The organism is Pseudomonas fluorescens group sp. PF-1 (assembly GCF_054481335.1).
Window position 1 is genome coordinate 2298387 of the sequence record NZ_JBTMNG010000001.1, and the last position, 56713, is coordinate 2355099.

Sequence of the window (56713 nt, forward strand, 5' to 3'; positions counted from 1 at the left end):
CAAGCAACCGGCGGAAGGTTTCACGACGACCGAAAAATACCGTTTGTACGGGGCCAGTGCGTTGCGCGAGACGGTGTATATCGAGATCGCCGAGCCCCTGGGCCATCGTCGTGAAGCGGCACGGGAAGCCTTGTTTGCCCTGTTGCTGCCGTTATTGGCACTGATCCCCATCAGCCTCTTGGGCATCTGGTTGTTTGTGCGCATCAGCCTGCGCAGTGTGATGGCTTATCGGCGGGCCGTGGAGGCTCGGGGTGTCGGCGATTTGTCGCCGATCAAGGTGGCGCGCCTGCCGGCGGAAATCGATCCGCTGGCCGAAGCGGTCAATCATTTGCTGGAGCGTTTTCGCAAGGCCCTGGAGGCCGAGCGCAGCTTTACCGCCAACAGTGCCCATGAACTGCGCACGCCACTGGCGGCGACGCTCGCGCAGATCCAGCGCTTGCGCCACGAAGCGCCAGAAGGCCCCCTGCGGGCGCGGGCGGCGAAGATCGAAAACTCGTTGCGCGAGTTGGCGCGGCTGTCGGAAAAACTCATGCAGCTGGCCAAGGCCGAGGGCGGCGGGCTGTTGTCTGAGACGCCGCAGGATCTGATTCCGCTGCTGGCCCATGTGGTCGACGAGTGGAACCACAGCAGCGGAGGCCGGGTCGAGTTGCGGCTTCCAGCACAGGCCAGCGTGTATGCCGCCATCGACCCGGATGCCTTCGGCGTCCTGTTGCGCAATTTGATCGAGAATGCACTGAAGTACGGCGCTGCCGATCAGCCGGTCGAAGTGAGTTTGTCCGAGTCGGCGCTGCTGCGGGTGATCAATGGTGGCCCGGCCGTGCCGGAACCGGTGTTGCAGCGCTTGACCGAGCGATTCGTGCGGGGCAACAGCGAGGCCAGCGGTTCAGGGTTGGGGCTGGCGATTGCCAGGACCATTGTCGAAGGGGTCAACGCAAGAATGGTGCTGGTCTCGCCTGCGACGGGCCGGTCGGATGGTTTTGAAGTGTGCGTCTGGTTACCCGTGGTGGCGCCGCTCGAAGGTTGAGCGGAATGCGGGTGGTTGAGTGCCGGACTCTACCTCTGTGCGGCGGCGCATTATGCGCAATCTGACAACAGTGTATGTCCGCAAGGCAGCTATTTAGGGGAGCGGTAAACACTTAGCATCGTCTCTACCCGGTGAACCAAGGGCGTAGATGGCCCTTGGTTCGCGAGGTCCATACAAACATACCTTGAACGAGACGGTGAACATCATGAACTTGGCAAAAGTTGCGATTTTTATGGCCCTTGGCAGCCTCGGCGCGCCGGCCTTTGCGGATCAAGCCCCGGCAACGGCCACACCTGTTGAACCCTACACCTACTCAACGCCACTCGACATTCACAAGGTCATTGCCGTGACCGATATCCCGAATGACTGTGGCCCGGTACCGGCGCAAATGACCTACGAAGACTCCAGCGGTCAACGCCACGTGCTGCAGTATCAAGTGATGGGCGCTGGGTGCTCGAACGGTTGAGTGCGGTGCAGACGATGGAGGGTCGACACTCCATTGCGGCGGCACTAGCCAAACCGATGTTCTGATTGGCTGGCGATTTTTTCATCGGCTGCCAACAAGTCGGGGATGTGGTTTTTAAGAAACTCCACCCAGGTCTTTATTTTCGCGTCCACGTATTTTCGTGACGGGTATATGGCAAACAGACTCAACGCTTCAAAGTGATAGTCCGACAGTACGCGCACCAGCGTGCCTGCCCTGAGTCCGGCGACGGCGGAGGCTATAGGCTGAACACCGATACCCATTCCGGTGGTGAGGGCGACAGTCATGGCATCGGCGGTGTTGACGTGAAAGGACGACTCGGGCGTATTAATCGTCTCCATGCCTTCGGGCCCCTCGAATACCCAGTTTTCAACCGGCATGACCGTGTTGACGATTCTCAGACAATCATGAGCATGAAGCGCACCCGGCGAGTCGGGCGTTCCGCGTTTGTTCAGGTAGGCCGGCGACGCGCAGAGAATGCTGTAGGTCGTGCCAAGCCGCTGAGCGACAAACCCCGAATCGGGCAGCTCCCGCGCCAGCACAATCGACATGTCATAGCCTTCTTCAATCATGTCCGGCAGCCGATTGGTCAGTGTCAGATCGAACAATACCGAGGGATGAATTTCCCGGTACCGGGCGATCGCGTCGATCACGTAATGATTGCCAATGGCTGACATCGCGTGAATTTTCAGCCTGCCCTTGGGATCGACTTGCGCGATGCCGGCTTCCTCTTCGGCTTCACGGATCTCTTCGAGGATTTTCTCGCAGCGCTGCAAATAGCGTGTCCCGGCTTCGGTCAACGCCAGGCGGCGGGTCGTGCGGTTGATCAGGCGCGTGTTCAGCCTGGCCTCCAGGCTGGAAACCGCTTTGGAAACGTTAGTCGTGGTGGTGTCCAACAGCAGCGCCGCCGCCGTAAAGCTGCCGCTCTGGGCGACCGCCGTGAAGAAGCGCATGGTCTGGAGAACATCCATCGTTTTCACCTCACCGAAACGTAAAAAAGGGCGGCCCGGCACCGGGCCGCCCCTCGTCGCGTGTTACTTCTTGCGCGGGATGAATCCCGGTACGCCGGTTTCCACCACCGAATTGAAGCGTATCCGCGTCGTAATATCCTGACGGATTTCATGCATGGCCCGATGGGGCAGGGTCGCAATATCAAAGTTCTCGCGAATATGGCTCAGTGTTGCAGAGGTGGTCAGAAAAGCGACGCCGCGCTGTACCGACCAGGCCAGTGCGACTTGCGCCGGGCTCTTTTGCAGACGCCGGGCAATGCCGGTAATGACCTCGTCTTCCAGCACGTTCGGCTCCATGCCATGGCCCAGTGGCGCAAACGCCAGAACGATGATTCCGTGGGCCTGACAGAATTCGAGCAGTTCCCATTCGGGCAGATAAGGGTGGGACTCGACCTGCACCACGGCGGGTTTGATCCGCGCCTGGGCGACGATCTCTTTTAAGGCTTGCAGGGTGATATCGGACAAACCAATGGACTTGCACCGGCCTTCATCCACCAGGCGCTCCATTGCCCGCCAGGTCTCTATCAGGGTCACGCCGCCGTCGTAGATGACATGCCCGAATGCGTCTCGTGGGTCCTGGTCGTCGCCGGGCTGGAAGGCAAAGGGCGTATGGATGAGGTAGCAGTCGATGTAGTCGACTTGCAGGCGCCGGCAGCTCGCCTCGAACGCGGGCAACACCCGCTCCGGGCGATGGTTGGTGTTCCATAGCTTGGTGGTGATGAACAGGTCTTCGCGCCGGGCCTTGCCTGTCTCCAGAAACGCTTTGAATGCCTCGCCGACCCTGTCTTCATTTCGATAACGTTCAGCGCAATCGAAATGGCGAAAGCCTGTTTCCAGTGCGTGTGTGATCGCCTGGGTGGTCACGCTCAGATCCTTGAACAACGTACCGAAGCCAACGGCCGGTATGTCGCCGGAGCCGTTGATCAGGGGAAACCGGGTTTCGCGAAGTGCATCGAAAATGGGTTCGTAAGACATGTCTCTACTCCAGTGCCTGGGGCCACGCCCGCATGGGCAAGTGACCACTCGTGTCAGTGTTCGTGAATGCGCGGCGGCGCTACTGGTATGAAGGTTTTCGTTCGTCGCGAGAGGCCAGTCGTTGCTCGAAGACGCCGACGGAGTTACCGCCGAGCGCAACAAACAAACGCACGGTGTCGAGGTATTGCGCGGTCTTCACCCGGATCTGTCCCAGCAGCGCCTGTTCATAGGCACGCTCCGCTTCCAGTACCTGGAGGATGCTGTTCTCGCCTTGTGCGTAGGCTTGCTGGTTCAGGCGGAAACTGGTCTCGGCTGCCCGCAGTGCATCTTCCTGGGCGAGGTTTTCCTCGGCGTCGTGGTTGATGGCCTGCAAGGTGTCCGCGACCTGGCCGAACGACGTGATGACGGTCTGTTGGTAGCCGGCCAGCGTTGCCTTGTAGCCGTCGATGGCCGCCTGGCGTTCAGCCTTGAGCGTGCCGCCATCGAAGATCGGCCCGGCGATGCCCGCGGCGAAGCCCCAGAGCGCTGCGCCGCCGTTGCCCGAAGCGGCCTGGGCAAGCGTGGCGGACAGCGTGACATGGGGATAGAGGTTGGCGGTCGCGACGCCAACGGCGGCATTGGCTATGTGCAGCTCCGCCTCGGCTTGCAGGATGTCCGGCCGGTCGTGGGCCATTTCCGAGGGCAAACTGACGGGCACGTTGGACGGCAAGGCGAACTCGGCAAGATCGAAGTCCGGCGCTATCCAGTCAGCGGGGCCTTTGCCGGTCAGGACCGACAGCGCATGGCGTGCCGAATCGCGTTGCTGGGCGAGGGGGGGCAACAGCGTGCGGTCTTGAGCGAGCCGGGTTTCGGCCAGCGACACATCGATCTGTGTGGTGCTGCCATTGGCGTGGGCCATGCGCACCAGTTCGAGGTTCTTGGTGTCGTTGGCCAGCAGCTTCTCGACGGCACGCATCTGCGCGTTGGCCGAGGCCACCAGCAATGCCTGGCTGGCGACATCGCCGGTCAGGGTCAGGTACGCCGCTTCGTAGCGATGCTTCTGTAGATCGGTGAAGGCTTGCTGTTCTTCGACCTGGCGCTTGTTACCGCCGAACACGTCAAGGTCGAAACCCACCCGCGGACCAATCGCATAGAAGTTGGAGATCGAAGGGTCCTTGGCATTGTGCGTCCGTGCGCGGCCCGCCTGGGCACCGAAATCGACTTGCGGATACAGGGCGCCCTCCGCCGCGGCGACAGAGGAGGCGGCCTGGCGGATCGTTGCGTCGGCGGCTACCAGTTCAAGATTGCCGTCGATGGCTCGGCGCACCACCTGATCGAGTTTTGGCGAGCGAAAGGCTGACCACCACTCACCGCCGACCTTTTTGCCCAGTTCGATGCGCTGTTCACCGGGCTTGTTGCGGCCCTGGCCAAGACGCTGTTCGGCCTGTTGGTCATAGTGCTGCGAGGTGCTGGGGTCGGGGGATTTGAAGTCAGGGCCAACGGTGCAGGCGGACAGGAAGATCAGGGTCGACAGCGCACTGATTTTCGTCGGGAACAGATGACGGGATTTCATTTGGCACACTCCACGAAAACTAGTTGGTCGAAACGGGTTTACGAAGAAAGACAACCAGCGGACTCACCACCAGCATCACCACCATCAAAATCTTGAACTGGTCGAGCACGGCGATGAACGCGGCCTGGCCGGTGATCATTTCGTTGAGCCCCGCCAGCGCCGGCAAGGGGGCCGACACCAGCGAATGCGCAGCGGCGCGATAAGGCGTCAGGTTGCTGGCCAGCGCCATGTGCATCGCCTGGGTATTGTTGAAGAAGTACAACTGCACGACCGCAACGCCCAGGGTGCTGCCATAAGCGCGCATCAGATTGAAGAAACCGGTGCCTTCCGGACGTAACTTGGGGTCGAGGGTGTTGAACGCCACTTTGCTGATCGACGGCATCAGGATGCCCAGGCCGATCCCCTGGAGGGCCCCGGCAATTGCCACCGGCGACCAGTCCATCAACGGCGAATAACCGAGCATCATCCAGTTGGCATACGCCACCAGTGCAATGCCCGCCGCCACGAACAGGCGTTGGTCGTATCGGTCGGAATAACGGCTCATCAGGATGAACGACCCGACAAGCCCCGCACCGCGCGGCAGCGTCATCAGGCCTGTGGTGACGGGCGGATAGCCGAGTATTTCGTCCAGCATTGGCGAGGTCAGCGCCATGGTCGACAACAGCACGAAGCCAAGGGCGAAAAAGATCACCGTCGACAGCACGAAGTTGCGATCCCTGAGCAGGCTCTTGTTGATGAAATGCACTTTGGTCGTCAGGACGTGCACGACAAACAGGTACATCCCCAGCACAAAAGCGATCGCTTCGATCCAGATCTCGGTCGAGGCAAACCAGTCCAGTCGCTCACCCCGGTCGAGGAGCATTTGCAGGCCGATCATGCTCAGGGTGAAGGTGCCGAAGCCGAAGAAGTCATAGGGCGGTTTTGTCTCGGCCTTTTTTTCCGCCAGCAGCAGTGCCACCACCAGAAAGATGAACACCGACAGCGGAATGCTGGCGTAGAACATCGAACGCCAGCCGTAACCGTCGCTGAGCCAACCGCCGACAGTCGGGCCGGTGGCAATGCCCAGGAGCACAACGGCGGTGAACACCGCGCCAAATTTCGGCCGCCGCGCCGCTGGCAACGTCTCCAGGGAAATCCCCATGGAGAGCGGCCCCAACACGCCGCTGGCAATGCCCTGAACAATCCGCGCGCCGACGAATTCCAGTGGCGTCGTTGCAGCCGTGGCGAGCCACAAGCCGACGATGAACAAGACAAGCGCGGCCTGATACACGAGCTTCACGCCAAAACGCCCGGCAAGCCACTGCGCAAGCGGCAGGGTGATGGCGCTGGCACCGAGGTACGCGGTGAATATCCACCCGGCCTGGTCGTCGGTCATCGACAGGCTGCCCTGGATAAACCGCAGTGCCGAGTTCGGCAAGGGCAGGTTGGCGGACTGCATGTAGGTCGCCAGCAGCGCGGCGAACCTGAGCGAGCGCGCACCACCGTCCTGCGGGGTTGCAATCGCGTTGGCGTTCATCAGGAGTTACCTGCGGTCAACAGTGCTTTAAGCGGCTGCCACCATGGCGTGCTGTGGCCCGTGTCGACCTTGACCGTGGCGCTGGTGCCGGAATACAGCGGCAGGTCGGGGTTCACTTCGTCCAGTTCGAGACGAACCGGCACCCGCTGGACAACCTTGACCCAGTTGCCGGTGGCATTTTCCGGTGGCAGCAGGGCGAAGTCCGATCCGGCGCCAGGGCTCATGCTGGTGACATGGGCCTTGAACAGGTGATCAGGGTAGGTGTCGATGCGTATGGTCGCTTCCTGGCCGGGGCGCATATGGGTGACTTCCGTTTCGCGGAAGTTGGCTTCCACCCAGATCTCGTGATCGGATATCAGTGCAAACGCTGGCGCACCGTTGTTCACGTAGTTGCCGACCTGCAGGTCGTCGACCTTGGCCACGATGCCGTCATCCGGCGCATACACCGTGGCGTAGGAGAGATACAACTGCGCTTCGTCGAGCTGCGCCTTGGCTTCGCGAACGCTGGGATGACTGTCGACTTCGATATTCGGGTTGCCGTTCAAGGCGACCACGGTGCTGGCGATCTGTTGTTCGATCGAGGCAATGCGTTGCCGTGAGACTTTGACGTCGGTATCGGCGCGCTCATAAATGGCCCGTGAAACGAACTCGGACGCGACCAGCGCTTTTTTCCGGGCAAATTCGCGCTGATCGAATTCGGCCGACTCTTTGGCCGATTGCAATTCAGCTTGCTGCTGCCGGTAGCTGGCCTTGAGCCCGTCGATGCGCAGCCGCGCCACACTTAACTGGGCTTCGGCACGGTTGACCGCGATCTGGAATGGCTTGGGATCTATCTGAAACAGAACCTGGCCTTTATGAACCTGCTGATTGTCCTCGACCGCGATAGTGATCACTTGCCCGGAAACCCGTGCGTTGATCGAAGCTTTTGCCACTCGGGCGTAGGCGTTGTCGGTCGAAACGAAAGGCTGGCCGGCCATGTAATGGGTGTAACCCACCACCGCGAAGAGGGCGGGCACGCCGAACATAAGCCATGGGCGCAGTTTTTCCTTGAGCGGCTTTTTGGCCGGTCCTGGGTGTTCAATGGCTTGGGAAGCCGGGATGTCGAACTGTTTAGTCATGATCGAATGCACCTTTAACCGGGAAGTCGGGCTAACAGCTGCAAAAATCGCCTGCGGCCCTGACGTTAATAATTGCCGTGAGAAAGCCAACCGGTGGGCAGTGGGGAGGGTGGCTCCGCTGCCGCTGTTTCGTCGCCGCAATACCCGGTTCGAGCTTCGCTTCAACAAACCTGACGCCTAGGAACTTTTGGTTCCTTAATTTTGTGCGATGGTGTAAGAATATCCCTGCATTCACCTTCATTCAAGGATTTTGTACGACATGGCACAAAATAAAGTTCCAGAGGGCAAAGGCCGGGGCCGGCCTCGCGCCTATGACCCGCAGACAGCGCTGCAGCAAGCGCTTGGTGTGTTCTGGAGCACCGGTTATTCCGGCGCTTCGCTCGACAGCATCGCCACTGCGGCAGGCATGAATCGCCCAAGCCTCTATGCGGCGTTCGGCGACAAACACTCGCTGTACATCAAGGCGCTTGAGCAGTATTGGGAGTTCGCCGTGGCGTCCATGCACGAAGCGTTGACGGACCCCGCACTGACCTTGCGCGAGGCGCTGACGCGGTTTTATGAGGGGCAGTTGTCGATTTACTTTTCGGGCGAGGGCCAGCCCCGTGGCTGCTTCGCAATCGGCACGGCGACAACCGAGGCGGTGGAGGACCCGGAAATACGCGACGTTCTCTCCGATCGTCTCAGCAGGCTCGATGCGGATCTGGAAGCGCGTCTGCGGGTGGCCATTGATCGCGGCGAATTGAAAAGCGATGTCGACACCGGAGCCCTTGCCGTTCTCGCGGCGTCCCTTCTGCACAGCATTTCGATTCGTGCCCGGGCGGGCAAATCCCGCGAGGAGTTGACGGAACTGGCACGCAATGCGGTCAGCGTGATCTGCGGTGGGTGAAGGACTTGAAGATATTCTGGCCGAACACCTTGCCGTGATTTTCTGCGGGATCAATCCAGGCGTGACGGCTGCGGCCCAAGGGCATCATTTTGCGGGTCGCGGCAATCGCTTCTGGCGCACACTCCATCTTGCCGGTTTCACGCCGCAGGAGGTGCGTGCGGAAAACGACCGGACGATCCTGCAGTACCAATGTGGTTTGACGGCGGTGGTGGAACGGCCAACGGCGCGTGCCGATCAGCTGTCCTTCCATGAGTTCACTGCGGCCGCTGCGGCCTTCGAGCAGAAAATCACGCGCTATGCGCCCCGATTCGTGGCGTTTCTCGGTAAGGCGGCGTATTGCGCATTATCGGGCCAGCGAGACGTTGCCTGGGGGCGCCAACCCAAGACCTTCGGCAATGCCGCGGTCTGGGTTCTGCCCAATCCCAGTGGCCGAAATCTCGCGTTCACCCTCGATCAACTGGTGGAGGCGTACCGTCAGCTGAAGTTGGCATCAGGTATATGAACGAGGCCAGGAGCTCCGCGTCGGTTTTCCGCCGCCCACTCAGCCGACGAACGTAACAGGCTTTGACAGGCGGGAGACGGCATCGAACAGTGGGGTTTCTACAGGCCGTAGTGAGGGGTAAAGGCAACTTTTTGTGGCGACTTGAGCGTTATCGCTTCTCATGTAACCTACGGAAATCTTGATGTTTGTTTTCGAAACCATCGCTAACTTTCGAGAAGATAACAATAAAGTTATTTGAGAGCGCTTCTTGTTGCTGATGAATGCTCCAGGCGCGGCGATCGCCGGGCAAACAGTTCATTTGCCTGGCGTCGGAGCCGTTTGTTCTGTCGATTATTTGACGCCATTCTCCGTCGGTTTTTATTTATATTTATTATCGTGACGAGCTATTGACGTACTGGCTATGTGCTTATACGCTCAATTTAAGCCGAAGAAAAACACCTCCATCCAAAAAAAGAATCACTTCTGTGCAGGGAGGCTCTCCTATGCGTCCGACACTTGTCATTAAATCCGTTTTGGCTCTGATGCTCGTTAATGGTGCGGCGGTTTTTAATGCGCAGGCGACCACTTTTGTCAATGAATATAATCGCATGAGTAACGCTTGCGATTCATTAAGGTCGCAAGTCGGTGCGGGTCCCGAAGAGGCTTCCGCTAGCGAATTACTTACTTTCGGAAACGGCCTTGGTGTGCCTTCATTGGTGACCGATGTCTATTTCGATGGCACTCAATCGGCTAAATTCAGCAGTGTCACTCATCATTCCGGCTCGACGGAAAGTGTCAACGTTTCATCTTGCGACGGTTTAATGACGGCGAGTGCCAGCGACCGGGTCGCGGTAAACTTGACTAGCCAGGACACGGGTTTGACCGGTGTTTCTGATCAGCCGAAGGCGGTACCGCTATCGGCGGTCGCCTGGTTATTTTCTTCCGCGCTATTTGGTTTCATCATGGTTGCGAATCGACGGAAAGTGTAAGTTCGGTCGGCCAGGATGCAGAGGTTTGATGGGGATTTAGTTAAAGTTGATTTACTGAATTTAAATGGCGTTTGATTAGTTGAACGTGATGCGGGTTAGTTGTGCAGAATAAAGTGCAGGGGGGGCGATGGTGTGGGTGGGTTGCCATTTTTGCTAAGTAAAAATGGCTGTCGACTATAACGCAATAAAATTGACGAAGTTGGTGCGGGCTGATTTGTTTTGTTCTAAGTTGTTGTTTAATAAAAAAAATTTCGCTGTCTGAGGTAGTGTCAGATGAAATTATCCGCCGATAAGCTCGATCCGATTGCTCTCTTGTGTTTTTTTGGACAAGAGAGGGAAGAGCGTGATTTGACTCCGCTTTTGTGTGAAACTCCTGGCAAGGCTACTTAGGCGGAGGGATCCCGATGTTGCGTTTACTGTTACCTGCGCTCTGTGCGCTGTCTGTCTGGTCAGGCATTACCACTGCCAGCGAAAATAACGCGGCTTACCTTCTCAATCCAGGGGACGTCGTTTTTGTTTCCGTTTGGCGAGAAGACACGCTCAAGGAGGAGGTGCACGTACTTCCCGATGGCAGCATCAACTTCCCGCTGGTGGGGCGAGTCGCAGTAGCCGGGCTTGATACATCGGCTGTCGAAAAACTGATTGCGAAAAAGCTTGAAGAGTTCATACCCGACCCGAACGTAAGCGTGGTCGTGCGTGATCCCAAAGGCAATCTCGTCTACGCCCAGGGTAAGGTGATGAAACCCGGGTCGGTGCAGTTGGCGGGGCCGACGGCGGTACTGCAAGTTCTGAGTATGGCGGGCGGGCTCGACAAATTTGCCGACAAAGATGGCATCAAGGTCGTGCGGAACAAGCAGGTGCTCCCTGTTCATTACAGCGATCTGATATCCGGGCGTGACATGTCCACCAACTATGAACTCCAGGCCGGCGATACGTTGGTCGTGCCTTGACCTTGCGCGACGTATTGGGGTTAAGCTTTCTTATGCTACGAACCACCGGGGCTGCCACAGCCATTCTCATGTTGCCGTATTCGGGGGTGGCCTATGCCGCCACCTGGCAATCGTCAATCGCATTGCCTTCGACCGTCGAGTACGACAGCAATCCGGTACTTCTCGGGGACGACGCCAAAAAGGCCGTGACCCGCACGATCATCGCCCCCGATTTCAGCCTCGTCGGAACGTCTGATCTTGATGAGTTGCGCATCGGTCTTGGATTGAACGTCGTTCGCTCCTCTGACACATCCATCGTTCGTAATCGTGAAGACCCGAAACTGTTGCTGGGCTGGCAGCGAGATACCGAAAAGGGTGCTTACGGGCTGACGGCGAGTTATGTCGAGAGCTCGACCCTCTCCAGCGCGGTTCAGGAAACCGGCGTGATTGCGACCGATGGCACGCAGAAACAATCGACGCTGGGCGGCAACTGGCGTACCGCGGTCACGGAGAGAAGCTCGCTGATCGACGAGGTTGAATACACGAACGTCGATTACGATATTGGTTCGCTGACCCCTTACGATGAACTTTCGAACCAATTGAGCTGGAATTACACCTGGAGTGAACGCGTCGAGCTCTTCACGCGTTTTTCCGCGCGGCGCTATGAGCCCAAATCGGGTTCCGGGGTGGCCTCCTCAAACAGCTATACGCCAACGACCGGTTTTAACTACAAGATCTCCGAGCAGCTCGAGGTCTCGGCGTATGTGGGGGCCAACCAGGTTTCGGGCAGTAACAGCGGCCCCACCGGTCAGGGCGGGTTCAACCTGCACTATGCCGGTGAGCGTTTTGACACGACCCTCGACGCCAGTCGCAGCACGATCGCCAACGGCAATGGTGGTTTCGTCGAGTCGAATAATCTGCGGGGTACGTGGAGCTACTCCATCGACGAACTCAGCCGGGCCGGCATTGATACCTCGTGGCAAAAAACCAAAGGGCAATCGCCGAGCACCCTGCGCAACTTTAATGTCTGGGCCAGTCGAGAGCTCTCGCCTTTTTGGGTTGCGCGCCTATCCTACACCTACAAACAACGCCTGCAAGATGGCTTGCCGGATGCCACCGCCAACGTCGTCGGGTTGACTTTGACCTATAGTTATCCCGAACTCTGAAACCCAGCTGTGTGAGTATTTATGGCCTCTGAATACGAAATGTCGGTCAACGACTACATAGCAATACTCAAGCACCGAGCGGTGCTGGTGGTCGTGAGTATCGCGGTGATTTTTGCCGTGAGCGTGTTGGTCGCGATGTACATCCCCCCTGTCTATCAGTCATCCGGCACGATTCTGGTCGAGTCTCAGCAGATTTCCCCCGATCTGGTGGCGGCGAATAACAATACCTTTGCCGACGAGCGCATCGAAGTCATTCGCCAGCGCGTGATGACCCGCGAGCACCTGGAAGGGATCATCGATAAATACAATCTTTTTTCCTCGGAAAGCCGGCGCTTGAGCGTTACCGAAAAGATCGAAGAGATGCGCAATGCAATTAGCGTTTCCTTGGTCAGTGCGGCCGTGAAGGGGCGCGGGGAGGTGACCATCGCTTTCCGCCTGGGCTTTGAGCACAAGCAGCCAGAAATCGCGAACAAGGTTGCCAAGGAGCTGGTCACGCTGTTTCTGGATGAAAACATCAAGCAGCGCACCGAGCGAGCCAGTGAAACGACGGAGTTCCTGACACAGGAAGCGGACAAGCTCAGGGTTGAACTGGAAACCCTGGAGAACCGTCTGGCGGATTTCAAGCAGGCGCACAGTAACGCGCTGCCCGAGCATCAGGAATTGCGCATGAATATGCTGTCGCGCGCCGAAACCGAGCTCAAGGAAATCGACCGTGACTACAAGGCTGCCCGCGAGGAGTTGCGCTTCAACGAATTGGAAGTTTCCGCGGCCAGCGCCGGTGTCGTGAGCAAGCCGGGCGCAACGGGTGCGGAAGCTGACAAGCCGCAGGATCTGGGCAGTCTCAAGGCTGAGTACACAAGATTGCTGTCGCTCTATACCGAAGCGCACCCCGATGTGCGCGCCGTCAAGCGCAAGATAGCCGCACTCGAGGCCGCTCAGGGGCCGGGGGCGAATGCAGTGAGCTCCGTCAGCCTGGAGGTGGCCAAGGCTCAGGCCCGGGTCGCCGCTTCGGAAGCGCGCATCAAGTCGCTGGCCGACCAGAAGCGTGAACTCCTTAGCAAGATAGACGCCTACGAGGCGCAGATTCTGGAGACGCCGCAAGTCGAGCGCGGCCTGGTCACGTTGATGCGCGACCATGACAACGCTCGCAAGAAGTACGAGGAAATTCGCACCAAGGAAATGGGGGCGAAGATTTCCGAAAGCCTGGAGCAGGAAAACAAGGCCGAGCGTTTTGTGCTTCTTGAGGCGCCGTTGATGCCCGAGAAACCCGTGCGGCCCAACCGCAAGAAAGTCGTTGCCATGGGCTTTGTGCTCGCCCCGGTGGGCGCTGGTGCGCTGGTGATGCTGCTGGAGATGTTGAATCAGCGTGTACGCGGTGTTGAAGCCCTGACCAGTGTGCTGGGTCGACGCGTTCTGGGCACTATTCCCTACATTCACACCAAGGCAGAACTTGAGCGCAGCAAGCGATTGCGAACACTGCTCATCCTCTGTGGATTTGTGTTGATCGCATGCCTTCTGGTCCTTTTGCATTTTTTCTACATGCCTCTGGACCTGCTGGTGTTTAAGGCTCTGGCGCGATTTGAATAAGGAATATAGCCATGGAAATAATCAAGCCCACGGGCGATAAAACCGAGCAACCGGCGTCATCGAGTCTCGTGACCACATCGACTGGGCATTCCGCAACGCTCAATGCCCTCAGCTACGTGCAAACCAAGGTTGTCCCCTTGAGGGCAGACCACCTTGAGCGCAATCGCATCGTGGCCTACAACAAGAATTCGAGCATGGGCGGGGCTTTCGATTTGCTGCGCACGCAGGTGTTGAAAGCCATGGAAGAAAACGGCTGGCGCACGCTTGCCATCACTTCCCCGACCCCGGATTCAGGCAAAACGGTGTTGGCGATCAACCTGGCGATGAGCATCGCCCACCACACCACCAAGACAGCGTTGCTGGTCGACTTCGATTTGCGGCGTCCGAAGGTGGGTGCCTGCCTCGGCCTTCCGATGGAAAAATCGCTCAATGAGTTGCTCGCCGATGAAGCCGAACTGCAGGACGTGCTGGTCAACCCGACCTTGCCGCGTTTTGTGGTCCTGCCGACACGAGAGCCGATTCCGCTGTCCACTGAGGTGCTGTCATCGCCCGCCGTGAGCCATTTGATCAGCGATCTTCGCGATCGCTACAACTCACGTATCGTGATTTTCGACTTGCCGCCGGTGTTGAGTTCGGACGACGTGATTACGGTCTTGCCGAAATTCGATTGCGTTTTGCTCGTGGTCGCCAACGGGATGAACAGCAAGAAAGAGATCGAGGAAAGCCTGCATCATCTGGCAAACGCCAATCTGATTGGCACGGTGCTGAACAAAGCCGAACCCCAAAACCGCTCTTACTACTAGCGCTCACCTTCAGGCGCTCGGCGTTTTACGTCAGCGCCTGCTTTCAATGCCAGGGATGCTTGCGCTCCCAGTTCCAGGCGTGCGTCACAATCTGCTCAAGCGCGGCAAATCTCGGTGTCCAGCCCAGCAGGGTATTGGCCAGTCCCGGATCGGCCACAAGACGTGGTGGATCGCCGGCACGGCGTGGTGCATCGTTGACGCAGATATCCTGGCCGGTCACCCGGCGCGCGGTGTCAATCACTTGTTGCACCGAGAAACCCAGACCGTTGCCGAGGTTGAACGCGGTGCTGGCGCCCCCCTCCAGAAGGTAATTCACGGCCAGTGCGTGAGCGGCGACGAGATCGGTAACGTGGACATAGTCGCGAATGCACGTGCCGTCAGGGGTGTCGTAATCACGGCCATAGACGGTGATCGATGTGCGCCGGCCCGAGGCGGCTTGCAGGATCAGGGGCAGCAGATGGGTTTCCGGTTCATGGCGTTCACCCAACTGTCCTTCAGGATCTGCCCCGGCGGCGTTGAAGTAGCGCAGGCAGACCGACTTGAGACCGTATGCACGGTCGAAATCTTCAAGCGTCTGCTCCACCATCCACTTGCTGCGCCCGTACGGGTTGATCGCGGCCTTGGGGTGTTCTTCGTCAATGGGTACGTACACCGGGTTGCCATATACGGCGGCGGTCGAGGAGAAAATGAAATGTTTGACCCCGGCACGGACCATGGCTTGCAGCAGTGTCAGCGTGGCGGCGAAGTTATTCTGATAATACTTGGCAGGTTCAGTGACGGATTCGCCCACCTGTATAAAGGAAGCGAAGTGGAACACGGCATCGAAACGGTGCGTCGCAAACAGAGCCTCCAGCGCCTGCACATCAGCGATGTCCAGTTCAACCAGTTCCCCGCCCGTCAATGCGCTGCGGTGGCCCGTTGAGAAGTTGTCGGCCACCACCAGATCGTGGCCCGCGGCCAGAAGTTGCTTGACCATGTGTGAGCCGATATAGCCCGCGCCACCCACCACCAAAAATTTCATCCTGATCTCCGAACTCCTGGAAACTATTTCAATGCAAGCACAGATTGGAACGTCAGCGCGTTTCAATTGAGCATCATGTTAAGTAATTTAGCCGTTGAGTTGCATTGACAGGGTTTGGCCTTGCTTTGCCCTGTGACGCCTTGCTCAAAAACAACTGGCCCAATGCCTGGTTTTATGAGCGACGGCGAATGGAAATGGCTAAAGGCGACTATAGTACGTTTTGTGTCATTGAGTACGCACCTGTTGTTGAGTTGTTGATTGATTTCTTGCAATCGTTCAGCCTGGGCAGGCGAGCGACTGCTGCGGGGCATGGGATCCGAGGGCGTTTATTACATCCCCTTGGGGCGGCAAGTGAGCATTCCACGAGAATAATTATAAAATGAAAAAACCCCAAAAAATTGCCGAATGCTCATTAAAGGTGTTAAAGGCCGAATGGCCGAATCTGGTGCTGTGGGCCTTTTTGCTGTCACCGCTGATCATTAAATTAATCACGAGTTATCGATATTCGAAAATTGATTTGCTGGTTGTCTACACGATTGCCATGTCGGTGTTATGGCTTTTGGCTATTCGGTTTGTTTCGTCCAATCAATTCAGGGTCCACGTCATTCTGCTGCCGTTTTATTTGGTCGCGACTGTTGATCTTTTTCTGGTTTTGAATTTCAACTCGAGATTGACAGCGGCTTACGTGTTTGTTGGGTTGACCAATTACAAGGAGGCGAGCGATTTTCTGCCGACCTATTGGCGGTCCATCAGTATTGCTCTGCTGATTTTCATAGTGTTTTACGGGGTGGGATTGGCGGGGCTGTACAAGCGCAAGTTGTACAGGAATAACGGCATTTTTCTTTTGGTTTTTAGCGCCTTGCTGCTGGGGTATGGTGCGTATTTTTATAAAACCGTCAAAATGAATTCTTTCGGAAAATCTGCGGTCATGGATCTCCTGGCAAAAGATCAAAGCATACCCATAGGTTATTTGTCGCAAATGGGGCTGACTGCAGACTTGTATTCGAACTCGGAGAGATTTATCCAGCGACGTCGAGAACATGAAGTGAACATCACCAGCCAATCGGATCAGTCGAATATTGACACCGTGGTGTTCGTGATTGGTGAGTCATCACGGCCGCACAGCTGGTCGCTCTATGGCTATGACAAGCAAACGACCCCCTATCTCGACAAACAGACAGGGATTTTCAAATTCAAAAAAATGTGTACGACAGCCCCCTATACGTCCTACGCGGTTCCTTCAATCCTGAGTCTTGACCCCATATCGGATTGGGACACTATTGCGTCGACCAAATCATTGGTGGGTATCTATCGTGCAGCCGGGTACATGACGTATTGGTTGTCTGCACAGGAAGTGGATAGTTTTGGCGGAATCATTCCGAACATCGCTGCAGAGGCTCAATACCGTCAATATTTTGAGAGGAGTTACGACGGCGCATTGATTTCGGAGTATGAAAAAATACTGCAGAAAAAAGACACGGAAAAGAAAGCCATATTTATTCATATCAAGGGGAGCCATTTCGAGTATTCACGTCGATACCCGGCAAGCTTCGACCAGTTCAAGCCTGCAACAAACAGCATGAAGGATAAAATTACCGCCGAGTATGACAATACTATCCTGTACACGGACTGGCTGTTGAATGCATTTATTGGTGCGTTGGAGTCAAGCGGGAAAGCGGCTGTTCTGTTTTATGCGTCGGATCATGGTGAGAACATGATGGATGACAGTCAAGGGTTGTTGGGACATGGGATTGGTAATAAACATGATCTCTCGGTGTCGGCATTTATCTGGGCATCGCCCAACATTACAAGTGAGCAATCCCTGAAGCTTTCAAAACTGAAGGACAGGGAGAGTCAGAAGGTCAGCGTATCTTCCTTTCCACATACTCTTTTAAATATCACGGGTGTTTTTACGGATAAGTATAAAGGCTCGGAAGATTTGTTAAGTGATGAGTTCATACCGTCTCAATGTCCACATCTGCTCGGCGCAGGCTATGTTCCATCGTTTGACTTTGACAGCCTTTGAGCAGTCCCGATTGAACAACGCCGCAAGGCGTTGTTCAACCCAGGTCGACTGGCCGGTTATTGGCGGGTAGAGGAGGGGGATGCGGCTGTGTTCACAGGGTTTGACTTCGCGTCGCCCTTTCTCAAAAACAACCAGTTTGACGCCTGCAAGCCGTCGAAGTTGATCTTGTAGTGACCATCGGCATAGGTCGCGGGCAGCTTCTTCATTTGCCCCATGATGCCTTGGGTGAACAGTGTCAAACCCTGCGGCGCCTGGAGGGTCAGCGTGCCCTCGAGGGGCTCAACGTAAAAAGGTGTTTTGTCGTTGTCTTGGGGGATGGCCCGAGCGCCCAGGGAAATCATCAAATTCTGCGACCGACCCAAAGGTGCTTCATCCAGACTTTGCACCACCACGCTGGCGTTGAGGGTCTTCACTTGAACCTGAATGTTGCCCAGGCTGATCGACTCGCCGCCGATCCAGCCGGTAGCGGCCTGGGTGCGCGGCGTGTTGATGGTGTAGACACCTTGTTTCCAGTTGCGCTTGAGTTCACCCGTGTCGGTCGTGGATTCGTTGGCATTGGCGTCCAGCAGCGACTGCCCGGGGTCATGAAACACCTGCGCATTGCTCGGGATAACGCTCTGTTGCAACCAGGGCAATTCCGGTGTCGGCGGCATCGCGATTTCCAGCTTGCCTTTCTCCATGGCAGTGCGCAGTAGAGCAGAGTTGGCCGGTGTGATCATCTGGTTGAACAGGGTGCCTGGCGTCGGCGCAAAGACATAGGTCGTTGTTGCTTCGCGAACGTCTGCGCGGCGATACAGCAAGGCGGCGGCGGGCAGGGTGGCCAGCATTGCGGGGTCGTTATAGGCGTGCCAGTTGCTGGCGCTCATCCCTTCGCCCCCCAGTGGCTCCTGGCTGTAGGCATATTGCATCAGTGCATCCCAGCCTTGGTGGCTGGCGGTGCCCGCGATATAGAGTGGCAGCGAGTGACGGTCTGGCGTCGGGAAGGGCTCGTTGTTCCACTCGGTGACGGTCAAGGGTTTGCCCGCGACCTGGCCGGAGGCGATCCAGTTCACGATGCCGTCGCTGTACAGTGGGTTTTTTTCTATCTGTCCAGCGCCTCCGTAGCTGTGGACGTCGATGACGTCGCCGACGGTAAGGGCGGGCAGGGAATTGAGGCTGTTACCGCCCCAGGTGCTGGTCGTGGCGATGGGGACTTTCACGCCCAGGCCACGCAGGTGCTCGATCATATCGACGTTGAAACGTCGTTCCAGGTCGTTCAGGAACAGCTTGGAGGGACCAGGCTCCCAGGAGCGCCAGGTCTGGTCTGCGGAGAGATTGTGCTGGTTGGCAAAGGCTTTGGCCTCTGCCATGTAGACGCTGTTGTGCTTCGGCACGTTCTTGTCTGGCAACAGTGCGTTGCCAAAGTGGTGGGTGAGGTCGTTTTCGTTGGTGATCAGTACGGCGGCGACCGCCGGGTCGTCTTTGTAGGCCAGGCCGGTGTAGGGGTTCACATGGGTCAGGTAGTCTTCGGTAAAGCGCTTCATGGCTTTCTGAATGGTGAGATTCACATAGGCATAGCCCTTGAGATAGGCAAAGTTCTGCTCTTCTTTCGGCAATTCATCGAAGCCGTAAATGTTGTCCTTTTCCAAAAGAGCTCGCTGGACGTGCATATCGAGCCACACATAAATGCCTTCGTCTTTCAGGCACTTGATCCACCAGTCGATTTTTTTCAGCGACTGCGGGCTCAGTTCCTGGGTGCTGCGCGTGACCCGGCTGTCGCCAAAGATGTTCGGGAGCACCCACGGCGAGTCATGGTGATGCAATCGCACGAGATTGAAACCCAGTGCCGACAGCCGTTTGGCCTGCTGCTTGATGGCATCGTCTGGCGTGCCGAACAGCGTATAGGCCGACAGGTTGGTACCCCAGAAGCGCGCCGGGGTGTTGTCCGCGAATAGCAATTGCTCGCCGGAGGCTTTGACGAATCCGCGCTTGCCGGCAGGTTTTTCCTCGGCATTGAGAAAGGACAGATCGACCGGCGAGGTTTTCCAGTCGAGCTTGTCAGTGGGCCAGCTCTTGGGGTCCGTCAGTCCGAAGCGCTCGCTACTGGTGGGGCCGATCGCCACATCGCCGGAAACGCTCAAGGTGGCGGTGAACTCCTGGCGGCCAGGTTTGATCGTGTTCTTGTAGAAAAAGGCACGCACCTCCGATTTATCGCCCGGTTCAAAGTACACGCCTGCCAGCGCGGGCTCGAAGCGCATGTCGATGCGTCGCCCTTGCGCATTGCCCCAGGACCAGCCGCGGTTGTCGGGCAGCAAAGTGGGCGGGCCCATTTCTCCCGCGAACAGTGACGGGTCGAAGTTGAAGACGATGCCTCCACCGGACAAGTCCGACTTCATGCTGCGAGCATCCAGGGCAAACTTCCAGGTCAACGATTGCGGGTCTTGCTTCTGAATCTGCGCATTCAAGTCGAAATCCAGCGCGGTGTTTTTACCCGCGAGGGTGTACCGATAAGGTCCGTTGGTCTTGAATTCGGTTTGCAGATACGTCCAGTCCCAGCTCCTCCCGAAGAACGAAAATGTCGTGGTAACCGCCGGGCTGCCACCGCGCATCAGCGTGGGCAGGCCGTTGCGCTCATCCACACTGGCGACCCAGCCCGACGCCCAGGTACGAAGCGGCCAGATAGCGAAAAACAGCAGGAGCGCGAGCAGTATCCGGGAACGTCGGAGCAATGGGATCATGGGTCTACCTGAGTTGGAGATGGGCGCTCGCCGAGACCGCCGTCGAGGTCTGCCTGAGCCTGCGGGCCATCTGCGCGTAGGCCACGCCCAGTCCGGCTATCGACCAATACACCACGGGGATGACGGTGATACTGCTGACGGTCACGATGGTGATCAGGATCCCGGCCAGTGTCGCCAGGAGTGCACGCCCAAGTCGGCGTGCCTCATCATCTTTGTTGGAGAACGAGCGCATCCCTTTGCGGATGCCAAGCAGAACTGCGGCGAAAAAACACACGAACAGCATCAATCCAATCAATCCCACCGACAGGGCTATGCCGATATAGGTGTTCACGATATCGATGATCCCCTGACCCTGGGTCAAGGACTGCATCTCCGGTGTGCTGCGGTAATCGAATGAGCCCAGCCACGGGTTGCGCTGGATAACGATCATGGCGTTATCGATCAACTGTTGCCGATACGTGATGTTCTCGGCCTCTACCGTGCCGATGAAAGGAAGCAGATCGAGCACTTTTTGTCCGCCCGGTACGACGGCCAGCAACGGAAGGGCGAGAACTCCGGCGAGCGCCAGCAGCATCAGTCGTTTGACGGCCTTGCGACCGGTGCCGATGAACACGACGATCATGACGGCGGTACCGACCCAGGGACCCCGCGACAGCGGCGCGTACAGACCGCCGGCGAGCAACAGCGCGCCCAGGCCTCTTTGCAGCCGACTGCGTACATCTTCCTGCAAGTACAGGTACAGCCCGCTGGCCACACTGATGACGAAGCCCAGTGCAATGGCCTGTCCGGTGGTGACGCTGGCGCGTAATGAGCCGCCGCGAGTCAGGTAAGTGGACATATCCCATTGCATGCCCAAGGCATTGTTCAGCGCGCTGTAGAGCAGCCAGTTACGAGAATATTCGAAGAGGCCAATAAGCGACATCACCATGGCGGCGACTACAAATGCAAACAGAGCGTCCTTGAAGTCGCTGAGGTTCCTCAGCGCCCGGCTGGCAACGTAGTAGGGCAGAAACACTTCGATGAACAGATAGAGCGTCTGGCGCAACGCGTCGGTGACGGTCGTTTCGCGCAAATAGAGCAGGCTTGTCAGCACGATGTTGGCGGCCAACAGTTTGTCAGGCCAGGTGCGTCCGAAAGGGATTGTGTCCGGTCGCCTGCGCAACGCCAGGAAAGCCGGCAGCAGCACAAAAAACGCCAGCAGGCGAACATGGTTAAGGACAAAGAAATAGTTGACCACGCCGAAGCCGGGGATCTCCGCTCCCGATGGCGGCATGAGAAACAGCAGCATGAAAAACAGCGCGACAGGGTTGCGTTCGCGTTTCTGCGCGACGGTCAAAATGATCGCGGCGATGCCGGCGTACAGCCAGAAACTGTGCGCAAAAAAGGCCAGTAGCGTCAATGCGAACCACAGATTGCGCCGACGCGTGAAGTGTCGGGCGGGGATCAGGTCTTCTGCCGGCCGACGCGCCATGAAAAACACAACGCCGGCAAGGACCAGAATGACGATTAACGCTCGTAAGTGCTCAGGCATGGGCGATTGGACTTATTGATTGATGAGCGAAGGCTAGTGGAATGGCCAAATGCGACTATAGTACCTTTCGTGCCATTGAGTCCGGAGTTGATGTTATGTCGCTAGCTGATTTCTCGCCATCATCCCGCCTTCGTGGGCGAGCAATCTCTGCTGGGGTCTGGAATCTGGGGGCTCTGGTTACGTCACAAGCCTTCCGCTTGGGCGGCAACCTGATCATGGCCCGTCTGCTGATGCCGGAGATGTTCGGCATCATGTTGATCGCCATCACCGTTTCGCTGGTGCTGCATTTGTTGTCCGATGTCGGCTTGCGCCAGAACATCATTCAGAGCCCGCGTGGCGACGATCCGGTGTTTCTCAATACCATCTGGACCGTGCAAATCCTGCGTGGCTTTATCCTCTTCGCTTCGACGCTTGCGCTCGCAGCCCTCGCCTGGTTTGCACAGAGCCTCAATCTTTGGGCGGTCGATTCCACCTACGCCGCACCCGAGTTGCCGCTGGTGTTGGCGGTGACCGGTTTCTCGGCAATCATCGTTGGTTTTCAGTCGACGAAAGTCGACCTGGCAGTGCGCGCCTTCCAGCAAAAGAAAGTGGTACTCACCGAGTTTGCCTCCCAGGTCGTCGGGTTGTTGGTCATGCTGGTGGTCGGTTACCTCACCCGGTCCATCTGGTCGCTGGTGGTGGCCGGTCTGGTGCAATCGCTGGTCAACACATTGCTGGGGCATATCTGGTTCGAGGGCCCGTCCAACCGTCTACGGTGGGAACGTGCTGCGCTCGATGAATTGGTCGGCTTTGGTCGCTGGATCTTGTTGTCATCGGCAGTGGGCGTGCTGGCCATGTACGGCGACCGTGTCTGGTTCGGTGGCAGCATGACGGCCAGCGAACTGGGCGTTTACTCTATCGCCGTACTGATTTTGGGAGCCGTTCAGCTTGGGTTGCAAAGGATAGTCGGAGCGGTGGCCCTGCCAGCCTTCAGTGAGGCTTCAAGAACCCATGACACCGCACGGCTCCACGCGTTGTACTTCCGCTTGAAAATGATGTTCGATCTCGCCTGCCTGTTTTTCTGCGGACTGTTCCTGACTGGCAGCCCGCTGCTTATCAGGGTTTTATACGATGAGCGTTACGCCCAGGCCGGCGACATGCTGGCGATCCTCTCACTCTCCTTTTTCACCATGCGCTACATGGTGGCGAATCAGATCTGGATTGCCTTGGGGCACACCAAATACCAGGCCATGGACAACATTATTCGCGTGGTCTCGTTGTGGGTGCTGGTGCCTTTGCTGCTGGCCATTGGCGGGGTCAAGTACGCGATCTGGGGGGTCGCCCTGCACACGTTCCCTACGCTTATCCTGGTGTTTTACGTGAACTATCGTCTGGGGTTGTTCAGCCTCAAGCGCGAGCTTGTGGTGTTGCCTATGCTTGCTGTGGGGGCTTTGTGCGGGGAGCTATTGACGGGCCTTGCCAAGTGGCTTTGATTTGATCTATCTCTCTTGTTGAATCCATTGCTGTGGCACGACGTCGCCATTGAGGTATTGATGGTTGGCGCCAATAAATTGTGGCCTTGGTGTGTAGTTGAAATTCCAACGCAATCTCGATGTCGTGGAGCTTTGAATCATGAGAGAAACTGATTTGAATACCTCTGTGATGGGGCGCAGGGGCTTCCTTCAGGCGTTTGCCCTATTGAGTCTCGGGGGGCTCGCTATTGGATTTTCCGAAACGGTTGCCCGGCCTGCAGCCGCCAAATCCGAGTTTGTTGTGATCAACGGATGGGTGTTGCCTGCCCAGCATTTTTGGCCAGCAAAATCATGATCAAAGATTACCAATCGCAGAAAGAACTCCGCGATCACTATGACATCTGCATTATCGGCGCAGGGCCGGCCGGCATTACGCTGGCCTTGCGTCTAGCCGGTAATGGGCGGCATGTCGTGCTTATCGAAGGCGGTGGGCACGAGTATTCACCGGCTTCGCAGAACCTCTACCAGTGCCCGTCTACAGGCCTTGAAGTCTACGCACAGGAAACACGCCTGCGCTTTCTGGGCGGTACCTCCAATCACTGGGCGGGACGATGCCGTCCATTCGAGCGCTCGGACTTTGCCGTGGGTCCTCCCGTGCACCTGCCCGGCTGGCCCATCGCGTTTTCCGAGATCGAACGCAATCTGGCGGCGGCCATGGATATTGTCGATCTCCCGCCGAACTCCGGATTCAAGGCAATCAATGCCAACCTGGATGGCCAAGACTTCGAAGCCGATCGTTTCCTGCTCAGCCCACCGACGCGATTTGCACAGAAATACGCCAAGGAGCTCAATGAGACAGAAGGGCTTGATGTCTTCATCAACTGCAACTGCGTCGATCTGGAGTTCGATAGCAAGACCGGCCGCATCGAGACGATCCTCGTCTCGGACTACCAGTTGCATCAGGAGCGAGTCAGGGCCAGTCACTTCATTCTGGCAACAGGCGCGATCGAGAATGCCAGGCAGTTGCTCAACAGTGAGTCCCTGACCGCTGGCGGTATCGTAAAGAAGGACGGATTGGTCGGCAGATGCTTCATGGAGCATCTGAACGTAGAAATGGGCACTTTCATTCTGAAGGACGGGCAGGGTACCGAAGCCCGGCAGTACTTCACGACGGACGCCTTCGTGAAGGAGCACGAATCGGGAAAGGGCAATGTGACGGCCTCGCTTGTATCCGAGGTGAAAGCCTATGGGCGAACGGCGGCGATCAAGGACTTTTTCGAGAATCTCATCTGTGACATCGGGGCGGCGCACAAGATCGAGTTCATTACCAAATTCGATTGCCCGGGGGACGGGGTACTCGGCACGCTGATCGAGCAATTCCCCAACCCCAATAGCCGCATCGCGTTACTCGAAGAGCGCGATGCGTTGGGCATGAAAAAAGTGAACATTCACTGGGAACTGACCCCGGTAGACAGAAATACCGTCAAGTCCATAGGGCTCGAAGTGGCCAAGTGTTTTGCCGACACGGGGCTGGGCTTCGTCAAGCTGGATGCGTGCGTTTATGACGTCGATTTGCCGCTGAAGGTCAATCCCCATGCCCACCATATGGGAACCACACGGATGGCGGCCTCGCCTGAATTTGGCGTTGTCGACGAAAACTGCAAGGTGTTCGGGGTCGAGAATCTTCATGTTGCGGGCAGCAGCGTCTTCGCTACCGGCGGTGCCTGCAACCCGACGATGCCCCTGCTGCAACTGGCGCTGAGGCTGGCCGATCATCTCAACCAGGAAATGGGCCCCGCGGTGGGAAGGTATTCCGGAACAGGAGAGTTTATCGATTTTCCGAGTTGATTTTTTAGGAGGGGGCTACGCTTAGAGTAGTGGTAATAAAGAATCAGGGTGTATGAACCCTGGCACAGATGTATATCGCTGAATTTGAGGCTGACAGGATGATTGGTCTACTAAAACGCGCTATTGCTCATTACGCCAGAACAACAGGGCGTGGCACCTCACTCTATAAAAAGTTTTGTAAACCTGACGGGTATGAATGGGCCCAGCACATGGGGCGTTGGGGAGGACTGCACTCCGTCGGCAAAGGCGCCTGGATCAACCTGGGGTGCAACATCACCGACCCGGCGATGCTTCGACTCGGTGACAACGTAGGTTTATCCGACTGCACAATATTCGGCCACGATGGCATCGTCCATGTCATCAACGCGCGTGACGGAACGAAGCTCGACTCTGTCGGTGGCGTCGATATCCGGGCCAATTCCTTTGTCGGCCACGGTGCCATCGTCATGCCGCGCGTAACGATTGGTCCTGATTCGGTGGTGGCCGCCGGCGCTGTTGTATTGAGAGACGTTCCGCCCGGGATGGTGGTCGGGGGTAATCCAGCCAGGGTTATCTGTACGATGGAAACGCTGGTGAAAAATATCAAAGAGCGTTGCGCCGAGTACCCATGGATTGACCTGATCGAGAATCGCGACGGTTTGTTTGACCCGGAACTGGAACCGAAGCTGCAGGCGATGCGCGCAGAGTATTTTTTTGGCGAACAACCCAATGGTTAGTGCCGACCTCGATGTATTGGTCGTTAACTACAACACAGCCTCTTTGTTGCAGCCGATGTTTAATGCGTTGCGTCAGTCAAACGACACGCAACGCACGCGTTATCTGGTGGTGGACAATGCCTCTGCGGATAATTCGCTGGAGCGTCTGGCCAGTGTTTGTCCAGAGGCATTGCAACTGGCCAATCATACGAATGTCGGTTTTGGTCGTGCCAACAATCAACTCGTCGAGCACCTGCAAGGCAAGTACGCGTTATTGCTCAACACCGACGCCTTCGTTGCCGCCGATACCCTGAGCAAGACCCTCGAGTACATGGAGGCTCATCCGGATTGTGGGGTCCTGGGCGTTCGATTGGTCGGGCGTGAGGGCGATTTGCAACCCTCCTGCCGCTATTTCCCGACGCCGTTGAATGTCTTCCTGGCACGCACCGGGCTGGAGCGTTTTTTTCCTGGTGTGAAGAAGGTCGACGACATGACCTGGGACCATGACTCGGTACGTGAATGCGACTGGGTGCCGGGGTGTTACTACCTGATCCGACGCGAAGTCATCGACAAGGTTGGCCTGTTCGATCCGCGCTACTTTCTCTATTACGAAGAGGTCGACCACTGCAAACGGGTCAAGCAGGCGGGCTGGAAAGTGGTGTATTACCCGCATACCACCGTGGTGCATATCGGTGGTGAAAGCGCCAAGTCCGTTGACGAACTCAACAGCGCCAGTCGACAAATTCCCAAGCTGCAAATCGAAAGCGAGCTGTTGTATTTCCGCAAACATCACGGTCTGTCCGGGCTGGCCGGGCACATGCTGCTGGTCAGCCTGGGCGATCTGATTCTGGCGCTCAAGGCACTGTTGAAGGGCCGCGGCCGTGCCGCCATCGGGGCATGCTGGCAGCATGCGCGTGTGACCTGGGCGCTGCTGGGTGAAACAAAACTCGCAACCCAACCAACACGGTAGATAAACCATGTTCGAAAACATACGTGCGGACTTGCGTGCATATGCGGGTGATTGGGCCGCCCAGGGTTTCTGGGTGATGTTGGTTTATCGCTTCGGACGCTGGCGCTACGGCGTACGTCCCGCGCCATTGCGCAAAGTGTTTTCCTTTATCTACAAAGTGCTCTTTAAATTCGTGCAGATCATCACGGGCATCGAATTGCCGTGCGAGGTGGTGGTCGGGCGCAACTTCGTCATCGACCATTTCGGCGGCATCGTAATCAGTGGTTATGCGCAGTTCGGCGATGACTGCCGTATTCGCAATGGCGTGGTCGTGGGGCTCAAGAACGTCAACGATCCGATTGCCCCGGTGTTCGGCAACAATGTCGACATCGGCACCGGTGCCAAGGTGCTGGGCAATATACGCATTGGCAACAATGTGGTGATCGGGGCCAATGCCGTGGTGCTGATCGATGTACCGGATAACTCGATTGCAGTGGGGGTGCCTGCGACGATCAAGACCCGGCAGGGCGCACCCGCCAGGGAATGCTCTTGAACGTCATGGCCACCGGCATCGGCGTCGTTGTGATCGGTCGCAATGAGGGGCCGCGATTGCAGCGGTGCCTGGCTTCGCTGCTCGGTATGGCGCAGCAGATTGTGTATGTCGATTCCGGCTCGACCGATGGCTCCGTACAGATGGCGCGCGGGCTCGGCGTCGAGGTGGTCGAGCTGGACATGGCGATTCCCTTCACCGCTGCGCGTGCGCGCAACGAAGGATTCGCCTGCGTGCAACGTTTATTGCCGCAAGTGCGTTATGTGCAGTTCGTCGATGGTGATTGCGAGGTCGTCGCTGGCTGGCTGCCCCGGGCGCAGGCCTTTCTGGATGCGCAACCGCAGGTGGCGGTGGTCTGTGGACGGCGCCGTGAACGTTATCCGCAACATTCGATATACAACTTCATGTGTGATCTGGAATGGGACACGCCGATAGGCGAGGCCAGGGCGTGTGGTGGCGATGCGCTGATGCGGGCCGACGCCTTCACCTCGGTGTCTGGATTTCGTCCGGACCTGATTGCCGGTGAAGAGCCGGAATTATGTGTGCGACTGCGCGCCAAGGGCTGGAAAGTCTGGCGTCTGGCCGAAGAAATGACCTTGCACGATGCGGCCATGACTCGCTTCGGCCAATGGTGGCGGCGCACCCTGCGCGGTGGTTATGCCTTTGCAGAGGGCGCTTTTTTACATGGCGCCACACCGGAGCAGCATTGGCGGCGTGAGTCGCGCCGTGCCTGGTTCTGGGGGTTGGGAATCCCGCTGGCGACGGTGCTTGTCAGCCTGATGGCGGGATGGTTCGGGCTGTTGCTGTTGTTGGTTTATCCGCTGCAAGTCGTGCGCCTGGCCCGTCGAGGTCAAGCATCGACGGGCAAAAAATGGCGGCTGGCTTTCTTTCTCGTACTCGGGAAATTTCCCGAGATGTTCGGGCAAATAAAGTTTCTATTGAACAGATTCGGCGCCGGCAAGTCGGCGTTGATCGAATACAAGTGAGACTTCTATGAGTGATTGGCTGGCACTGAAAAGCATGTATTCGTTACATGCCGGGTATTCCCCCAGGGCATTGAAAAACAAACTCAAGATGCTGGTGCTGGTGGCGAAGAACCGGGCCGAACTGAAGTTGTTTTTGTCGCGCATGTCGAGTGCTCTGGGCGAGGCGGGTTTCAGGCGACTCGGCGCAGATTGCCTGGGGGTGGTTCATTGGCCCTACATCAGTAAAAGCTGGAGTGCCGGGGACCGACTCGGGGTATTGGCCTCCCATTACGAAGTGGTCACAAAAAGCTGTCCGCAGTTATTGCTCTATGGGCGTGACGACAGGTTGGTACTGAGCGATTTGTCGGCGTTTTCTGCCCATTGTTCCCTGGTTCTGGATCGCCCGATCTGGTTCATGCGCGAAGGGGAATTGGTGCTGAACCTGTTTCAGGAGGATTTGCGCATCGCCTCGATCGCTTTCACCTTGTGTCGTGTGGAAGGTGAGCTTTGCCTGTTCATCGGCGCGGTGCAGGGGATACACAAAGGTGTCGAGAGTGAAAAATCCCTGGGCATCTACAGGGACCTGACCAAGGCGTTCGAAGGCCTGCGACCGAGAAGTTTCTTGATTGAAGTCATCAAGTACATCGCGGCCCATATCGGCGTCCAGAAAATGTATGCCGTCGGCGATGGATACCGTCACCATCGTCATCCGTATTTTGGCGCCAGTAAGGCTCAGGAGTTGTTGGCTGATTATGATTCGATATGGTTGGAGCATGGCGCCACCCCGTCGGAGCGCGAAGACTTTTTCGAGATACCCATGGCCCCGTCCCGAAAGCCGCTTGACGCGATAGCCTCAAAAAAACGGGCCATGTACCGCAGGCGATATGAACTTCTGGACAGCACCTTTGCGCAATTGGATCAGGTACTGAAAGGTTGCCCTGCAGCGAATCGCGCTCAAGGTTCCTGCACCACGGCGCAAGTACCTGCCGTCACCACCCTCCGTACTGACCACTAAGCCGGGGTCCCATGCGCATCGCTTATTTCATCAATCAATACCCCAAGGTCAGCCATAGCTTCATCCGTCGCGAGATCCTGGCCCTGGAGCGCCAGGGTTTCGAGGTACAGCGCGTGGCCCTGCGGGGCTGGGATGCCGAATTGGTGGATGCCGAAGACGTGTCTGAACGCGATAAAACCCGCTACGTGCTGCAGGACGGCGTCAAAGGCCTGTTGGCGCCTGCGCTGCAGGTACTGCGCGCCCAGCCGCGACGCTTCTTTTCGGCGCTGGGGTTAGCGCTGCGCATGGGGCGGCGGGCCGATCGCTCCTGGCCTTACCATCTGGTCTACCTGCTTGAGGCGTGCCGCCTGCTCAGCTGGTTGCAGGCGTTTGGCGCCAGGCATGTGCACGCGCATTTCGGCACCAACTCCACCGAGGTGGTGATGCTGGCCAGCGCGCTTGGCGGGCCGGCATACAGTTTTACCGTGCACGGCCCGGAAGAATTCGACAAACCGCAGTTCATCCATTTGGGCGAGAAAGTACGGCGTGCAGCGTTTGTCGCGGCCATCAGCGCTTATGGACGCAGCCAGCTGTTTCGCTGGGTGGATCATGCACATTGGTCAAAGGTCAAAGTGGTGCACTGTGGACTGGAACAGGCGTTTCACAATGTGCCGGCGGTGGCCGTGCCGTCCGCGCCCCGGCTGGTCTGCGTAGGGCGTTTGTGTGAGCAGAAGGGCCAATTATTGTTGCTTGAGGCCGCTCGCATCCTGGTGGCACGGGGCGTGGCGTTCGAGATCGTGCTGGCCGGCGATGGTGAGATGCGCGAGCAAATCGAAGCGCTGATCGCACAGTACCAATTGCAGGCCCAGGTGCGAATCACCGGCTGGATCAGCAGCGATCAGGTGCGCGCGGAAATCCTCGCGGCGCGGGCCATGGTCTTGCCGAGCTTCGCCGAGGGTTTGCCGGTGGTCATCATGGAAGCCATGGCCTTGCGTCGGCCCGTTCTGACGACCTACGTCGCGGGCATTCCCGAGCTGGTGCGCCAGGGCGAGAACGGCTGGTTGTTTCCCGCGGGTGACGTCGACGAGCTGGCGGCGGCGCTGGCCGATTGCCTGGCGCAACCTGCCGACGTCCTGCAACGGATGGGCGAGGCGGCGTATCAACGGGTGCTGGAACGACACGATATCGATACCGAAGCCACCAAGTTGGCTCACCTGTTCAGGGCACAAGCATGATCACCTTGTTTAATTGGCTGTTCAGCGGATTGTTGATCCTCATCGTCTTCCCGGTGTGCGTGCTGTTCGTCCAGGTGTTGCTGGCCTGGCTGCCGGCACGGTCGCTGCCGTCGGCGAAATCCTCGCGGCCACGGGTCGCGGTGTTGGTGCCGGCGCACAATGAATCCTCGGTCATCGTCGCGACCTTGAAGACGATTGGGCCGCAGCTATTGGAAGGGGATCGCCTGCTGGTGGTGGCGGACAACTGCGCCGACGACACCGCCGCGCTGGCACGGGCGGCGGGCGCCGAAGTGGTGGAGCGCAGCAACGACCGGCAACGGGGCAAGGGTTATGCGCTGGACTTCGGAGTCCGTCACCTGGCGAGCGCAGCGCCGGACGTCATCATCATTGTCGATGCCGACTGCCAGATCAGCGATGGCTTTGTCGAGCGTTTGGCCACCTGCTGCATCGACTCGGGCCGACCCACACAATCGCTGAATCTCATGCGTGCTCCCGCAGGTTCCGGGCTGAAAGTGCAAATTGCCGAGTTTGCCTGGTGCGTGAAGAATCGGGTGCGCCCGCGAGGTTGGGCCCGGCTCGGTTTGCCCTGCCAATTGATGGGCACGGGAATGGCTTTCGCCTGGCGGGATCTGCCGCTGATCGATCTGGCCAGCGGCCACATCGTCGAAGATCTGAAGATGGGCCTGGATTTCTGCCGGAGCGGCAAACCGCCGCTGTTTTGCCCCGATGCGCTGGTGACCAGTTATTTTCCGCGCAGCGAAGAGGGTCTGACGACTCAGCGTACGCGTTGGGAACACGGTCACTTGGGGGTCATCCTGGGTGATACGCCCAAGTTGTTGGTGGAGTCGATGGCCAAGGGAAACGGGAATCTGCTGGCCATGACCCTGGACTTGCTGGTCCCGCCGCTGGCCCTGTTGACGTTGGCCCTGGTGGCGGCATTGGGTCTTTCATGGCTGGTCTTTCTCCTGGCCGGAATCCTGGCGCCGGCCTTGATCGCCACGACCGGGGCGCTGCTGTTGGCAGCGACCATCCTGCTGGCCTGGAGCCAATTCGGTCGCGAGATCATTTCGTTCTCCGCCTTGATGTATGCGCCGTTCTACGCGGTGAAAAAAATCCCCTTGTACATAGGCTTCTTGCTCAAGCGCCAGGTTGAGTGGGTGCGTTCCAAACGGGATGACAACTGATGCGCGCCCTGGCCTGGTTGCACAAATGGCAGACGATTATCCGCACGCTGCGCGTGGTCGATGATCATCAGGATGAACAAGGACTGATCGATGCCCTGTCCCGTCCCGAGCGGTCGACAGTGCTGGGGTTCGTCAACGCCCACGCGATGAACCTGGTGGCGACCAACCCCGACTATTACGCTTCGCTGTCCGCTGCCGACGTGTTGTTGCGCGATGGCTCCGGCATGGCCATTCTCTTGCGCAGACTCGGCCTGGCACCGGGACTGAACATGAACGGTACGGATTTCATTCCGAAAATACTGGCGGCCTATAAAGGCCGGCGCGTGGCGTTCTGGGGCACCGAACAAACGTATCTGAGCAGCGCTGTTCAGCGTAGCGAGGCGCTGTACGCCGTAAAGGTTGTTTCGGCCCACCACGGATTTTCCGAAGTGGAGGCCTATGTCCAGCTTGCCCGGGAGTATCAGCCAGAACTGATTGTTCTGGGCATGGGCATGCCCAAGCAAGAAGCCGTTGCGGCGAGACTGGCGGCCAGCGGAGTGCCTTGCCTGATCGTGTGCGGCGGGGCGATTCTGGATTTTCTCGGCGGTAAGGTCAGCAGGGCCCCCCAGTGGATGCGCCGCCTCGGTTGTGAGTGGGTGTTCAGGTTGATCAGCGAACCCAGGCGGCTGTTCACGCGTTACGTGGTGGGTAACCCGATGTTCCTGCTGCGAACCCTGGTATTCCGAGAAAGGGCGGCCAACTGATTGGCCTGGTGCGGGGTCAATCCGGGGTGGAGGCCGGTGTAAAAACACGCGGCGCAAAAACACGGCGACGAGGCCATCACTGCCTTGCAAAACCCGGGTGTAGCATCTTTACTCCTGTGGGTATTCCCGACTTGTCGGACTATTTGGGTTGAGTGTCTTCATTAACGCTGTGCCAGAAAAAACTCCTCGAATATTTTGATTTCCTGAAAGGGGGCTGGCGGTCGAACGCTCGTTTCGAGTCTTCATCTAGCTACTTGCAAACTAATTTGACCTTCCTCGACCTGTGCCAGTGAGCAAATGAAAGAATATATAGCGTCAAAAATACGCAAGCTCATATCTCCTTCTTTACGCTTCGAGCTAAGGAGAACCGTTTCGTGGCTGCGGGACATACTAAGTCGGGCATGTTTTTGGCGCTGGGAAATTGTCAAATTCAAACTACGGCAAGAGAGTTCCTTCAACGTCCTCTATATCGGCAGGAAAACCCAGCGTGAATTCGCCAAAGTGCTCTTGGGGACGGACGCGCCAGGCGCGGATAGCCAATTAAAACCCGACCCGTCAAACCCGACGGTTTTGGTCAGTGAAATACCCACTCCCGGCGCATTGCGCGTGCCCCAGTACCTGAGTGCCATTGTGCCGCTGAGCAGGTCACTCGACGAAATCACCGCGAGGTACAACACCGAACTGCGTCGCAACCTGCGCAAGAATCGCCTGCGCTATCGCATGAAACAGGCGCTGAACGACGATGAGATTGAATGTGCGGATCAGCAAATGCTTCAGCCCTATGCCAAGGCCAGGCATGGTTCGGCCGCGGCGCAGATAGACACGCACGAGGTTCGCAGGGTGGCAAAAAATGCCGGCCGGCTTGATCTGGTGCTGCTGGAGGACGACGTTGTCGCTTGCCATCTGGGGTGTGTCATCACCAAGGGAGGCAAACGATACTGGAGCACGATCCGGTTTGGTTACCCCGAAACGGTGTATTCCGACGCCAAAAAACTACGTGAAGTCAATTCAATTACCACCTTCATGGCGCTCGAATGGGCGATTGAAAACGGTTTTGACTACTACGATATCGGCATTTGCCTGGCGCGTCCGGACGATGGACTGCTTGAATGGAAAAGAAGGCGCGGCGGGGATGTCAATACGCTGGGTAACAACGGTTATATGTTTGTTCGACTGCCTAAAGTGGGCACGCCGATATTTCTTTGGGAAACCCCGCTATTTGCAGTCGAAGGCAAAGAGTTGACGCTTCATCTGGGACTGCCTGACGGGCCGAGTGATGAAGAAATTGCAAGCCGCTATCGTGAAATGGGTTTTGGTGGGCTGTCCAAAATATACCTCCATTGCGCCAGGCCGCCACAAGCGTCGCTTCTTGACACCTTGCGCGGTCGTTACAGTCATTTGAAGTCGCCGCCCCGAATGGAATGCGTTATATCCGCCTGAATGGATTCGAAGTAAGTGCAGTTTTATGTGTTGGATATAAGCGCTATTTCGGTATAAGTACATGAGAGTTGAATTCATATGTCGGATATAGATGCAGTCGCAAAGGGTGGTCCGGCGAAGTGGAGTCTTGCTGCGTATAAACACATGTTGAAGACGCGCCTGACACGAAAACCGTCGCTCATGCTGCAAAGTGTCGCCGTCAAGACATGGGAAATTGCCCCCCGTGAGATGGCGATCGCTCCGCCTGCGTTTTTCCTTCCCAACCAGCTCGAGCGTGTGACGGGATGGGCAGGGGATCTTTTTTATCCCTTCGAACATCCCCGCCGCACCATGGAAGGGATCGGCGAGGTTGAACATGGCCCGACGCGTGGCTACCTGCTCAAAGATGCCTGGTTGATCGACGGTGCGCTCTATAAGGGCAATGCCAAATCCTGGCTGTCGCCTCGCTCCGGATGGTTGCCCAGGATTCGCGTGGAAAACGAAATCGATCGCGGCGCGCTGTATTGCACGGCGGGCGGCAATAAATGGTTTGGCTCATGGTTGATGGACGACTGCATCACCTATCCGATGGCCTGCGAAGAAGGCGTGCCGGTGACCACGGCGACGTCTGACAAGCTCGTTTCCACTTCCAGGCACGGCATACTTCACGCCCCCGGCTATGAAGACTGGCTGGGGATGACGCCGGTTCGTTTACGCAATGCGTTTTTCCGTGAACTGGTGATCTTTGACGACCTCAGCCAGAACCGCCACAAGCACCGGCGCTTTCGCGCGATGGGCGACCAGTTGCTGTCCCACGTAAACGCCAGCGCTCACCCCGGGGTGTTCATTCTGCGCGGTGACAAGGGAGAGTTGCGCTTGCTGCGCAATGAACTGGAACTGGCCGAACGCCTGCGCGACCGCAGGGGTTTTCGCATCATCGATCCGGCGAAATCCGATGTGCCGACCATTGTGGCGGCCTGCGCCGGGGCAAGAGTCGTCGTGGGCATCGAGGGCAGTCATCTGATCCATGGCGTCAACGTACTGCAGCCGGGTGGTTCACTGCTGGTGCTGCAGCCACCTAATCGTTTCCTCTGCTTTTTCAAATACCTGACGGACCGCGACCAGCAAAACTTTGGATTTGTGGTGGGTACCGAAGAGGGCAATGGTTTCAGTATCGACGCCGATGAGGTCGAGCGAACGCTGGACCTGTTTCCGGTAAACGCATAGTGAGGCTGGCCAGCGAAGCTGGCCACGCCAATCGATCACACCCCTCGCAACTCCAGATCACCCCAGTCTTCAAGCCTGGCTAATAGGCATGCTTGCCGGAGAAGGCCAGCACAGTGCGCGCGAGAATGGTGAAGTCGAGCCAAAGCGACCAGTTGTTGATGTATTCGATGTCCGAATCCACACGGCGGATCATCTGCTCGATATCTTTCGTCTCACCCCGAAAGCCACGCACCTGAGCCAGACCGGTAATGCCCGGCTTGATGTTGTGGCGCGCAAAGTAGTCCGAGATGTCGGGCGAGTATTGCGCATCGTGTGCAATAGCGTGCGGTCGCGGTCCCACCAGCGACATCTCGCCCATCAACACGTTAAACAACTGTGGTAGTTCATCCAGGCTGGTTTTTCGAATAAAGGCGCCCACCCTGGTTTTGCGTGGATCGTTCTTTTCGGCTTGCTTGACGACGCCTTCATCCGGCTGATGGACAACCATGCTCCTGAACTTCCAGATACGAAAGGAATCGCCGCTCCAGCCCATGCGCTCCTGGCGAAAGAACACCGGTCCCGGACTGTCGAGCTTGATGGCAATGGCGACTAACAACAGCACCGGCGCTGCAAATAACAGAATAAGGAACGCCAGGACTTTATCTTCGAGATTCTTCAGAAACAGCCGCAGCCCCATCAGCGGTGTTTCAGACAACGTCAGCACGGGAATCCCGGCAATTTCACGCACACTGTGATTGATCAAGCGCAGCGAAAAGATATCCGGCACCCAGTTCACGGAAATGTGTTTATCGAACAGTTTTAAGTAAACGTCCTTGATGACGTGCGAACCATCCAGGGGCGTCACGAAATACACGGTGCGAATGGCGTGTTGCACGACCAACTCATCAAGGTCGGAAATATGACCCAGTATCGTCAAGCGTTGGGCACTCTTTGATCCATCCTTTCCCTGATCATCGCTTCCCCCGATCAGGACCGAGCCGACCACCCGTTCACCCAGCCAGGGGTTGTTACTGATTTTCTGGTGAAGGAAGTTGGCCAGCTCGCCCGTGCCGATGATGAGCGCGTTGTCCCGTTGCGCGGGGTGGGCCAGAAACTTCTTCTGTAACTCGCGGGTGGCAAGGTGCAAAAGCAGCTGAGCGAAGTAGCCAATCACAAACAACTCGGCCACCAACAGGCGCGAATATTGTTCGCCGGTTTTAGTTAGAAAGGCCATGGCAACCAGAAAACAAAAAACGGCAGTCCATGCCTTGAGCAACTTGAAGGCTTTGACGGCGAATCCGACATTACTTCGGTAAATCGCATAATGGTCGTAGACGACGGCTAACGCCCCAAGCAGTAACAGGACCATGATGACATAGGCCTGCGAGACGAAGCCGATGTGATAGTTGATCAAATACCACGCGACGCCGGTCACTGCGAGACCATCGAGACCGGCCTGAATAACGATACTGGTGCTGCTTCTTCGCTGAAGTACGGAACGGCTAGTGTTAGGCTCAAATATCATATTTAGACCTCATTGCTGCCCCCCATCGCGCTCACTGATAACGCGACTCAGATCAAAACTGCCCTCGTTCGAGAGCGTTTGCGTGCGCGTCACCAAAAGCTTCCCCCGCTCGTGGTATACCACCTTCTGTCCCGATTGCTGACCTGGGGCCGAATGTGACAACGCGTGGTATCACTTTAGCAGTACGCTGGAATCCTTCACGGAATCGTCGCAGTTTTATAGCACTCATTTGTGAAGGAATCCGCTGGCCGACGGACCGCGCTTGCTCAATGGCCATGCACGGCATGTGCCGCCGGTTCGGGTGGCTTCGTAAAGGGAGGGGAGGCGCAGACAGGCGGCGCTTCGGTACCCGGGGGCGCGGGTCGAATGCCGGGCGGAGGCTAAAGGGGGCGAGGCCCCCGATTTGGCAGCTGAGGTGACTTCACATCCGCCGTCAATCGTTCATGCCGTCTTCAATGGCGATGCCTTGCGCACGCATTTGCTTGATCAATTCAGCACGGGTGCCGGGGAGGTTGAGCATGGTTTTGGCGCGCAGTGCCGCCACTTCTTCGGCGCTGTAGGGCTGGTAATCCTCCGGTGTGCTTTTGCCGGCCAGGCCGTCCTTGCGCATCAACCAGTTGAGCAAGTCCGCCAGTTGCGCATTGTTCAGCGCAGATTGCGACATGCCCGGCACGCGCACCAGAAACTCGCGGCCACCGGGGACTTTCAGAAAGTTGCCGACAAACCCCGTCATCCGGGGCGTGTCGTTGGCCGCCGATCCCATGCCGTTGCCCAAGTGGCAACCGGCGCATTGCAACTGGTAATTGACGCCAACGCTGTAACCGGCCTCGGCGATGGGCTTTTGCTGTTCTTCATTGCCCGGTGCGTGACGTTGCGCCGGGTTGGGAATGGCGCGGGCATGAGCGAGCGGGACGCTCAGGGTGCAGGCGAGACCGAGGAGTAGCAACTTGCGCATTGAGGGGCCTCTCTTGTTTTTGTGGCCTGGAACACGATCGTGAAAAAAACCGCCGATTGCCCGGGCAACCGGCGGTAACGCGCGTGTCAGACCGCCACGCCGCGGATGATCGAAACGGTGCAGTGGTAGATGTGCGATTTGGCGGCCAGGCACCAGTTCACATCGTTGTTGTTGAACGGGCGGTAGGCCGGTTCTTCACTGTCGTTACGGGTACAGGCGCACTGGGCGCAACTTTGCTTACCGCAGCAATCGTTGTACGAAATGATGTAGTCCTTGCCGTCGGCCGGGTTGCGGCAGGTGCCGATCCAGGTCACTTGCGAGGCTTCGGTGCCCGGTGGGCAGGAGGTCACCGAACCCCCGCAGCAGCTGCACAGAAAGCCGTCGATGGAGCAGTAGCGCCAGTAGTCGCAGCTGTTCGGATCACCGGGGTCACCAGCCTTCGGGTCGGTGGCGGCCAGCGCCTTGCTGGTGCGATCCAGTGGCAGCAGCAGGGGCAGGGCGGCACCGGCCACCATCAGCGAGCCCATGCGTGACAGCAATTTGCGGCGCGAGGTGGTGTCGGCGACACGGCGCGTCGAGCGCTCGAACAACAGATCCAGCAGTTTCATAAACGTCTCCCTGCCTTATCAGTGGCTATGGCCGTGGCTGTGGTCGTGATCGTGGGAATGCGGTTGGGCATTGAGGTACTGCTGCAGCGTGGCGTGCTTCAAGTGTTCGACTTCGAACAGGCTGTCCAGGTGCTCGCGGGAATTGACCAGGCCCTTGGCGCGCAGGGTGCCGGCCTTGTCGATCAGCGCGGCGTACGGCAGCTTGCCGATCTGATAAGTCATGCCGACTTCCGGGCCGACCACGTAGGTGGCGTCTTCGAGTTTGTGTTCGCGGATCAGTGCTTGCTGGGCGTCCATGTCGCCGTCGCTGATGAACACCACGTCGAGGCGATCAGCCTGTTCCCTGGCAATGGATTTGATCGCCGGCAGCAGTGACTTGCAGATCGGGCAGGTCGGCGAGAGGAAGAACAGCAGTTGCGATTTTTCACCGGCGTATCCGAAGTTCACCGGGCGACCCTTACGGTCGGTGGCGGTCACTTGCGGCGCGGCTTCGTTGACGGCCACGCCTTTGTCGACCATCAGTGCGCCAGCCGGGGCCAGGCGGCCGTGCAGCACGCCAATCTGACGGACCAGGCCCATGACGACGAACGCCACGGCCACCAGCAGAACCCAGAGCAGAACGTTGGAAACAATCAAGCCTTCCATTGGATCACCTACCAATCAATTTGAGCAGAAGAGGGGAGTTCGCCAGCAAGCCATCGGCTGCGGCGTAGATGAGCAACGCGACCGCTGCCGCGGCAACCGTTACAAAGCCATCGAACAGCGTCATGTCGCGGGCAATCGGCGTGACGCTGGCCAGCAGCGCCAACACCACCAGCACGCTGTTGCGCAGCAGCAGGACCGGACGCAGCGGCTGCGCCTGGTCCGGGCCGGCACAGCCACAGTCGATGTCGCGACGTCCGCGCCACAGGTTGATGCCAATGGCAGCGGCATACAGCGCCAACAGACTGGCCGCGCTCAACGCGGCCCAGCCACGGCTGACCGGTACCAGCAGCGCGAAGGCGATGGCCAGTTCCAGCAGCGGGACCAACCGGGCGACCGGGCGCACCAGCGAGGCGGGCAGCAGTTGGTAGTCGGCCAACTGCCTGGCGAAGCGCGCGGGTGCTCGTACCTTGTGGGTCGCGGCACTGGCCAGCAACACCGCGATGGCGATGGCGCTGGCAATGATGAAGATCGGATCTGAGTGCATGGCCGAACCTCTTAGTAGCTCATGACCTGAGTCGCGGTTTTTGCGACTTTTGCCATGCTGCCGGTGTGCTGGTTGGTCTTGAGATCGAAAATCTGCAAGCCGCCTTCAACGTCGGTGCCCAGCAGCAGCGGCTTGTCATCGCCGGTGGCCTGCATGCTCCACACCGGTGCCGGTGCTTCCAGGGTCGCGATCTTCTTCTGGGTCTTGAGGTCGTAGGCCCAGATGAAGGTGCTCGGGTCTTCCCACTTCATCGGTTCGTGCGCGTCATGCATCAGCACGTACAAACGGTTCAGCTTCGGCGCGACCGCCATCAACTGCCAGCCGCCCGGCGCCCAACCGGCCTTCTTCTCGGCCTCGGTGACCAGCGACCAGCTCGGCAGGATCTTGGGTGTATCGCCGGAGAAATCCACTGCGCGCACGGTGCCGGTCGTGGTGGTGAAGTAGTAGGTGTCGCCGACGTTGACCGCACGCTCCACCAGTTTTTCCGCGTTGGGGTCGAAGAACGGCGTGCGGTTGCGCGCGGTTTCCTGGCCCTGGTCGTTGAGGGTCACCACCTGCAGGCTGCCGTCGCCACATAGCGAGGCGAAACGGCGTTTGCCAACCGGGTAGTTGAGCACGCAACCCGGAATCGCGATTTCCGTGGCGACGGCCTTGGTCTGGGTGTCGACCACGGTCACCGAGGTCGATGGGGTGAAGTTGTAGACGTAGACAAAACGGTCATCGCCGCTGGTCTTCAGGCCGTAGCGCTGGGTCAGCGACTCGGCCCGCTTGTTCGGAATCAGCACCTCCCAGGCGGGCGACAGGGTCGAGCTGTCCCACGCGGTCAGCACATCGGTGCGGGTGCCCCGGGTGCCACGGGAGTACCAAATGTCGGCGCTGTAGATCAGCTTGCCGTCATGGCTCAGGGTCGAAGGCGCGGCGAAACCGGTCGGTACCATGCCCAGCACGCGCTTCTGGTCCGGGTCGACCACGGTGACACGGCCGGCGACGAAGCTGTCGAACTCGACATCGACGACGAACGCCCGGTGTGCTTCAGCGGGGAACGGCAACACGGTCTGGCCGATCGTGTCGGCGGGCAGGTCCGCACGGGCACTGTTCAAACCGAGTACAAGCAGGCTCAGGCCTAGCGCTGACTGTACGGAGATCCTGTTTGTTCGCATAAGGGGAACTTCCTGAATTGTTGGTAACGCGGATCGCGGGTGAGTGGGCAGATTCTGACGATTGAATAGTGCCTCGCCCGGCAACCCCGGGAATTGCCCTGCCTGCCAAGTGTTTGTGTATCTGTGCCAGTGTCACTGACACGCCACAAAGCCGGGGTATGCGATCCCCTGTGGCGAAAGGTTTGTGCGTCAGGCGAGGGGAAGGGAGAAGGTAAACACCGCGCCACAAGGCGCCTGGTTCTGCGCCCAGATATCGCCCCGATGCCGGCCGATGATGTTCTTGCACAGCGCCAGGCCGATGCCGTTGCCGCTGACCTTGGACGAAAAGAAACCGTCGAACAGCTTCTCCTGCGCCTGGGCCTGGATACCGCGTCCGCAGTCTTCGATGCGCACCCGCGCTACGCCCTTCTTGGCGCTGGCATGGATGCGTAGCAAACGCCGCTCTACCGGCAGATCGGCCATCTCTTCAATCGCATTGAAAGCCAGGTTGAGGATCACCTGGCCGATCAGCACCTTCTCGCAACTCACCTGCAGCGGCTCGGGCGAGGTCACGACTTCCACGCGTACCAGGCTCGGGTCGGCGCGCAGGCTGATGAAGTAATGGGTTTCGCGCAGCAGTTCGTTGAGGTCGATCAGCTCTTCGCTCTGCTCCAGCTTGACCACGTAATCGCGCACGCTCTTGATGATCACCGACGCGTGCTCGATTTGCCGCACTGCATTGTGCAAGCCCCAGGCGACGCCTTCATCGGCGTCGGCGTCTTTGCCCAGGCGAATCACCGCGCCTTCGATGAAATTACGGGTGGCGGCCAGGGGTTGGCTCAGCTCATGGGCGATGGCCACGGCCATTTCACCCATGGCGTTGTAGCGCGCCAGGTACTCGAGTTTTTGCTCGCTGACCCGCCGTGCTTCTTCGGCCTGCACCTGTTCGGTGACATCGCGGAACAGCAGCAGGTGACCGACCAGATCGTCTTCGATTTCGATAAAACGGCAGGTCGCATCGTGCCAGCGCCATTCGCCGTCACGCCGTTGCACTTGGTAGTGCACGCTGAAGGGCGCGTGGTCCGGCGTGACGTTGGCCAGTTGTTGCAGCAGTCGCTGACGCGAAGGTTCGTCGCACCAGGCCAGGAAATTCTCGCCGAGCAGGCGGTGCACGTCGCTGTTGAGCAAGTGTGCGGCGGAGTCGCTGAGAAAGCGGATGTCCCCCTCGGGCCCGAGCACCGCCACGCCTTCGGCCAGGTCTTGCATGAAGGCCTTGAGTCGGCTTTCGAAGCGCTTGAGATCGCGCTTGACCTTGTCCTCCCTGGAGATGTCGCGGAACTGCACCATCAGCACATCGCGACCTTCAAGGTGCACCAGGGTCGCCACCGCCTCGGACAGAATTTCCAGCCCTTGCTTGGAGCGATAGCACCACTCGATGGCGCGCTGCCCGGTGCGCGCGGCGCCTTCGAGCCAGCGCAAACCCACCGAGCGCCGGTACTTCGGTGCATCGCGGGTCATGTCCGGCGCCTTCAGCGGGGTCAGTTCCTCCAGGGTAAAACCCAGCGCCGCCAGGGCGGCGGCATTGGCCCAGAGAATCTCCTTGGTGTGCGCATCGTGAAGAATGATGCACAGCGGCATGGCTTCGATCAGCGCATAAAAGTCGTTCGGTTTTGGCAAATACATCACACAGCCCTTGGCGGCGGAGGGTTCTGATCGGCGAAGTCAGAAGTATGGCTTTTTATACCGGCTCGCGCCCATGGATGCGCTCAGAGGTAACCGGTGTCGGCCTAGGGGTTTTCTTTAGTCGGTGGGCTGCACGCACCAATAGTTGCGCCGGGGTGGGGTTTTTACACTGGACCGCAATGCAAGGGTATCCACGTCGATCCCCTGTAGGAGCGAGCCTGCTCCGGGCAGCGTTCCGACGATGGTCGTCAACGATAACGCTTGCAACCTGACACCCCGTGGTGCTCTCAGGTTCATCGCGAGCAGGCTCGCTCCTACAGAGAAGCTGTCGCCCTGCCAACAATAAGCACAAACGGAGAAAGCCCATGCTGCGTTCAGCGGTCGCGCAACAAGACGCTCTGCCAGGCGTTGACCAGAATGTCGTCGAGAGCCCTGCCTTTGCGCAGGTGCTGGAAGAAGTACGCCAACGCCGCAACGAGTTCGACAGCCTCTCCCACGTGCCACGGGACATGATCGAACGCTTCAAGCAGGTGGGCATCTACCGCGCCGCCACGCCGAAATGCTACGGCGGCGACGCCCTGGCGCCGGCAAAGTTTCTGCAAATGATCGAACGCATCTCCGAAGCCGACGGCTCCGCCGGCTGGGTCGCCAGCTTCGGCAGCGCCGGGGTCTATCTGGCTGCATTACCACCAGAAACCCTGGCTGAAATCTATGCCGACAGCCCGGACCTGGTGTTCGCCGGCGGCCTGTTCCCGCTGCAGCCCGCCGAGGCGGTAGAGGGCGGTTGGCAGGTCAACGGCACCTGGAAATTCGCCAGCGGCTGCAAGGGCGCCGACTTGCTCGGTGTGGGTATCGGCGCCGCAGGCGGCAAGCCGCGCACCGCCGTATTCCGTCCGGATCAGGTCGAAATCGTCGAAAACTGGGACGTGGTCGGCCTCAAAGGCACCGGCAGCCATGACCTGCGCGTGGCCGACAAACGCATTGATGAGCGCTGGACCTTCATCCGTGGCGGCGCCGCGACCATCGACGAACCATTGTTCCGCTACCCATCGATTGCCTATGCCGCGCAAGTGTTGGCGGTGGTCAACCTGGGCCTGGCCCGTGCCGCCCTCGACGAAGTCAGCCGCATGGCCGGTGGCGGTGGCATCACCGGCGCGCCAAAACTGGCCGACCGCGCTTATGTACGCATCGAGATCGCCAAGGCCGAAGCCAAACTCAGCGCCGCGCGTGGTTTCTTCTACGGTGCCACCGAACAGGTTTGGCACTCGATCCTGGGCGGCAACCCGGTCACGCCCGAGCAGACCAGCCTGCTGCGCCTGTCGGCGATCCATGTTTCCCAGGCCGGGGCCGACGTGGTGCAAAGCGCCTACAGCCTGGCCGGCACCACCGCCATCTACCTGCGCCATCCGCTGCAACGCTACCTGCGCGACTCGATGGTGGTGACCCAGCACGCCTTCCTCAGCGAAGGGCTGTATGACGGCGCCGGTTCGGTTTTCCTCGGCGTGCCGCCGTTTCCGGGCTACATCTGACCCTTTTTTCAGAGCCTCCATTTCAAGGATCAAAACCCATGACCCAGACCACTCAAGAACCCTTGCGCGTCGTCTTCTGCATCGGCATCACCCAAAACTTTTTCGACCTGCCCACCGGCGAAGGCCTGAGCGTGTGGAAAGGCTTCAGCCAGATGATGGGCTCCCTCGGCGCCATGCCCGGCATCACCGTGCTCGGCGCCATGGATGACGATCGCTTGATGGTCGGCCCGTCCACCACCTCGCCCTGGACCGTGTACATCATGGCCGATGTCGACTGCCACCAGTCGGTGATCGACGCCTGCAACCTGTTCCGCACCACACCGGTCGGCGAGTACAGCCTGTGGCGTTACGCCAGGGTCGAAGCGCGCATTGGTCGTCCGCTGACCATTCCCGACGCGGCCAGGGTGTAAGCCATGGACGAGGCCTTGCTGCAACGTCTGGCGACGCTCGAAGGGGAAAGCGCGGTGCGTCGCTTGATGGCGTGCTACATGGACCTGTGCGATGTGCCGAGGGCGGTGACTCAGGTCAGCGAGCTGGCCCGGTTGTTCACGGTCGATGCGATCTGGGAAGGGGTTGGCAGTGTCACCGCACAGACCTTTGGCCAGCACCAGGGTCGTGAAGCCGTGGCCGCGTTTGTCGGCGGTTACCTGCCACCGTCGGAGCACTTCCGGCTCAACCTGCATTACCTCACCAGCGAGTCGATCGTGGTCGACGGCATCACGGCGCACGGGCAGTGGATCATGCAGCAGATCTCCACCTACGCCGATGGCCGCTGCGAGTTGTTCGGCACGCGGCTGAACATCGATTTCCGCTGCGTTGACGGTTGTTGGCTGATCGCGCATTTCCGTACGCAACGGCTGTTTAACAAGGAGCTGAGTGCATGAGTACGTTCATCAGCGAATTCCTCCTCGGCGGCAGCGGCAAACGCGTGGCCATCAAGGACTCTATCGACATCGCCGGCCACCCGACCCGCTCGGGCAGCCGTGCCTTTGCCGACGCACCCGCCGCAACCAAAAACGCCGAGGTAGTGGACGCGATCATCGACGCGGGCTGGCAGATTGTCGGCAAAACCAACCTGCACGAACTGGCCTTTGGCGTCACCGGTATCAACGACTGGACCGGCACGCCGATCAACCCGCAAGCCCCTGACCGGGTGCCGGGCGGTTCCTCCAGCGGCTCGGCTTCGGCGGTCGCGGCGGGCCTGGCGGACATCGCCATTGGCACCGACACCGGTGGGTCGGTGCGGGTGCCGGCGGCGTGCTGCGGGGTGGCCGGACTCAAGCCGACTTATGGGCGTGTCAGCCGCATCGGAGCGCATCCACTGGAATCCAGTCTCGATTGTGTCGGTCCGTTTGCCAGAAGCATGGACGACCTGATCGCGGCGATGCAGGTGATCTGCCCAGGCTTCAACGTACAAGGCTTGCCCGGTGACGGCATTAAAGTCGGCTTCCTCGACGTGGCTTGCGACGCCCATCTTCAAGCCAGCCTCGGTGCCGCCGCCGACCGCGCCGGCTGGCGTCGCAGCCACCTGCAATTGAGCGAATTCGAAGCAGCGTTCACGGCCGGCCTGACCGTGATCAATTTTGAAAACTGGGCCGCGTTCGGTCATCTCACCGGCAAGGGCCTGATCGGTGCCGATGTGGAAAGCCGTTTGCTGGCCGCCAGCCGCACCACTCGCGAAGAACTGGCCCGGGCCGAAGCGGTGCGCAGCCGGTTTACCCGGCAGGTGGATGCGGCGCTGGAAGACTACGCCGTGTTGCTGTTGCCGACGCTGCCGACCTTGCCGCCGACCCTCGGCGAAGCGCGCGCCGGCAGCAAGGCCGTGGCCGGCATGACCCCGCTGGTACGGCCCTTCAACCTCAGCGGCCACCCGGCGCTGACGGTGCCCGTGGAACTCGATGGCGGCGGGCTGAAAGTCGGCCTGCAAATCGTTGGCCGCAAAGGTCAGGACGAGCTGGTCTGCGCCTTTGGTGCGCAACTGCAAGCCTCAACAAATCAATCATAAAAAGAAGCCATGAGGAGAACCGCATGAGCACTCATGAATACCGGCTGATCGCATCGACGAAAAGCCCCGAAGATCTGGTCCGGCACGACCGCGTCGATGTCTCGCTGTACAACGACCCGGCGCTGTTCGAAGCCGAGCTGGAAAAAATTTTCTATCGCACCTGGGTGTGGGTCGCCCACGAAAGCGAGGTGCGCAACGCCGGTGACTTCAAGACCGCCACCATCGGCCGTCGCCCGGTGATTGTCGTGCGCGACAAGAAAAACACCATTAACGTGCTGGAAAACCGTTGCCGGCATCGTGGCGCTACCGTGTGCGAAAAGCACAAGGGCAACGCCACCGGGTTCACCTGCCCGTACCACAGTTGGTCCTACGGTCTGGACGGCAAGCTGCGTGCGCTGCCGTATCCGGATGGTTACGAAGGCATCCTGGAGAAATCTGATCTGCCGCTGACCAGCCTGCGCGTCGAAAGCTATGCCGGCATGATCTTCGCCAGCTACAACGAGCAGATCGAACCGCTGGAAGACTTCCTCGGCGGCGCCAAACACTGGATGGACCTGTTCATGAAGCAGGGTGCCGGCTACCCGATCAAGACCCAGGGCGAACACAAGTTCAGCTTCAAGGGCAACTGGAAGATTCAGCTGGAAAACACCACCGACGGCTATCACTTCCCGATCGTGCACAAGTCGTTCATGTCCTCGGTGGATGAAGAAACCTCGGAAATGCTCTCGTTCATGACCGACGAGCAAGCTGTCACTCACGCCCTGGGCAACGGTCACAGTGTGATGGTGATGGTGCCTGAGCACGTCGACCTCGATCACGACGACGGCACCGAACAACTGCAAGAACGTTTCGCCCACGTCACCGAAGAGCTGTCGAAGACCCTGCCGCCCGAGCAGGTTCGCCGCATCGTGCGTTCGCTGCATGGCGCCGGGTTCAACCTGAACCTGTTCCCCAACGTGGCGATGTCGATGTCGTTTTTCCGCGTGCTGCGCCCGGTGACGGTGACGGAAACCGAAATCCGCCACGTCGCCCTGGGCATGGACGGCGGCCCGGAAATCGCCAACCGTGAACGCATGCGTATCCACGAACACTTCCAGGGCCCGTTCGGTTTTGGCAGCCCCGACGATGCCGAGGCCTGGGACCGCGTGCAGCGCGGCTCGTATGCCGGCGTCGACGCGCCGATCCTGGTCAACCGCGGCCTCAATCGCGAAATCACCGCTGAAAACGGCGACAAGGTCAGCCACGCCACCGACGAAGGCGGGATGCGCGGTGCCTACGACATGTGGAAAAGGATGATGAGCCAATGAGCAATCACGACACCCTGAATGGTTTTTCCGGACCGCTGGCCCAGGCCATCGAATTCATCTGGCGCGAGGCCGAACTGCTCGACCACAAGCACTACGCCGAGTGGGCGACCTTGTGGAGCGACAGCGGCCAGTACATCGTGCCGATCGACCCGGACACCGAGGACTTCGAAGCGACCCTCAACTACGCCTACGACGACGCGCGCATGCGTGACTTGCGCATCGAACGCCTGACCGCCGGCTACTCGCCGTCGGCGGTGGACGCGGCCAAAACCATCCGCACGGTCTCGCGTTTCCGTCTGGTGGAAGCGGCCGGCGACCTCGTCGAAGTCAACTCGGCGCAGGTGCTGTACGCCTACAAGCGCGGTGTGCACACACCGTTCGTGGCCGACCTGAACCACCGTATCCGTTTCACCGATGGCGTGCCGACCCTGGAGCGCAAAGTGGTGCGGCTGATCAACTCAACCGACAGCCTGAGCGCGCTCGGCTTCCTTTTGTGAGGGCAACAGCATGAGTCGAGTAGCCCTTGTCACAGGTGCCTCGCGCGGACTGGGCGAGTGCATCGCCCGCCGCCTGCATGGGGCGGGGTATCGCGTTGCGCTGGCCGATGTACGCCTCGACGGCGTGCAGCAACTGGCCGCCGAACTGGACGCCAGCGGCGCCACGGCCGTGGCCATCGAACTGGACGTGCGCAGCAAGGCGGATTTTCAGCGGGCCCGTGACCTGCTCGCCGAGCGTTGGGGCGGCACCGATATTCTGGTGAACAACGCTGGCGTATCGAAAGTCGCGGCGCTGATGGACATCACCCCGGATGAGTTCGACGAGTCGATGGCGATCAACCTGCGGGGCACTTTTGTGGCCTGCCAGGTGTTCGGCGCGCATTTCGCCGAGCGCGGCTTTGGCCGCATCGTCAACATCGCCAGTCTGGCCGGGCAAAACGGCGGAACCGCCACCGGCGCGCACTATGCGGCGGCCAAGGGTGGCGTGGCGACGTTGACCAAGGTCTTTGCCCGCGAACTGGCGCCACAAGGCGTGACGGTCAACAGCATTTCGCCCGGTCCCCTGGACCTGCCGGTAGTGCGCGAAACCGTGGCCCCGGAGCGCCTGGAACAGATCCTGAAAATGATCCCGGCCGGCACCCTCGGCGACCCTGCGTACATCGCCGACAGCGTGCTGCTATTGATCGCCGACCACGCAACGTCCGTAACCGGCGCGTGCTGGGACATCAACGGTGGCTTGTTCATGCGCTGATCTCATGGTGCCAATGACCCTGTAGGAGCTGGCTTGCCAGCGAAGACGCCCTGACGGGCGATGCATGACTCAAGGCCGCCATCGCTGGCAAGCCAGCTCCTGCCGGGGGCTGTGTTTAACAAGAAATTAAATATTCAGGTGACCCAATGATGAAGGTGAAGATCGAAAGGATCGTCGACGAAGCGCTGGATATCCGTTCCTTTCGCCTCGTGCGCAGTGACGGCCAGCCGCTCGACACCTATGAGCCGGGTGCCCACGTCGACCTGACCGGGCCGACCGGGGTAACCCGCCAGTATTCCCTGTGCAGTCCGCCGCAGGACTGCCGTGCCTACCTGGTAGCGGTGAAGAAAGAGCCGCAATCGCGCGGGGGTTCGCTGGCGCTGCACGAGCAGGTGGAAGAGGGCATGGAGCTGGAAATGGGGGCGCCGCGCAACCTGTTCCGTCTCGACCCGAACGCCACCGAACACGTGCTGTTCGCCGCCGGTATCGGCGTGACGCCGCTGCTGAGCATGGCCTATCGATTGGCGGAAAGCGGCCAGCCATACCGACTGCATTACTTCGCCCGCTCGGCCCGGTACGCCGCGTTTACCGAACTGCTGGCGACGAATTTTGCCGACCACGTGGAATTCCACTATGGCGTCGAGCCGGGGGATCTGGACGGCGCATTGAGCGAGTGCCTGGACCGCGCCGGCAATGCCGCCCACGTCTACACCTGTGGCCCGGCACCGTTTATGAATAAAGTGGTGGAAGTGGCGGCGCGCAGCCGTTCGGACGACGCCATACACCTGGAACACTTCGCGGCGGACCCGGCAGCCAACAGTGCCCCGGCCGGCAGCTTCGAAGTCGAACTGGCCAGCTCCGGCGTAGTACTGCAAGTACCAGCCAACTCCAGCCTGGTCGACGTATTGCAGGCCCATGGTTGCGACATCGACACCGAGTGCCGTGAAGGCATCTGTGGCACCTGCATCGTCGACGTGCTCGACGGCGTGCCGGAGCACCGTGACAACTGCCTGTCGAACAAGGAAAAGGCTTCGAACAAACAGATCTGTGCCTGCGTTTCCCGGGCACTTTCCGCTCGTCTGGTACTGGACATCTAAACGCTTTCTTCACTGGAAAGCTGACACCGGAGCCGGTTGAATGGCGCCTGGCTACCATTGAGGGAGGCGATGGCAGGAAGACGAAACACGTTTACCGAGCCGCTCGACGAAGCGGCCGGAAATAACAACAAAAAAGTGAGGCTTTGCGGACATGATTACAGCATCGGCGGTGCGCAATGAGGCGTTCGAAAGTTGGTTGAGCCAGGTGAACCAGGCCTGTGGGCGCTTCGATGCCCGCGCGCTGGACACCGGTTTTTATGGCGAGCTGGCGGAGTTTCACAGCGGTGCGATCAAGCTCAGCGTTGTCGATATGGCGCACGTGCACCTGTATCGCACCAGCAAGGATGTGAGTGTCAGCAGCGACGGGCATTACTACGCAGTGTTCCAGATGCGCGGCAACTCGCAGCTGGAGCAGGGCGACAACCGCGCGCAACTGGGCTGTGGCGACATCGCCCTGATCGACGCCTGCCGCCCGAGCGACATGACCTACCACGAGGACTCCCGACAGCTGTCGCTGATCCTGCCGCGCCAGGTGGTTGAGCGCGGCTCGCATTTCACGGCGGTCAATTGCGCTACACGCATCGCCGCCAACAGTCCCCTGGCCGCAATGGCCAACAAACTGGTACTGGAAACTCGCCAGCAGGAAGGGCTGGACATGCAGCAAAGCGAAGCCGTGCTCGACGCCCTGGCCAGCCTGCTGTTGCCGGGCATCAGCGCTCACGACGGCGGTAGCGACGCCCATGAACGGCAGTTTCGCAAGATCATCGCCTTTATCGACCAGCACATCAGCGACGAAGAACTCTGTCCGGAACTGATTGCCCGCGAGGTGGGCGTGTCGGTGCGCGGCCTGTACCGCATGTTTTCCAAGCGCGGGCTGGTGGTGGCGCAGTACATCAAGCACCGGCGCCTGGATTTCTGTGCGCAAAACCTGCGGCGCAGTGATGTCGAGCAAAAGCTGTCGGCACTGTGTTACGCCTGGGGTTTCTCGGATTCGAGCTACTTCTCGTCAGCCTTCAAATCGCGCTTCGGTGTGTCGCCGGGTGCTTATCGCAAGCGCTATAGCCAGAACTGAGCACAGGGTGGCATTTGCCATCGCTGTTGCATGGGCGGGCCGCCTCAGTGCCGCACCGGCTCATCCACTGGCAAATGCAGCACCTCGCGCACCAGCATGGCGATGCTGGTCACGCCCATCTTTTCCTTGATCTTGGTGCGGTGCACATCGACGGTTTTCACGCTGATGTTCAGCTCCCGGGCGATCACCTTGCTGGCCTTGCCGTCGATCACCAGCATCAACACTTCACGTTCGCGGCTGGTCAGCAGCGAAAGCTTGCCTTGCAGGTTGCGGCGCTGCTCCTGATCGGCCTGGGCGTGCACGGCGGTCTTCAGCGCTGCCTGGATACGGTCGATCATCTGCTGCGGGTTGTAGGGCTTCTCGACGAAGTCCAGCGCGCCATTCTTCATGGCATTGACCGACATCGGAATGTCGCCATGGGCCGAAACGAAGATGGTCGGCAAGGTGCTGCCGCGCTGGTTGAGGATTTCCTGTAGCTGAAAACCGCTGGTTTCCGGCATGCGCACGTCCAGCACCAGGCAGGCCGGTTGCTTGGGGTCGTATTGGTTGAGGAATTCTTCGGCGCCGGCAAAGCACTGCGCCTTCACGCAGACCGACTCCAGCAACCAGGCCAGCGACGTGCGCAGGTCTTTGTCGTCGTCAACGATGTAAACAATCGGTTTGCGGGTTTCCATCAGGGGCTGCCACGTGAGTGTCTAATTATTGTTTTCGCACGCGAGCACGCGCGGCGCTTTTTGGCTCATCGAGTCAGAGCCAATACGCAGAATACCCACTGTCACCGGTCATGACGATAAAGAAACCACCTAGTCGACTAGCGGAAAGCCCACCTCCGCATGGGGATCGTCAGAATGGTTGTGTCGCGTGCCGGGCCTTAGTCTTGTTCCATCACCTACGGGCCGCCGGATGGCGGTCCTCCCGAGAGGAGGGGCATCGACATGGCCGACCTGAGCCAGCAGCAAATCGACTTTCGCAACGCCATGGCGCAGCTGCCTGCGGCGGTGAACATCATCACCACCAACGGTCCTGGCGGCCGCTGCGGTATCACCGCCAGCGCCGTGTGCTCGGTGACGGATTCGCCGCCCACCGTGCTGGTGTGCGTCAACCGCAACAGCGCCACCCACGATGTGTTCCGCGCCAACGGCCACTTGTGCATCAACGTGCTGTGCGGCGAACAGGAAGAGCTGGCCCGCCACTTCGCCGGCATGACCAAAGTGCCGATGGCCGAGCGTTTCGCCTGGGACCTGTGGGACGACGGCGCCGCCGAAGTGCCGGTGCTGCGCGATGCCCTGGTGCAGCTGGAAGGGCGGATCAGCGAGTGCAAGGAAGTGGGCTCGCACTCGGTGATGTTCGTCGAGCTGACGAAGGTGGGCGTGCGCGAACCACGGGACAGTCTGGTGTATTTCAACCGCCTGTTTCATCGCGTGGAGCATGCCGGGGCGCATTGCTGAGACCGCGTTATCGTTCAATCGCGAGCAGGCTCGCACACAAGTTAATCGTCGTCGTGCACAGGTCCTGTGTTCGCTGGAGATCAAATGTGGGAGCGAGCCTGCTCGCGATGGCGGATTGTCAGCCGCCGGTGATGTTGCATGTGAAGTCCTCATCGCTGGCAAGCCAGCTCCCACAGGGTTCTCCGGTGAACACAAAATCTGTGTCGCGCCAAAATCCATTGTGGGAGCGAGCCGGCAACGGGCGGCGTTCCGACGATGACGGTCTGTCAGGCACCACCGATGTCAAATGCGGAAGCTGCCCACCAACTGATTCAGCCGCGCAGCCTGTTGTTCAAGCTCGGTGCAGGCCCGCAATGTCGACTGAAGATTCTCCACCCCTTGCTGGTTCAGGGTGTTGATCTGCGTGATGTCGACGTTCAAGGCTTCGACCACGGCGGTCTGTTCCTCGGTAGCGGCGGCGACGGATTGGTTGACGTTGTCGATCTCGCCGATGCGTAGTGTGACGCTGCCCAGGCGTGTGCCGGCGAGGTTGGCGATGTTGACGCTTTCTTCGCTGTGCTGCTGGCTTTCGGTCATGGTGATCACCGAGTCCCGTGCGCCTACTTGCAGCTCTTCGATCATCTGCTGGATCTCCAGCGCCGAGGCCTGGGTGCGTCCGGCCAGGCTGCGCACTTCGTCGGCGACCACCGCGAATCCACGGCCCGCTTCACCGGCTCGCGCCGCTTCGATCGCCGCGTTGAGCGCCAACAGATTGGTCTGCTGCGAGATGCCCTTGATCACTTCCAGGATCTGCCCGATGTTCACCGTCTTGTCGTTGAGCACCTCAATGTTGGCGCACGAGGCACTGATCTTGCCGGACAGTTCGTTCATCACTTCAATGGTGCGCTCCACCACCTGGCGACCGTCCTCGGCCTGTTGCCGCGCGGCGGAAGCCTGTTGCGAGGCATCGGAGGCGTTATGGGCGATTTCCTGCGCGGCGGCGCCCAGCTGATTGATCGCGGCGGCCACGCTGTTGGTGCGGGTGGACTGATCGTCGAAATTGCTCAGCGACGAATTGGACGCGTCCAGCACCCGTCGCGCCCCCTCGTTGACCCCCAGGGCCGCCGACGACACCTCGCGAATCGAGTGATGAATGCGTTCGACAAAGCGATTGAACGCGGTGGCCAACTGGCCGATCTCATCCCGGGATTGCACGGCCAGGCGACGGGTCAGGTCGCCTTCGCCGAGGGAGATGTCCTCCATGACCCGCGTCAACATTTGCAGGGGGCGGGTGATGCGTTGCGCGGTGTACCCGATCAACAGCAGGCCGAGCAGGGCCGAGCCGCCGCCCAGCAGCAGTTCCAGTGCGGTACTTTTCACGCCCTGGGCATCGAGTTGCTGTTGCAGGGCTGTCACCGGTGCCAGTAACACCTCCTGCGGCACACCCACCAGCACCCCCCACGGCGCAGCACCGGCAATCGGTGACAGCGGCTCCAGGACCTTGATCTGCTGCGTGTCGACAAACACCTTCGGCTGGCCCTGGCGCAACGCGTCCATGACCTCGGCATTGTCCATCGGTTGACCCAGGCGACTGACGTCCTGGCTGTTGGCGGAGATCACGCCGCGAGGGCTGACGATGCTGATCTGGCCGTGGCCGTCGAACAATTGCAGCGCACTGGCTTGACTGTTTTTCTGCAACGCGGCGAGGTTGATGTCGAGGCCGACGACGGCGATGACGTTGCCGTTTTCCAGCAGCGGGAAGGCGACGCTGGTCACCAGTTTGCGGCTGCCGGAGGCTTCGTCGAAGTAGGGCTCCAGAACGCACGCCTGACGGGTGTCGCGGGCACAGGTGTAGAAGGCGTTGTACGGTGCGCCGCTGGGGCCTGGCTCGGTGTTGGCGAGCAGGCCCTCGTCGCCGATCACCGCTTGCAGTTCGCCGGGTTTGCTTTGCACCCAGTAGAGCGAGAAGCGTCCGGTTTCGTTGCTGCCCAGCTCTGCCTGATTGGCGAAACCGGCGTCGGCACCGTCCAGGGCGTCCGGCTCGAAAATGACGTAAAGCCCGAGCAGGTCGGGCTTGTCGATCAGGGCCTGGTGAAGCTGGGTGTTCAGCGCCTGGCGAAGTTGTGGGCGGGTGAGGGTCCCTTGACGCTGGAGTTGCCTCAGATACAGCAAATACCGCGACAACCCCTGGCCAAATTCGTGGGTCTGCATGAAGGTGCGTTGCACCTGCATGGCCTGCACTTTGCCCAAGGCCTGCATGTGTTCCCTGGCCGCGTCGGCGAGCATTTTGCCGCTGGCCTCGGCCACTTGCTGGCTGCTCTGGTGAGTCTGGTACAGCGACAGCCCCATCAGCAAACCCACCACCAACAGCAGGCAGAGGCCGGCGAGCAGGGTGATTTTGCTCTGGATCGTGAGGAATATTTTCTGCATGGGAAATGCCTTTTTCCTGGTGGCGAAATCGATCCCCTGTAGGAGCGAGCCTGCTCGCGATGGACGTCAACGATGACTCGGGCTGTCTGAATGCCCGTGGTGCTCGGGCCTCCATCGCGAGCAGGCTCGCTCCTACAAGGTTCGCGTTAGAACGTCGTGGCGAAAATCACCTGGCTATAGAGATTCCTGTCGTTGTTGCCCAGTTGCGTATCGCCCTGATCGGCACTTTTGTCCGGCTGGAACAGGCCGATCAGTGGCATCACCGTGAGGTGATCGTTGAGGTGCCACTCGGCGTACAGGTCCACTTCGTGGCCATCGGTGTTGCCCAGGTCGCGGTCGATGGTGTCGTAATTGAAGTACATCGCGCCGACGTTCAGGTTCTCCAGCGGCGAGACGGTGAACTTGAGTTGCTGGATGCGCGAGTTGCTGTTGAACGGGCCGGCGTAGTTGCCCGCCACTTCACCCTGGAACCAGGTGCCAAAGCCGCGGCTGAAACCGTAGAACAGGGTGTCGTAGCCTTCCGAGAAACGGCTGTAGCGGTAGCTGGCATAGGGCTTCCAAGGCGCGTCGGAAAACGTCCAGCCGGCTTCCAGGTACCAGGCGTCTTCGTTGGCGGCGTGGGGTTTGTCCTGCTTGGCATATTCGCCGGAGAGGAACAGGTCCTTGACCCCGGCATTGCCCGTCGCGCGCAGGCTGTAGGTTTTCATGCCGTCGCGCTCCAGTTGCGCCGGGGAGGCGTACTGTTTGTCGACGTTGGTGGTGTCGATATAGGTCAGGCCGACGGTGCCGGCGTCGGCCACGTGTTCCAGGGTGCCGACGTACATTTCGGTCTTGGCCTGGGCGCGGTTGTCGGATTTGAGCCACATCAGGTCGCCACGCCAGCCTTCCTTGCCACCGATACGCAACACGGCGGTTTCGTCGAACGCCTTGCGCGCGGCCAGCCAATAGGCGCCGCCGCGATTGAACTCGCCGTCGGCCAGGCCTTTGCCCATGTTCAGCGCGTCGCCATCGATCAGGAAGCCATCGCCGACCACGATGTTCTGGCGACCGAAGGACAGATCGATACCGTCCGCGCCCAGCACCGGAAACAGATTGCCCGAGCGCCAGCCGAGGTAGGCGTCCTCAAACTTGGTGGTGCGTTCCGTACCGTCGCTGAAGCCGGCGGCATCGCCGTCGCCCCAGGTGCCGGAACTGAGCAGATTCGCCGCGCCGTAAGCAGTGCCGGCACCGGCCAGGCCCTTGTCGAAGCTCAGGCCGTACTTGATGTAACCCTCGCGCCACGACGACGAACCTTCATCGAGACGGCCCGACAGGGCGTAGTTTTCCTGGCTGTGGAAAAGGCCGAAAACCGCTTCCAGGGTGGCGTTCAGGTGACTGTCGCTATCGGCGTAGAGTTCATAGGCTCCGGCCTGACCTGCGCTGATCATCAGCGCGAGGGTAGAGAGTCGAAGCAAGGGGGACTTGAGCATGGCGTGACATCCGTTCTTGTTCTTGAGCGCAGGTTTGCGGTCTTTTTAGATACTAAGGTCCGGATTCCTTTCGCCCTTTTGCCTGTTTGCCAAATAGTTGGCTGTGCTTGCCAGATTGCATGATTCGCCATTGCGGCTGCAGAAAGCGGTGCTGGGCGCTGCCATCTTCTATTTCGGGCGGGTGTGCAAGTCTCGGCGGCGCCGCTACCAATGCAGAATCTACTGTCGTCCAGGTCAAGGACAATGTCACACGCTCAGCGTTCGACCAACGCGCTCGACCAACAGACTACCGTTCGTCGACTTTTTTTGAACTGAAAATGGTCGCCAAAAAATGGTTTTTTAGAAAATGAAGGAAGTTTCTTACTCCGTCCTACAGAAGAATGATGTGAAGGTCTTTCATTGTGTTTAGTTGGTCATTCAATTTTTGATAAGGGTTTTGAAGGCTTGGAGGAACTAGTTTAAATAGCGGTTTTGCTTAAACAAGAAGTAATCGAGGTGAGTTTCTCATTCTATGTAGGGGGCGTCTCATGGGGTTGAGTGAAGTTTCCTACACTCCAAAAAAATAGTCTCTTGCGTTCATTTCTTAAAATTACTAAACATAGGTGCGTCACTTTGTTTTGGTGGCATTTCCTTTAGCAACCTTTAATAACGAGTAATCAATTATGAATAGCGAAAATTTTGGAGAGCTACTTTTTGCTGGCGATGAGTTTGATTCCGACTCGAGCCCTAACTTCGCTGGTGGTTCCGGCGGGCAAGGTGGGTGCGGAGGTAGTGGCGGATGTGGAGGCGGGGGCGGCTGCAGTGGTGGGAGTGGCGGAAGCGGTGGGAGTGGCGGGAACGCCATAACTCCACAACTTTCATCCGACAACAGCTGATAGTTCATCAGATATGGCTTTTCTGGGTTATCCAGAAAAGCCATGCAAAGGGATTGCGAAATGCTAAATATACAAAGCTACGAGATTCTTGATTTTAACTC

The 56713-nt window shown here is 59.0% G+C and carries 52 protein-coding genes and 1 pseudogene (2 of these 53 only partly in view); 34 read left to right on the forward strand and 19 right to left on the reverse strand.

Features of this window, described 5'->3' with window-relative positions:
* A protein-coding gene (locus ACX3YD_RS10990; protein ID WP_103405413.1) for an ATP-binding protein crosses the window boundary here: on the forward strand, positions 1–1024 show its 3' portion. 317 nt of this gene lie to the left of the window's left edge; 1024 of the gene's 1341 nt are visible here — the last part of the coding sequence; the start codon falls outside the window, past its left edge; its stop codon occupies positions 1022–1024.
* Between the two features lie 205 nt (positions 1025–1229).
* Positions 1230–1490: a DUF2790 domain-containing protein gene (locus tag ACX3YD_RS10995; protein ID WP_103405478.1), complete on the forward strand. Its 261-nt coding sequence runs from the start codon at positions 1230–1232 to the stop codon at positions 1488–1490.
* A gap of 44 nt (positions 1491–1534) precedes the next feature.
* Here ACX3YD_RS10995 and ACX3YD_RS11000 read toward each other — a convergent pair whose 3' ends face one another.
* From ACX3YD_RS11000 to ACX3YD_RS11020, 5 genes are all read right to left on the reverse strand, one after another.
* Complete coding sequence (locus tag ACX3YD_RS11000) at positions 1535–2479, reverse strand: LysR family transcriptional regulator (protein WP_458959932.1); 945 nt, start codon at positions 2477–2479, stop codon at positions 1535–1537.
* A gap of 63 nt (positions 2480–2542) precedes the next feature.
* Positions 2543–3493, reverse strand: a complete 951-nt coding sequence (locus tag ACX3YD_RS11005) for an aldo/keto reductase (RefSeq protein WP_458959933.1) — start codon at positions 3491–3493, stop codon at positions 2543–2545.
* A 79-nt stretch (positions 3494–3572) separates the two neighbouring features.
* Positions 3573–5045 (reverse strand): efflux transporter outer membrane subunit, encoded by a 1473-nt coding sequence (locus ACX3YD_RS11010; protein ID WP_458959934.1) that lies wholly within the window; start codon positions 5043–5045, stop codon positions 3573–3575.
* Between the two features lie 19 nt (positions 5046–5064).
* On the reverse strand, positions 5065–6561 hold the full coding sequence (locus ACX3YD_RS11015; protein ID WP_458959935.1) for a DHA2 family efflux MFS transporter permease subunit: 1497 nt from the start codon (positions 6559–6561) through the stop codon (positions 5065–5067).
* A complete protein-coding gene (locus ACX3YD_RS11020; protein WP_103405408.1) occupies positions 6561–7679 on the reverse strand; it encodes an HlyD family secretion protein in 1119 nt (372 codons plus the stop codon). Before ACX3YD_RS11020 ends, ACX3YD_RS11015 begins: the two co-directional genes overlap by 1 nt.
* 259 nt (positions 7680–7938) lie before the next feature.
* Between ACX3YD_RS11020 and ACX3YD_RS11025 the strand changes: the two genes are divergently transcribed.
* The 7 genes from ACX3YD_RS11025 to ACX3YD_RS11055 all read left to right on the forward strand — a co-directional run bounded on the left by ACX3YD_RS11025 (position 7939) and on the right by ACX3YD_RS11055 (position 14520).
* Entirely contained in the window at positions 7939–8565 is a 627-nt protein-coding gene (locus ACX3YD_RS11025) for a TetR/AcrR family transcriptional regulator (RefSeq protein ID WP_103405407.1), read from the forward strand.
* Positions 8558–9067: a G/U mismatch-specific DNA glycosylase gene (gene mug / locus ACX3YD_RS11030; protein ID WP_458959936.1), complete on the forward strand. Its 510-nt coding sequence runs from the start codon at positions 8558–8560 to the stop codon at positions 9065–9067. Before ACX3YD_RS11025 ends, mug begins: the two co-directional genes overlap by 8 nt.
* Before the next feature lie 482 nt (positions 9068–9549).
* Positions 9550–10035, forward strand: a complete 486-nt coding sequence (locus tag ACX3YD_RS11035; protein ID WP_458959937.1) for a hypothetical protein — start codon at positions 9550–9552, stop codon at positions 10033–10035.
* 404 nt (positions 10036–10439) lie between these two features.
* Complete coding sequence (locus tag ACX3YD_RS11040; protein WP_047530453.1) at positions 10440–10985, forward strand: polysaccharide biosynthesis/export family protein; 546 nt, start codon at positions 10440–10442, stop codon at positions 10983–10985.
* A 32-nt stretch (positions 10986–11017) separates the two neighbouring features.
* A complete protein-coding gene (locus ACX3YD_RS11045; RefSeq protein ID WP_103405030.1) occupies positions 11018–12130 on the forward strand; it encodes a porin family protein in 1113 nt (370 codons plus the stop codon).
* A gap of 21 nt (positions 12131–12151) precedes the next feature.
* Positions 12152–13717: a GumC family protein gene (locus ACX3YD_RS11050; RefSeq protein ID WP_103405029.1), complete on the forward strand. Its 1566-nt coding sequence runs from the start codon at positions 12152–12154 to the stop codon at positions 13715–13717.
* 11 nt (positions 13718–13728) lie between these two features.
* Positions 13729–14520 carry a CpsD/CapB family tyrosine-protein kinase gene (locus tag ACX3YD_RS11055; protein ID WP_458959938.1) on the forward strand — a complete coding sequence of 264 codons (792 nt, stop codon included), beginning with the start codon at positions 13729–13731 and terminating at the stop codon, positions 14518–14520.
* A gap of 43 nt (positions 14521–14563) precedes the next feature.
* Here the strand turns inward: ACX3YD_RS11055 and galE are convergent, their stop codons facing one another.
* A complete protein-coding gene (gene galE / locus ACX3YD_RS11060) occupies positions 14564–15541 on the reverse strand; it encodes a UDP-glucose 4-epimerase GalE (protein ID WP_458959939.1) in 978 nt (325 codons plus the stop codon).
* A 379-nt stretch (positions 15542–15920) separates the two neighbouring features.
* Here galE and ACX3YD_RS11065 point away from each other — a divergent pair, with 379 nt between their 5' ends.
* Positions 15921–17567 carry a phosphoethanolamine transferase gene (locus ACX3YD_RS11065; RefSeq protein ID WP_458959940.1) on the forward strand — a complete coding sequence of 549 codons (1647 nt, stop codon included), beginning with the start codon at positions 15921–15923 and terminating at the stop codon, positions 17565–17567.
* Positions 17568–17623: 56 nt separating this feature from the next.
* On the opposite strand, the gene ACX3YD_RS11070 is transcribed toward ACX3YD_RS11065, so the two are convergent.
* Complete coding sequence (locus tag ACX3YD_RS11070) at positions 17624–20284, reverse strand: glycosyl hydrolase family 5 (protein ID WP_458959941.1); 2661 nt, start codon at positions 20282–20284, stop codon at positions 17624–17626.
* Between the two features lie 4 nt (positions 20285–20288).
* Positions 20289–21815 (reverse strand): O-antigen ligase family protein, encoded by a 1527-nt coding sequence (locus ACX3YD_RS11075; protein ID WP_103405024.1) that lies wholly within the window; start codon positions 21813–21815, stop codon positions 20289–20291.
* 95 nt (positions 21816–21910) lie between these two features.
* On the opposite strand from ACX3YD_RS11075, the gene ACX3YD_RS11080 reads away from it, so the two are divergent.
* The 13 genes from ACX3YD_RS11080 to ACX3YD_RS11140 all read left to right on the forward strand — a co-directional run bounded on the left by ACX3YD_RS11080 (position 21911) and on the right by ACX3YD_RS11140 (position 35075).
* A complete protein-coding gene (locus ACX3YD_RS11080; RefSeq protein WP_090462875.1) occupies positions 21911–23287 on the forward strand; it encodes an oligosaccharide flippase family protein in 1377 nt (458 codons plus the stop codon).
* Between the two features lie 139 nt (positions 23288–23426).
* Positions 23427–23621 carry a hypothetical protein gene (locus tag ACX3YD_RS11085; RefSeq protein ID WP_458959942.1) on the forward strand — a complete coding sequence of 65 codons (195 nt, stop codon included), beginning with the start codon at positions 23427–23429 and terminating at the stop codon, positions 23619–23621.
* Positions 23618–25114, forward strand: coding sequence for an FAD-dependent oxidoreductase (locus ACX3YD_RS11090; RefSeq protein ID WP_103405022.1), 1497 nt, complete (start codon positions 23618–23620; stop codon positions 25112–25114). The genes ACX3YD_RS11085 and ACX3YD_RS11090 overlap by 4 nt, the downstream gene beginning before the upstream one ends.
* 98 nt (positions 25115–25212) lie before the next feature.
* Positions 25213–25830, forward strand: coding sequence for an acyltransferase (locus ACX3YD_RS11095; RefSeq protein ID WP_047538850.1), 618 nt, complete (start codon positions 25213–25215; stop codon positions 25828–25830).
* On the forward strand, positions 25823–26779 hold the full coding sequence (locus tag ACX3YD_RS11100; RefSeq protein ID WP_103405021.1) for a glycosyltransferase family 2 protein: 957 nt from the start codon (positions 25823–25825) through the stop codon (positions 26777–26779). Before ACX3YD_RS11095 ends, ACX3YD_RS11100 begins: the two co-directional genes overlap by 8 nt.
* A 7-nt stretch (positions 26780–26786) precedes the next feature.
* On the forward strand, positions 26787–27311 hold the full coding sequence (locus tag ACX3YD_RS11105) for a serine O-acetyltransferase (RefSeq protein ID WP_103405020.1): 525 nt from the start codon (positions 26787–26789) through the stop codon (positions 27309–27311).
* Positions 27312–27316: 5 nt separating this feature from the next.
* Positions 27317–28294: a glycosyltransferase family 2 protein gene (locus tag ACX3YD_RS11110; protein ID WP_458960407.1), complete on the forward strand. Its 978-nt coding sequence runs from the start codon at positions 27317–27319 to the stop codon at positions 28292–28294.
* 7 nt (positions 28295–28301) lie between these two features.
* Positions 28302–29288: a VirK/YbjX family protein gene (locus tag ACX3YD_RS11115; RefSeq protein WP_103405019.1), complete on the forward strand. Its 987-nt coding sequence runs from the start codon at positions 28302–28304 to the stop codon at positions 29286–29288.
* 11 nt (positions 29289–29299) lie between these two features.
* Complete coding sequence (locus ACX3YD_RS11120) at positions 29300–30502, forward strand: glycosyltransferase (protein ID WP_458959943.1); 1203 nt, start codon at positions 29300–29302, stop codon at positions 30500–30502.
* Positions 30499–31686 (forward strand): glycosyltransferase family 2 protein, encoded by a 1188-nt coding sequence (locus ACX3YD_RS11125; RefSeq protein WP_458959944.1) that lies wholly within the window; start codon positions 30499–30501, stop codon positions 31684–31686. The genes ACX3YD_RS11120 and ACX3YD_RS11125 overlap by 4 nt, the downstream gene beginning before the upstream one ends.
* On the forward strand, positions 31686–32429 hold the full coding sequence (locus tag ACX3YD_RS11130) for a WecB/TagA/CpsF family glycosyltransferase (RefSeq protein ID WP_458959945.1): 744 nt from the start codon (positions 31686–31688) through the stop codon (positions 32427–32429). Before ACX3YD_RS11125 ends, ACX3YD_RS11130 begins: the two co-directional genes overlap by 1 nt.
* Before the next feature lie 297 nt (positions 32430–32726).
* Positions 32727–33869: a hypothetical protein gene (locus tag ACX3YD_RS11135; protein ID WP_458959946.1), complete on the forward strand. Its 1143-nt coding sequence runs from the start codon at positions 32727–32729 to the stop codon at positions 33867–33869.
* A 78-nt stretch (positions 33870–33947) separates the two neighbouring features.
* The gene (locus tag ACX3YD_RS11140; RefSeq protein ID WP_458959947.1) at positions 33948–35075 is read left to right on the forward strand and encodes a glycosyltransferase 61 family protein; all 1128 of its coding nucleotides are present in this window, start codon (positions 33948–33950) and stop codon (positions 35073–35075) included.
* Positions 35076–35154: 79 nt separating this feature from the next.
* On the opposite strand, the gene ACX3YD_RS11145 is transcribed toward ACX3YD_RS11140, so the two are convergent.
* The 7 genes from ACX3YD_RS11145 to ACX3YD_RS11175 form a co-directional block, all read right to left on the reverse strand.
* The gene (locus ACX3YD_RS11145; protein ID WP_047530412.1) at positions 35155–36579 is read right to left on the reverse strand and encodes an undecaprenyl-phosphate glucose phosphotransferase; all 1425 of its coding nucleotides are present in this window, start codon (positions 36577–36579) and stop codon (positions 35155–35157) included.
* A gap of 433 nt (positions 36580–37012) precedes the next feature.
* Positions 37013–37534 carry a cytochrome C gene (locus ACX3YD_RS11150; RefSeq protein WP_458959948.1) on the reverse strand — a complete coding sequence of 174 codons (522 nt, stop codon included), beginning with the start codon at positions 37532–37534 and terminating at the stop codon, positions 37013–37015.
* Between the two features lie 86 nt (positions 37535–37620).
* Entirely contained in the window at positions 37621–38142 is a 522-nt protein-coding gene (locus ACX3YD_RS11155; RefSeq protein ID WP_027620621.1) for a methylamine dehydrogenase light chain, read from the reverse strand.
* A gap of 18 nt (positions 38143–38160) precedes the next feature.
* Complete coding sequence (mauD, locus tag ACX3YD_RS11160) at positions 38161–38787, reverse strand: methylamine dehydrogenase accessory protein MauD (RefSeq protein ID WP_103405011.1); 627 nt, start codon at positions 38785–38787, stop codon at positions 38161–38163.
* A 4-nt stretch (positions 38788–38791) separates the two neighbouring features.
* Complete coding sequence (locus tag ACX3YD_RS11165) at positions 38792–39331, reverse strand: MauE/DoxX family redox-associated membrane protein (protein WP_103405010.1); 540 nt, start codon at positions 39329–39331, stop codon at positions 38792–38794.
* 11 nt (positions 39332–39342) lie between these two features.
* Positions 39343–40491: an amine dehydrogenase large subunit gene (locus tag ACX3YD_RS11170; RefSeq protein WP_103405009.1), complete on the reverse strand. Its 1149-nt coding sequence runs from the start codon at positions 40489–40491 to the stop codon at positions 39343–39345.
* 189 nt (positions 40492–40680) lie between these two features.
* Complete coding sequence (locus ACX3YD_RS11175; RefSeq protein ID WP_458959949.1) at positions 40681–42153, reverse strand: sensor histidine kinase; 1473 nt, start codon at positions 42151–42153, stop codon at positions 40681–40683.
* Positions 42154–42518: 365 nt separating this feature from the next.
* Here ACX3YD_RS11175 and ACX3YD_RS11180 point away from each other — a divergent pair, with 365 nt between their 5' ends.
* The 9 genes from ACX3YD_RS11180 to feaR all read left to right on the forward strand — a co-directional run bounded on the left by ACX3YD_RS11180 (position 42519) and on the right by feaR (position 50411).
* Positions 42519–43682 (forward strand): acyl-CoA dehydrogenase family protein, encoded by a 1164-nt coding sequence (locus tag ACX3YD_RS11180; protein ID WP_103405007.1) that lies wholly within the window; start codon positions 42519–42521, stop codon positions 43680–43682.
* Between the two features lie 38 nt (positions 43683–43720).
* The gene (locus ACX3YD_RS11185; RefSeq protein WP_103405006.1) at positions 43721–44092 is read left to right on the forward strand and encodes a hypothetical protein; all 372 of its coding nucleotides are present in this window, start codon (positions 43721–43723) and stop codon (positions 44090–44092) included.
* Positions 44093–44095: 3 nt separating this feature from the next.
* The gene (locus tag ACX3YD_RS11190; RefSeq protein ID WP_458959950.1) at positions 44096–44566 is read left to right on the forward strand and encodes a nuclear transport factor 2 family protein; all 471 of its coding nucleotides are present in this window, start codon (positions 44096–44098) and stop codon (positions 44564–44566) included.
* Entirely contained in the window at positions 44563–45687 is a 1125-nt protein-coding gene (locus ACX3YD_RS11195; RefSeq protein ID WP_458959951.1) for an amidase, read from the forward strand. Before ACX3YD_RS11190 ends, ACX3YD_RS11195 begins: the two co-directional genes overlap by 4 nt.
* A gap of 23 nt (positions 45688–45710) precedes the next feature.
* The gene (locus tag ACX3YD_RS11200) at positions 45711–46994 is read left to right on the forward strand and encodes an aromatic ring-hydroxylating oxygenase subunit alpha (RefSeq protein ID WP_458959952.1); all 1284 of its coding nucleotides are present in this window, start codon (positions 45711–45713) and stop codon (positions 46992–46994) included.
* Positions 46991–47491 carry an aromatic-ring-hydroxylating dioxygenase subunit beta gene (locus ACX3YD_RS11205; protein ID WP_103405002.1) on the forward strand — a complete coding sequence of 167 codons (501 nt, stop codon included), beginning with the start codon at positions 46991–46993 and terminating at the stop codon, positions 47489–47491. Before ACX3YD_RS11200 ends, ACX3YD_RS11205 begins: the two co-directional genes overlap by 4 nt.
* A gap of 10 nt (positions 47492–47501) precedes the next feature.
* The gene (locus tag ACX3YD_RS11210) at positions 47502–48242 is read left to right on the forward strand and encodes an SDR family NAD(P)-dependent oxidoreductase (protein WP_458959953.1); all 741 of its coding nucleotides are present in this window, start codon (positions 47502–47504) and stop codon (positions 48240–48242) included.
* A gap of 146 nt (positions 48243–48388) precedes the next feature.
* Complete coding sequence (locus ACX3YD_RS11215; protein ID WP_458959954.1) at positions 48389–49339, forward strand: PDR/VanB family oxidoreductase; 951 nt, start codon at positions 48389–48391, stop codon at positions 49337–49339.
* A 151-nt stretch (positions 49340–49490) separates the two neighbouring features.
* Entirely contained in the window at positions 49491–50411 is a 921-nt protein-coding gene (gene feaR / locus ACX3YD_RS11220; RefSeq protein WP_103405000.1) for a transcriptional regulator FeaR, read from the forward strand.
* Between the two features lie 44 nt (positions 50412–50455).
* On the opposite strand, the gene ACX3YD_RS11225 is transcribed toward feaR, so the two are convergent.
* Positions 50456–51085, reverse strand: a complete 630-nt coding sequence (locus ACX3YD_RS11225) for a response regulator transcription factor (protein ID WP_103404999.1) — start codon at positions 51083–51085, stop codon at positions 50456–50458.
* A gap of 261 nt (positions 51086–51346) precedes the next feature.
* Here ACX3YD_RS11225 and hpaC point away from each other — a divergent pair, with 261 nt between their 5' ends.
* Complete coding sequence (hpaC, locus tag ACX3YD_RS11230) at positions 51347–51859, forward strand: 4-hydroxyphenylacetate 3-monooxygenase, reductase component (RefSeq protein WP_458959955.1); 513 nt, start codon at positions 51347–51349, stop codon at positions 51857–51859.
* Positions 51860–52141: 282 nt separating this feature from the next.
* On the opposite strand, the gene ACX3YD_RS11235 is transcribed toward hpaC, so the two are convergent.
* The 3 genes and pseudogenes from ACX3YD_RS11235 to ACX3YD_RS11245 form a co-directional block, all read right to left on the reverse strand.
* Complete coding sequence (locus ACX3YD_RS11235) at positions 52142–52972, reverse strand: methyl-accepting chemotaxis protein (protein WP_404943283.1); 831 nt, start codon at positions 52970–52972, stop codon at positions 52142–52144.
* Positions 52973–52999: 27 nt separating this feature from the next.
* Positions 53000–54268: pseudogene (locus tag ACX3YD_RS11240) on the reverse strand (methyl-accepting chemotaxis protein); the annotation flags it as partial.
* Between the two features lie 146 nt (positions 54269–54414).
* Entirely contained in the window at positions 54415–55737 is a 1323-nt protein-coding gene (locus ACX3YD_RS11245; RefSeq protein ID WP_458959956.1) for an alginate export family protein, read from the reverse strand.
* 935 nt (positions 55738–56672) lie between these two features.
* Here ACX3YD_RS11245 and ACX3YD_RS11250 point away from each other — a divergent pair.
* A protein-coding gene (locus ACX3YD_RS11250; protein ID WP_458959957.1) for an McbB family protein crosses the window boundary here: on the forward strand, positions 56673–56713 show its start. The gene runs 817 nt beyond the window's last position; the window shows 41 of its 858 coding nt (coding positions 1–41); the start codon lies at positions 56673–56675; the stop codon falls past the right edge of the window.

What these genes read in the sequence shown, in the direction of transcription:
- ACX3YD_RS11180 (WP_103405007.1), top strand. Translation starts at nt 42,519, where the DNA reads ATGCTGCGTTCAGCGGTCGCGCAACAAGACGCTCTGCCAGGCGTTGAC.
- ACX3YD_RS11005 (WP_458959933.1), bottom strand. Translation starts at nt 3,493, where the DNA reads ATGTCTTACGAACCCATTTTCGATGCACTTCGCGAAACCCGGTTTCCC.
- ACX3YD_RS11115 (WP_103405019.1), top strand. Translation starts at nt 28,302, where the DNA reads ATGAGTGATTGGCTGGCACTGAAAAGCATGTATTCGTTACATGCCGGG.
- ACX3YD_RS11140 (WP_458959947.1), top strand. Translation starts at nt 33,948, where the DNA reads ATGTCGGATATAGATGCAGTCGCAAAGGGTGGTCCGGCGAAGTGGAGT.
- ACX3YD_RS11170 (WP_103405009.1), bottom strand. Translation starts at nt 40,491, where the DNA reads ATGCGAACAAACAGGATCTCCGTACAGTCAGCGCTAGGCCTGAGCCTG.
- ACX3YD_RS11040 (WP_047530453.1), top strand. Translation starts at nt 10,440, where the DNA reads ATGTTGCGTTTACTGTTACCTGCGCTCTGTGCGCTGTCTGTCTGGTCA.
- ACX3YD_RS11200 (WP_458959952.1), top strand. Translation starts at nt 45,711, where the DNA reads ATGAGCACTCATGAATACCGGCTGATCGCATCGACGAAAAGCCCCGAA.
- ACX3YD_RS11070 (WP_458959941.1), bottom strand. Translation starts at nt 20,284, where the DNA reads ATGATCCCATTGCTCCGACGTTCCCGGATACTGCTCGCGCTCCTGCTG.
- ACX3YD_RS11075 (WP_103405024.1), bottom strand. Translation starts at nt 21,815, where the DNA reads ATGCCTGAGCACTTACGAGCGTTAATCGTCATTCTGGTCCTTGCCGGC.
- ACX3YD_RS11035 (WP_458959937.1), top strand. Translation starts at nt 9,550, where the DNA reads ATGCGTCCGACACTTGTCATTAAATCCGTTTTGGCTCTGATGCTCGTT.
- ACX3YD_RS11110 (WP_458960407.1), top strand. Translation starts at nt 27,317, where the DNA reads ATGGCCACCGGCATCGGCGTCGTTGTGATCGGTCGCAATGAGGGGCCG.
- ACX3YD_RS11100 (WP_103405021.1), top strand. Translation starts at nt 25,823, where the DNA reads ATGGTTAGTGCCGACCTCGATGTATTGGTCGTTAACTACAACACAGCC.
- ACX3YD_RS11125 (WP_458959944.1), top strand. Translation starts at nt 30,499, where the DNA reads ATGATCACCTTGTTTAATTGGCTGTTCAGCGGATTGTTGATCCTCATC.
- ACX3YD_RS11050 (WP_103405029.1), top strand. Translation starts at nt 12,152, where the DNA reads ATGGCCTCTGAATACGAAATGTCGGTCAACGACTACATAGCAATACTC.
- ACX3YD_RS11245 (WP_458959956.1), bottom strand. Translation starts at nt 55,737, where the DNA reads ATGCTCAAGTCCCCCTTGCTTCGACTCTCTACCCTCGCGCTGATGATC.
- ACX3YD_RS11015 (WP_458959935.1), bottom strand. Translation starts at nt 6,561, where the DNA reads ATGAACGCCAACGCGATTGCAACCCCGCAGGACGGTGGTGCGCGCTCG.
- ACX3YD_RS11085 (WP_458959942.1), top strand. Translation starts at nt 23,427, where the DNA reads ATGAGAGAAACTGATTTGAATACCTCTGTGATGGGGCGCAGGGGCTTC.
- ACX3YD_RS11090 (WP_103405022.1), top strand. Translation starts at nt 23,618, where the DNA reads ATGATCAAAGATTACCAATCGCAGAAAGAACTCCGCGATCACTATGAC.
- ACX3YD_RS11195 (WP_458959951.1), top strand. Translation starts at nt 44,563, where the DNA reads ATGAGTACGTTCATCAGCGAATTCCTCCTCGGCGGCAGCGGCAAACGC.
- galE (WP_458959939.1), bottom strand. Translation starts at nt 15,541, where the DNA reads ATGAAATTTTTGGTGGTGGGTGGCGCGGGCTATATCGGCTCACACATG.
- ACX3YD_RS11205 (WP_103405002.1), top strand. Translation starts at nt 46,991, where the DNA reads ATGAGCAATCACGACACCCTGAATGGTTTTTCCGGACCGCTGGCCCAG.
- ACX3YD_RS11150 (WP_458959948.1), bottom strand. Translation starts at nt 37,534, where the DNA reads ATGCGCAAGTTGCTACTCCTCGGTCTCGCCTGCACCCTGAGCGTCCCG.
- ACX3YD_RS11155 (WP_027620621.1), bottom strand. Translation starts at nt 38,142, where the DNA reads ATGAAACTGCTGGATCTGTTGTTCGAGCGCTCGACGCGCCGTGTCGCC.
- ACX3YD_RS10995 (WP_103405478.1), top strand. Translation starts at nt 1,230, where the DNA reads ATGAACTTGGCAAAAGTTGCGATTTTTATGGCCCTTGGCAGCCTCGGC.
- ACX3YD_RS11225 (WP_103404999.1), bottom strand. Translation starts at nt 51,085, where the DNA reads ATGGAAACCCGCAAACCGATTGTTTACATCGTTGACGACGACAAAGAC.
- ACX3YD_RS11215 (WP_458959954.1), top strand. Translation starts at nt 48,389, where the DNA reads ATGATGAAGGTGAAGATCGAAAGGATCGTCGACGAAGCGCTGGATATC.
- ACX3YD_RS11165 (WP_103405010.1), bottom strand. Translation starts at nt 39,331, where the DNA reads ATGCACTCAGATCCGATCTTCATCATTGCCAGCGCCATCGCCATCGCG.
- ACX3YD_RS11095 (WP_047538850.1), top strand. Translation starts at nt 25,213, where the DNA reads ATGATTGGTCTACTAAAACGCGCTATTGCTCATTACGCCAGAACAACA.
- ACX3YD_RS11135 (WP_458959946.1), top strand. Translation starts at nt 32,727, where the DNA reads ATGAAAGAATATATAGCGTCAAAAATACGCAAGCTCATATCTCCTTCT.
- hpaC (WP_458959955.1), top strand. Translation starts at nt 51,347, where the DNA reads ATGGCCGACCTGAGCCAGCAGCAAATCGACTTTCGCAACGCCATGGCG.
- ACX3YD_RS11190 (WP_458959950.1), top strand. Translation starts at nt 44,096, where the DNA reads ATGGACGAGGCCTTGCTGCAACGTCTGGCGACGCTCGAAGGGGAAAGC.
- ACX3YD_RS11120 (WP_458959943.1), top strand. Translation starts at nt 29,300, where the DNA reads ATGCGCATCGCTTATTTCATCAATCAATACCCCAAGGTCAGCCATAGC.
- feaR (WP_103405000.1), top strand. Translation starts at nt 49,491, where the DNA reads ATGATTACAGCATCGGCGGTGCGCAATGAGGCGTTCGAAAGTTGGTTG.
- ACX3YD_RS11065 (WP_458959940.1), top strand. Translation starts at nt 15,921, where the DNA reads ATGAAAAAACCCCAAAAAATTGCCGAATGCTCATTAAAGGTGTTAAAG.
- ACX3YD_RS11000 (WP_458959932.1), bottom strand. Translation starts at nt 2,479, where the DNA reads ATGGATGTTCTCCAGACCATGCGCTTCTTCACGGCGGTCGCCCAGAGC.
- ACX3YD_RS11025 (WP_103405407.1), top strand. Translation starts at nt 7,939, where the DNA reads ATGGCACAAAATAAAGTTCCAGAGGGCAAAGGCCGGGGCCGGCCTCGC.
- ACX3YD_RS11105 (WP_103405020.1), top strand. Translation starts at nt 26,787, where the DNA reads ATGTTCGAAAACATACGTGCGGACTTGCGTGCATATGCGGGTGATTGG.
- mauD (WP_103405011.1), bottom strand. Translation starts at nt 38,787, where the DNA reads ATGGAAGGCTTGATTGTTTCCAACGTTCTGCTCTGGGTTCTGCTGGTG.
- ACX3YD_RS11130 (WP_458959945.1), top strand. Translation starts at nt 31,686, where the DNA reads ATGCGCGCCCTGGCCTGGTTGCACAAATGGCAGACGATTATCCGCACG.
- ACX3YD_RS11010 (WP_458959934.1), bottom strand. Translation starts at nt 5,045, where the DNA reads ATGAAATCCCGTCATCTGTTCCCGACGAAAATCAGTGCGCTGTCGACC.
- ACX3YD_RS11055 (WP_458959938.1), top strand. Translation starts at nt 13,729, where the DNA reads ATGGAAATAATCAAGCCCACGGGCGATAAAACCGAGCAACCGGCGTCA.
- ACX3YD_RS11080 (WP_090462875.1), top strand. Translation starts at nt 21,911, where the DNA reads ATGTCGCTAGCTGATTTCTCGCCATCATCCCGCCTTCGTGGGCGAGCA.
- ACX3YD_RS11175 (WP_458959949.1), bottom strand. Translation starts at nt 42,153, where the DNA reads ATGTATTTGCCAAAACCGAACGACTTTTATGCGCTGATCGAAGCCATG.
- ACX3YD_RS11020 (WP_103405408.1), bottom strand. Translation starts at nt 7,679, where the DNA reads ATGACTAAACAGTTCGACATCCCGGCTTCCCAAGCCATTGAACACCCA.
- ACX3YD_RS11185 (WP_103405006.1), top strand. Translation starts at nt 43,721, where the DNA reads ATGACCCAGACCACTCAAGAACCCTTGCGCGTCGTCTTCTGCATCGGC.
- ACX3YD_RS11210 (WP_458959953.1), top strand. Translation starts at nt 47,502, where the DNA reads ATGAGTCGAGTAGCCCTTGTCACAGGTGCCTCGCGCGGACTGGGCGAG.
- ACX3YD_RS11145 (WP_047530412.1), bottom strand. Translation starts at nt 36,579, where the DNA reads ATGATATTTGAGCCTAACACTAGCCGTTCCGTACTTCAGCGAAGAAGC.
- ACX3YD_RS11045 (WP_103405030.1), top strand. Translation starts at nt 11,018, where the DNA reads ATGCTACGAACCACCGGGGCTGCCACAGCCATTCTCATGTTGCCGTAT.